The 56,725-nt window shown below is 71.7% G+C and carries 55 protein-coding genes (2 of these 55 cut by a window edge); 32 read left to right on the top strand and 23 right to left on the bottom strand.

Translation table 11 applies throughout. The features are described from left to right. Positions 1-349 carry the beginning of a sigma-70 family RNA polymerase sigma factor gene (locus ACY34M_RS16820; RefSeq protein WP_462716953.1) on the bottom strand. 359 nt of this gene lie to the left of the window's left edge, so only the first 349 of its 708 coding nucleotides appear in the window; it begins with the start codon at positions 347-349; the stop codon falls past the left edge of the window. A gap of 519 nt (positions 350-868) precedes the next feature. Between ACY34M_RS16820 and ACY34M_RS16815 the strand changes: the two genes are divergently transcribed. Further along, complete coding sequence (locus tag ACY34M_RS16815) at positions 869-1,867, top strand: MerR family transcriptional regulator (protein WP_462716954.1); 999 nt, start codon at positions 869-871, stop codon at positions 1,865-1,867. 97 nt (positions 1,868-1,964) lie between these two features. Then, on the top strand, positions 1,965-3,215 hold the full coding sequence (locus ACY34M_RS16810; protein WP_462716955.1) for an NAD(P)/FAD-dependent oxidoreductase: 1,251 nt from the start codon (positions 1,965-1,967) through the stop codon (positions 3,213-3,215). A 3-nt stretch (positions 3,216-3,218) separates the two neighbouring features. Here the strand turns inward: ACY34M_RS16810 and ACY34M_RS16805 are convergent, their stop codons facing one another. After that, positions 3,219-4,712 (bottom strand): cryptochrome/photolyase family protein, encoded by a 1,494-nt coding sequence (locus ACY34M_RS16805; protein WP_462716956.1) that lies wholly within the window; start codon positions 4,710-4,712, stop codon positions 3,219-3,221. Between the two features lie 216 nt (positions 4,713-4,928). On the opposite strand from ACY34M_RS16805, the gene ACY34M_RS16800 reads away from it, so the two are divergent. The 5 genes from ACY34M_RS16800 to ACY34M_RS16780 all read left to right on the top strand — a co-directional run bounded on the left by ACY34M_RS16800 (position 4,929) and on the right by ACY34M_RS16780 (position 8,325). Beyond that, positions 4,929-5,486 (top strand): DUF4383 domain-containing protein, encoded by a 558-nt coding sequence (locus ACY34M_RS16800; protein ID WP_462716957.1) that lies wholly within the window; start codon positions 4,929-4,931, stop codon positions 5,484-5,486. Positions 5,487-5,556: 70 nt separating this feature from the next. Next, complete coding sequence (locus tag ACY34M_RS16795; RefSeq protein ID WP_462716958.1) at positions 5,557-6,264, top strand: TetR family transcriptional regulator; 708 nt, start codon at positions 5,557-5,559, stop codon at positions 6,262-6,264. After that, complete coding sequence (locus ACY34M_RS16790) at positions 6,261-7,043, top strand: SDR family NAD(P)-dependent oxidoreductase (RefSeq protein ID WP_462716959.1); 783 nt, start codon at positions 6,261-6,263, stop codon at positions 7,041-7,043. The genes ACY34M_RS16795 and ACY34M_RS16790 overlap by 4 nt, the downstream gene beginning before the upstream one ends. A gap of 63 nt (positions 7,044-7,106) precedes the next feature. Then, positions 7,107-7,517, top strand: a complete 411-nt coding sequence (locus ACY34M_RS16785; protein ID WP_462716960.1) for a DUF6153 family protein — start codon at positions 7,107-7,109, stop codon at positions 7,515-7,517. Positions 7,518-7,650: 133 nt separating this feature from the next. Next, positions 7,651-8,325, top strand: coding sequence for a DUF305 domain-containing protein (locus ACY34M_RS16780; protein WP_462716961.1), 675 nt, complete (start codon positions 7,651-7,653; stop codon positions 8,323-8,325). An 88-nt stretch (positions 8,326-8,413) separates the two neighbouring features. Here ACY34M_RS16780 and ACY34M_RS16775 read toward each other — a convergent pair whose 3' ends face one another. The 9 genes from ACY34M_RS16775 to ACY34M_RS16735 all read right to left on the bottom strand — a co-directional run bounded on the left by ACY34M_RS16775 (position 8,414) and on the right by ACY34M_RS16735 (position 16,566). Continuing rightward, positions 8,414-9,169: an ABC transporter ATP-binding protein gene (locus ACY34M_RS16775; RefSeq protein ID WP_462716962.1), complete on the bottom strand. Its 756-nt coding sequence runs from the start codon at positions 9,167-9,169 to the stop codon at positions 8,414-8,416. A 9-nt stretch (positions 9,170-9,178) separates the two neighbouring features. Next, a complete protein-coding gene (gene mdlC, locus ACY34M_RS16770; RefSeq protein ID WP_462716963.1) occupies positions 9,179-10,825 on the bottom strand; it encodes a benzoylformate decarboxylase in 1,647 nt (548 codons plus the stop codon). Continuing rightward, on the bottom strand, positions 10,822-11,628 hold the full coding sequence (locus ACY34M_RS16765) for an ABC transporter permease (protein ID WP_462716964.1): 807 nt from the start codon (positions 11,626-11,628) through the stop codon (positions 10,822-10,824). Before ACY34M_RS16765 ends, mdlC begins: the two co-directional genes overlap by 4 nt. A 32-nt stretch (positions 11,629-11,660) precedes the next feature. Then, complete coding sequence (locus ACY34M_RS16760) at positions 11,661-12,443, bottom strand: ABC transporter permease (RefSeq protein ID WP_462716965.1); 783 nt, start codon at positions 12,441-12,443, stop codon at positions 11,661-11,663. Then, positions 12,440-13,378 carry an ABC transporter substrate-binding protein gene (locus tag ACY34M_RS16755; protein WP_462716966.1) on the bottom strand — a complete coding sequence of 313 codons (939 nt, stop codon included), beginning with the start codon at positions 13,376-13,378 and terminating at the stop codon, positions 12,440-12,442. The genes ACY34M_RS16760 and ACY34M_RS16755 overlap by 4 nt, the downstream gene beginning before the upstream one ends. 104 nt (positions 13,379-13,482) lie before the next feature. Beyond that, entirely contained in the window at positions 13,483-13,983 is a 501-nt protein-coding gene (locus tag ACY34M_RS16750; RefSeq protein WP_462716967.1) for a MaoC family dehydratase, read from the bottom strand. A 24-nt stretch (positions 13,984-14,007) separates the two neighbouring features. Then, a complete protein-coding gene (locus ACY34M_RS16745) occupies positions 14,008-14,589 on the bottom strand; it encodes an LOG family protein (protein ID WP_462716968.1) in 582 nt (193 codons plus the stop codon). An 86-nt stretch (positions 14,590-14,675) separates the two neighbouring features. Beyond that, positions 14,676-15,548, bottom strand: coding sequence for an arylamine N-acetyltransferase family protein (locus ACY34M_RS16740; RefSeq protein ID WP_462716969.1), 873 nt, complete (start codon positions 15,546-15,548; stop codon positions 14,676-14,678). Positions 15,549-15,609: 61 nt separating this feature from the next. After that, entirely contained in the window at positions 15,610-16,566 is a 957-nt protein-coding gene (locus ACY34M_RS16735; RefSeq protein ID WP_462716970.1) for an EamA family transporter, read from the bottom strand. A gap of 84 nt (positions 16,567-16,650) precedes the next feature. Between ACY34M_RS16735 and ACY34M_RS16730 the strand changes: the two genes are divergently transcribed. The 3 genes from ACY34M_RS16730 (at position 16,651) to ACY34M_RS16720 (ending at position 21,432) form a co-directional block, all read left to right on the top strand. Next, positions 16,651-17,550 (top strand): LysR family transcriptional regulator, encoded by a 900-nt coding sequence (locus tag ACY34M_RS16730; protein ID WP_462716971.1) that lies wholly within the window; start codon positions 16,651-16,653, stop codon positions 17,548-17,550. A gap of 106 nt (positions 17,551-17,656) precedes the next feature. Beyond that, positions 17,657-18,886 (top strand): MFS transporter, encoded by a 1,230-nt coding sequence (locus ACY34M_RS16725; protein WP_462716972.1) that lies wholly within the window; start codon positions 17,657-17,659, stop codon positions 18,884-18,886. A 134-nt stretch (positions 18,887-19,020) separates the two neighbouring features. Next, on the top strand, positions 19,021-21,432 hold the full coding sequence (locus tag ACY34M_RS16720) for a penicillin acylase family protein (RefSeq protein WP_462716973.1): 2,412 nt from the start codon (positions 19,021-19,023) through the stop codon (positions 21,430-21,432). A 32-nt stretch (positions 21,433-21,464) separates the two neighbouring features. Here ACY34M_RS16720 and ACY34M_RS16715 read toward each other — a convergent pair whose 3' ends face one another. Continuing rightward, positions 21,465-22,289 (bottom strand): EamA family transporter, encoded by an 825-nt coding sequence (locus ACY34M_RS16715; RefSeq protein WP_462716974.1) that lies wholly within the window; start codon positions 22,287-22,289, stop codon positions 21,465-21,467. 92 nt (positions 22,290-22,381) lie between these two features. On the opposite strand from ACY34M_RS16715, the gene ACY34M_RS16710 reads away from it, so the two are divergent. From ACY34M_RS16710 to ACY34M_RS16685, 6 genes are all read left to right on the top strand, one after another. Beyond that, positions 22,382-22,921, top strand: coding sequence for a CGNR zinc finger domain-containing protein (locus ACY34M_RS16710; RefSeq protein ID WP_462716975.1), 540 nt, complete (start codon positions 22,382-22,384; stop codon positions 22,919-22,921). Between the two features lie 66 nt (positions 22,922-22,987). Next, positions 22,988-23,812 carry a DeoR/GlpR family DNA-binding transcription regulator gene (locus ACY34M_RS16705; RefSeq protein ID WP_462716976.1) on the top strand — a complete coding sequence of 275 codons (825 nt, stop codon included), beginning with the start codon at positions 22,988-22,990 and terminating at the stop codon, positions 23,810-23,812. A 76-nt stretch (positions 23,813-23,888) separates the two neighbouring features. Continuing rightward, a complete protein-coding gene (locus ACY34M_RS16700) occupies positions 23,889-25,016 on the top strand; it encodes an alcohol dehydrogenase catalytic domain-containing protein (protein ID WP_462716977.1) in 1,128 nt (375 codons plus the stop codon). Further along, positions 25,013-26,347 carry an MFS transporter gene (locus tag ACY34M_RS16695; RefSeq protein WP_462716978.1) on the top strand — a complete coding sequence of 445 codons (1,335 nt, stop codon included), beginning with the start codon at positions 25,013-25,015 and terminating at the stop codon, positions 26,345-26,347. The genes ACY34M_RS16700 and ACY34M_RS16695 overlap by 4 nt, the downstream gene beginning before the upstream one ends. 52 nt (positions 26,348-26,399) lie before the next feature. Beyond that, positions 26,400-28,148: a dihydroxyacetone kinase family protein gene (locus ACY34M_RS16690; protein WP_462716979.1), complete on the top strand. Its 1,749-nt coding sequence runs from the start codon at positions 26,400-26,402 to the stop codon at positions 28,146-28,148. Then, positions 28,145-28,648, top strand: coding sequence for a ribose-5-phosphate isomerase (locus ACY34M_RS16685; protein ID WP_462716980.1), 504 nt, complete (start codon positions 28,145-28,147; stop codon positions 28,646-28,648). The genes ACY34M_RS16690 and ACY34M_RS16685 overlap by 4 nt, the downstream gene beginning before the upstream one ends. Before the next feature lie 40 nt (positions 28,649-28,688). On the opposite strand, the gene ACY34M_RS16680 is transcribed toward ACY34M_RS16685, so the two are convergent. Together ACY34M_RS16680 and ACY34M_RS16675 are read right to left on the bottom strand one after the other, a co-directional pair. Beyond that, positions 28,689-29,645 (bottom strand): phosphotransferase family protein, encoded by a 957-nt coding sequence (locus tag ACY34M_RS16680; protein ID WP_462717203.1) that lies wholly within the window; start codon positions 29,643-29,645, stop codon positions 28,689-28,691. Between the two features lie 66 nt (positions 29,646-29,711). Continuing rightward, positions 29,712-30,587, bottom strand: coding sequence for a class I SAM-dependent methyltransferase (locus tag ACY34M_RS16675; protein WP_462716981.1), 876 nt, complete (start codon positions 30,585-30,587; stop codon positions 29,712-29,714). Positions 30,588-30,882: 295 nt separating this feature from the next. Between ACY34M_RS16675 and ACY34M_RS16670 the strand changes: the two genes are divergently transcribed. Genes ACY34M_RS16670 through ACY34M_RS16660 form a run of 3 tightly spaced genes read left to right on the top strand, consistent with a single transcriptional unit; the run spans position 30,883 to position 35,055 of the window. Further along, positions 30,883-32,385, top strand: a complete 1,503-nt coding sequence (locus ACY34M_RS16670; protein ID WP_462716982.1) for a flavin-containing monooxygenase — start codon at positions 30,883-30,885, stop codon at positions 32,383-32,385. Positions 32,386-32,427: 42 nt separating this feature from the next. Next, positions 32,428-33,396, top strand: coding sequence for an AurF N-oxygenase family protein (locus ACY34M_RS16665; RefSeq protein ID WP_462716983.1), 969 nt, complete (start codon positions 32,428-32,430; stop codon positions 33,394-33,396). A 51-nt stretch (positions 33,397-33,447) separates the two neighbouring features. Next, positions 33,448-35,055 carry an FAD-dependent oxidoreductase gene (locus ACY34M_RS16660; RefSeq protein WP_462716984.1) on the top strand — a complete coding sequence of 536 codons (1,608 nt, stop codon included), beginning with the start codon at positions 33,448-33,450 and terminating at the stop codon, positions 35,053-35,055. A gap of 93 nt (positions 35,056-35,148) precedes the next feature. Here ACY34M_RS16660 and ACY34M_RS16655 read toward each other — a convergent pair whose 3' ends face one another. Beyond that, a complete protein-coding gene (locus ACY34M_RS16655) occupies positions 35,149-35,838 on the bottom strand; it encodes a TetR/AcrR family transcriptional regulator (RefSeq protein ID WP_462716985.1) in 690 nt (229 codons plus the stop codon). A gap of 79 nt (positions 35,839-35,917) precedes the next feature. On the opposite strand from ACY34M_RS16655, the gene ACY34M_RS16650 reads away from it, so the two are divergent. Next, positions 35,918-36,565 carry a YdcF family protein gene (locus ACY34M_RS16650; RefSeq protein ID WP_462716986.1) on the top strand — a complete coding sequence of 216 codons (648 nt, stop codon included), beginning with the start codon at positions 35,918-35,920 and terminating at the stop codon, positions 36,563-36,565. Here the strand turns inward: ACY34M_RS16650 and ACY34M_RS16645 are convergent. After that, the gene (locus ACY34M_RS16645) at positions 36,505-36,807 is read right to left on the bottom strand and encodes a hypothetical protein (RefSeq protein WP_462716987.1); all 303 of its coding nucleotides are present in this window, start codon (positions 36,805-36,807) and stop codon (positions 36,505-36,507) included. The two genes, ACY34M_RS16650 and ACY34M_RS16645, sit on opposite strands and share 61 nt — an antisense overlap. Positions 36,808-36,973: 166 nt before the next feature. Here ACY34M_RS16645 and ACY34M_RS16640 point away from each other — a divergent pair, with 166 nt between their 5' ends. The 6 genes from ACY34M_RS16640 (at position 36,974) to ACY34M_RS16615 (ending at position 40,886) form a co-directional block, all read left to right on the top strand. Then, positions 36,974-37,456 carry an SsgA family sporulation/cell division regulator gene (locus tag ACY34M_RS16640; protein WP_462716988.1) on the top strand — a complete coding sequence of 161 codons (483 nt, stop codon included), beginning with the start codon at positions 36,974-36,976 and terminating at the stop codon, positions 37,454-37,456. A gap of 145 nt (positions 37,457-37,601) precedes the next feature. Further along, positions 37,602-38,786, top strand: coding sequence for an MFS transporter (locus ACY34M_RS16635; protein WP_462716989.1), 1,185 nt, complete (start codon positions 37,602-37,604; stop codon positions 38,784-38,786). 149 nt (positions 38,787-38,935) lie between these two features. Further along, on the top strand, positions 38,936-39,718 hold the full coding sequence (locus tag ACY34M_RS16630) for a dienelactone hydrolase family protein (RefSeq protein ID WP_462716990.1): 783 nt from the start codon (positions 38,936-38,938) through the stop codon (positions 39,716-39,718). 91 nt (positions 39,719-39,809) lie between these two features. Beyond that, complete coding sequence (locus tag ACY34M_RS16625; RefSeq protein ID WP_462716991.1) at positions 39,810-40,142, top strand: hypothetical protein; 333 nt, start codon at positions 39,810-39,812, stop codon at positions 40,140-40,142. A 47-nt stretch (positions 40,143-40,189) separates the two neighbouring features. Further along, positions 40,190-40,639 (top strand): pyrophosphohydrolase domain-containing protein, encoded by a 450-nt coding sequence (locus ACY34M_RS16620; RefSeq protein ID WP_462716992.1) that lies wholly within the window; start codon positions 40,190-40,192, stop codon positions 40,637-40,639. A gap of 25 nt (positions 40,640-40,664) precedes the next feature. After that, on the top strand, positions 40,665-40,886 hold the full coding sequence (locus ACY34M_RS16615) for a hypothetical protein (RefSeq protein ID WP_462717204.1): 222 nt from the start codon (positions 40,665-40,667) through the stop codon (positions 40,884-40,886). Positions 40,887-40,931: 45 nt separating this feature from the next. On the opposite strand, the gene thpR is transcribed toward ACY34M_RS16615, so the two are convergent. From thpR to ACY34M_RS16600, 3 genes are all read right to left on the bottom strand, one after another. After that, positions 40,932-41,519: an RNA 2',3'-cyclic phosphodiesterase gene (gene thpR / locus ACY34M_RS16610; protein WP_462716993.1), complete on the bottom strand. Its 588-nt coding sequence runs from the start codon at positions 41,517-41,519 to the stop codon at positions 40,932-40,934. A 58-nt stretch (positions 41,520-41,577) separates the two neighbouring features. Beyond that, complete coding sequence (gene rph, locus ACY34M_RS16605) at positions 41,578-44,247, bottom strand: rifamycin-inactivating phosphotransferase (RefSeq protein ID WP_462716994.1); 2,670 nt, start codon at positions 44,245-44,247, stop codon at positions 41,578-41,580. A 136-nt stretch (positions 44,248-44,383) separates the two neighbouring features. Next, positions 44,384-45,277, bottom strand: coding sequence for a LysR family transcriptional regulator (locus tag ACY34M_RS16600; protein ID WP_462716995.1), 894 nt, complete (start codon positions 45,275-45,277; stop codon positions 44,384-44,386). Between the two features lie 136 nt (positions 45,278-45,413). Between ACY34M_RS16600 and ACY34M_RS16595 the strand changes: the two genes are divergently transcribed. Both ACY34M_RS16595 and ACY34M_RS16590 read left to right on the top strand, forming a co-directional pair. Next, positions 45,414-46,172: a sulfite exporter TauE/SafE family protein gene (locus ACY34M_RS16595; RefSeq protein WP_462716996.1), complete on the top strand. Its 759-nt coding sequence runs from the start codon at positions 45,414-45,416 to the stop codon at positions 46,170-46,172. Between the two features lie 132 nt (positions 46,173-46,304). After that, the gene (locus tag ACY34M_RS16590; protein ID WP_462716997.1) at positions 46,305-47,204 is read left to right on the top strand and encodes an MBL fold metallo-hydrolase; all 900 of its coding nucleotides are present in this window, start codon (positions 46,305-46,307) and stop codon (positions 47,202-47,204) included. A gap of 23 nt (positions 47,205-47,227) precedes the next feature. Here the strand turns inward: ACY34M_RS16590 and ACY34M_RS16585 are convergent, their stop codons facing one another. Together ACY34M_RS16585 and ACY34M_RS16580 are read right to left on the bottom strand one after the other, a co-directional pair. Further along, the gene (locus ACY34M_RS16585; RefSeq protein WP_462716998.1) at positions 47,228-48,409 is read right to left on the bottom strand and encodes a DmpA family aminopeptidase; all 1,182 of its coding nucleotides are present in this window, start codon (positions 48,407-48,409) and stop codon (positions 47,228-47,230) included. A 315-nt stretch (positions 48,410-48,724) separates the two neighbouring features. Beyond that, the gene (locus ACY34M_RS16580; RefSeq protein WP_462716999.1) at positions 48,725-49,168 is read right to left on the bottom strand and encodes a hypothetical protein; all 444 of its coding nucleotides are present in this window, start codon (positions 49,166-49,168) and stop codon (positions 48,725-48,727) included. Between the two features lie 304 nt (positions 49,169-49,472). Between ACY34M_RS16580 and gdhA the strand changes: the two genes are divergently transcribed. The 4 genes from gdhA (at position 49,473) to ACY34M_RS16560 (ending at position 55,447) form a co-directional block, all read left to right on the top strand. Continuing rightward, on the top strand, positions 49,473-50,828 hold the full coding sequence (gene gdhA, locus ACY34M_RS16575) for an NADP-specific glutamate dehydrogenase (RefSeq protein ID WP_462717000.1): 1,356 nt from the start codon (positions 49,473-49,475) through the stop codon (positions 50,826-50,828). Positions 50,829-51,062: 234 nt separating this feature from the next. Further along, the gene (locus ACY34M_RS16570; protein WP_462717001.1) at positions 51,063-51,503 is read left to right on the top strand and encodes a spore germination protein GerW family protein; all 441 of its coding nucleotides are present in this window, start codon (positions 51,063-51,065) and stop codon (positions 51,501-51,503) included. Between the two features lie 113 nt (positions 51,504-51,616). Next, entirely contained in the window at positions 51,617-52,975 is a 1,359-nt protein-coding gene (locus tag ACY34M_RS16565; RefSeq protein ID WP_462717002.1) for a cytochrome P450, read from the top strand. A 105-nt stretch (positions 52,976-53,080) separates the two neighbouring features. Beyond that, positions 53,081-55,447 (top strand): MFS transporter, encoded by a 2,367-nt coding sequence (locus ACY34M_RS16560; protein ID WP_462717003.1) that lies wholly within the window; start codon positions 53,081-53,083, stop codon positions 55,445-55,447. 58 nt (positions 55,448-55,505) lie between these two features. On the opposite strand, the gene ACY34M_RS16555 is transcribed toward ACY34M_RS16560, so the two are convergent. Continuing rightward, positions 55,506-55,898, bottom strand: coding sequence for a hypothetical protein (locus ACY34M_RS16555; protein ID WP_462717004.1), 393 nt, complete (start codon positions 55,896-55,898; stop codon positions 55,506-55,508). Between the two features lie 425 nt (positions 55,899-56,323). Further along, positions 56,324-56,725, bottom strand: the final stretch of a protein-coding gene (locus ACY34M_RS16550; RefSeq protein ID WP_462717005.1) for an ATP-binding protein. Its footprint extends 1,500 nt past the window's final position; only the last 402 of its 1,902 coding nucleotides appear in the window; the start codon falls outside the window, past its right edge; it ends in the stop codon at positions 56,324-56,326.

Genomic DNA, 56,725 nt, shown 5'->3' with positions numbered 1-56,725 from the left:
GATCGAAGTTCCGGCTGCCGCGCCACGCCGCGAGAAAGACCTGCTGGGTGACGTCCTCGGCCTCGCGTGCGTCGCCGAGCGAGCGGTAGGCGAGGGTGTGCACCAGGGTCGACCAGCGGCGGTAGATGGCCTCCAGTCCGGCTTCGTTCCCGCGGCGCAGTTCCGCTGCGAGTTCCTCGTCGGAAAGCTCCTCGTCGGGAGACTCCTCCACGGGGGAGAACTCCCGGTCGGACAGGTCTGTGTCGGAGTGCTCCTCGCCGGAGCGCACCCCGTCCTTGAGGCCGAGCCGCGTCGACCGGTTCCCCGTACCCGGTGCTGCGGCTTCCTTCGTAATCATGAGGACAGACATCGCCCGGTCCTTTCGCCGTTGGGTGGCGACATCACTCTCGTGACAAAAGGAGCCGGATACGACTTGCAACTTAGTTGCATCGATTTGCTTCAGAGTCTGCGTCGAATGTCCCGCCAAGTGGAGGCCGGCGGGCGTGCGAGCGAGGCGGGACCGGATCGCGCGGCCCGCGCCACGCGTACCAGGCGGCAGAGGGCCGAGAGGCAGACGGGGCAGTCGAGGATGTGATCCGTGTCGATGTTCCGTTCTTCGTGTCCCCACGTGTTTTCGGGCGGCCACGACTCCAGGCTCAGGGCCGCGAGTTCGAGGTCCTCCGGTGGTGGGTGCGGATCTCTTTGTGACGTGGTCATGGCACACCTCGCACTTTCGTCGGGCGGGGGAGCCGGGACGGTGCGGTGCTGTCCGGCGGCTTGTCCCCTTAGTTCCGCGCCGGTGGGGCGACCGGATGCGCAACCCCGCCGACAAAGGGGCGACGGCGTACGCGTGACTGGTGCATTGCTCCTGCATCGATATGGTGGATACATGGAGCGTCAGAAGGACGAGGAGCAGGCGGGGGCCACGGACGGGGCCGGAGTCACGTCGGGCACCGTGGCCCGGCGGCTCGGCGTGTCGCCCACCACGCTGCGCTCCTGGGACCGGCGCTACGGCCTCGGCCCGGCGCGCAGGAACGAAGGCCGCCACCGGCGCTGGTCGCCGGACGACGTCGCCATGCTGGAGGCGATGTGCCGGCTGACCGCGCAGGGCGTACCGCCGGGCGAGGCCGCGCGCCTCGCCAAAAGCGGTGCGAACCCCGCGGCGGCGTCCCTCTTCGACGAAACGCCGCCCGCCCCGGCCGCCGAAGGCAACGGAAACGTTCCGGACGCCGGGCACGACAGCCTCGACTCCGGCATGGTGCGGCCCGAGTGCCGCGGACTCGCCCGCGCCGCGATGCGGCTCGACGCCGACACCGTCGAGGAACGCCTCCACGGCTTCCTGCGCGAACACGGCGTCGTCGCCACATGGGAAGAACTCATGATGCCGACGCTGCACGCAGTCGGCCGCAAGTGGGAGGCCGCCGGCGACCGCTTCGTAGAGGTCGAGCACTTCCTGTCCTGGCACGTGTCCACGGCCCTGCGCTGCGCCCCCTACCTCGACAACCGCCGGGTCCCCCGACAGGGCACACCCGTCCTCCTGGCCTGCACCCCCGGCGAACAGCACACGCTTCCGCTGGAGGCGATGCACGCGGCGCTCGCCCTCGAAGGGCGGCCGGTGCGGATGCTGGGCGCGGCCGTGCCCGCAGACGCGCTGGCGGAGGCCGTGCGCCGCACCGGCCCGGCGGCGGTCATGCTCTGGTCCCAGACGCGCTCCTCGGCCGGCTCACCGCTCGCCGAGCACCTCCTGCGCGTGAGCTGGGGACAGAAGGGCGCGCGCCAGAAGCCGGTGGTCCAGCTCGCAGGACCCGGCTGGCGGGGCGCGACGGTCGCGGGCGCCGAGTATCCGCACACCCTCGCCGACGCGGTGAACGCACTGCGCGGACGCTGACACCGCACCCACGCCGTCCACGGCCCCGTACGGATGGCGGCGCATCCATGCGCGGCCGATCCGGAGAACACCTTGAACGGACGGAAGAGGTGGTCGAATGTCGGCGGGTGGAGACTCCGAGGGACGCTCGGACGTGCTCGTGGTCGGAGCCGGTGTCGCCGGACTCGCGTGCGCCCGGGACCTGTTGTCGGCCGGTGTCGACGTGCAGGTCCTGGAGGCGGGCGACGCGGTGGGCGGCCGGATGCGCTCGGACCGGGTCGACGGATTCGTGGTGGACCGCGGGTTCCAGGTCTGCAACACGTCCTATCCGCAGGTGCGCCGCAGAGTGTCGCTGAGGGGCCTCGGCCTGCGGCCCTTCACCCCCGGAGTCCTCATCCACAGCCCCGAAGGACGGCTCCGCTTCAGCGATCCCACCCGCCGTCCCCGCACGCTGCCCGACCTGCTGCCGGGCCGCCTCGCAGGCCCCCGCGACCTGGCGGCCCTCGGCGTGCTGTCCGCCCGCGACATGCTGGCGCCGCCCCGCCTGCTCAAGCGGTCCGCGGACACCACGACGCGCACCGCGCTCGCCGACGCCGGGATCTCCGACGAACTCGTCGAGCGGTTCTTCCGCCCGTTCCTGTCCGGCGTGTTCCTGGAGGACGAGCTGGAGACGTCCGCCCGGATGTTCCACCTCGTGTGGCGGAGCATGCTGCGTGGAACGCAGTGCCTTCCCACCACGGGCGTCGGGGCGCTCCCGCGAGCCCTCGCGGCGGACCTGCCCCCGTACGTCGTGCGCCTCGAAACGCCCGTCGCGGGGCTCACGGACACCGGCGTGCTCACCGCCGGGGACCGGGAGATCCCCGCGCGCGCCGTCGTCGTCGCCACCGGACCCGGCGCCGTCTCGGGCCTGCTGCCCGACGTCACCCCGCCCGCCGGTCGCGTCGTCACGACGTACTACCACGTCGCCCCGCGGTCCCCGCTCGGCGAGCCGACCCTGCTCGTGGACACGCGGCGCCGCTTCCTCAACACCTGCGTCCTCAGCGACGTCGTCCCCGCATACGCCCCGCCCGGCCACGCCCTCGTCGCCACCTCGGTCCTCGGCCGGGACACGGCCGGCCGGGAGCGCGAGGTCAGGGCGGCGGCGGGGGAGGCCTACGGCACCGGAAGCGACGGCTGGGACCTGCTGACCCACCGCACCATCGAGGAGGCGCTCCCCGTCATGACGCCGCCGCTCCCGCTGACCCGGACCACCCGCGTGTCGCCGGGCCGCTACGTGTGCGGCGACCACCGCGCCACAGGATCGGTGCAGGGCGCGCTCGCCTCCGGAGCCCGTGCGGCCCGCGAGGTACTGCACGACCTGCGGGGCTGACCCTCAGGGAGCACCGTCGCCGCGCCCGTGTTCCTGGCGCAGCAGCTCGTCGAGGTCCGCGAGCCGGTCCAGTCCGCGCACCGGCTGCGCCATCCGCGGGTTGTGCTCCAGGCGCGCCCGGTGGCGGTGCAGGAAGGCCCAGTACCCGGCGGTGAGCGGACACGCCCGGTCGCCGGTCCGGTCGCCCGGCCGGTACGCGCACCCCTTGCACAGATCGCTCATCCGGTGCACGTAGGCGCCGCCGGACGTGTACGGCTTCGTCGTCATCCGGCCGCCGTCCGCGTACTGCGACATACCGACGACATTGGGCACCATCACCCAGTCGTAGCCGTCGACGAAGCAGCGGTGGAACCAGTCCGTCACCGCCTCCGGGTCCCAGCCCCGCTGGAGGGCGTGACTGCCGAGCAGCATCAGGCGCGGGATGTGGTGGGTCCAGCCGGTGTCCCGCACCTGGGCGAGCGCCGTGGCCAGACACCGCGCCCGGACGGCGTCGGCGTCGAGTTCCAGGAACCACTCGGGCAGCGGCTCGTGGTGCCGGAGCGCGTTGCGGTGCCGGTAGTTCTCGCCGAAGTACCAGTACAGCTGCCAGACGTACTCGCGCCAGCCGGCGACCTGGCGCACGAAGCCCTCCACGCTGGAGACCGGGGCCTTCCCCGCCCGCCAGGCGTCCTCGGCGCGCTCCACGCACTCCGCCGGGTCGAGGAGGCCGAGGTTGAGCGAGGACGACAGGAGGCTGTGGCTCATCACCGGGTCGGCGGCCAGCATCGCGTCCTCGTGCGGACCGAACCCGGCGAGCCGGTGCTCGACGAAGCGGCGCAGTGCGGCCAGCGCCTCCCGGCGTGAGGCCGGGAACAGGCGCGGCCCGTCCCGGCCGACGAACCGCACGTCGCCGTCGCGCTCCCAGCGGTCCAGGTCGCGGCGCACCTCCTCGTCGATCTCGTCCTCGCGCGGCCGGTAGGGCGCGGGGGCGCCCAGCGTCTCGGCCCCCTTGGGCGGGGGCTCGCGGTTGTCGTGGTCGTGGTTCCACCGCCCGCCGGCCGGTTGATCGCCGTCCATCAGGAGCTCGTGCGAGCGCCGCACCCAGCGGTAGAAGTCCTCTTGCCGCAGTTGCTTTCCGCCGTGCCCGTCGGCCCAGGCGCGGAAGTCCTCCTGCGGGACGAGGAAACCCCGCGCGGGCAGCACCTCCACCTCGTCCATGGCCGTCACCAGGCGCAGCGCCGCGTACGAGGTCGGGTGGTGCACCGTCACGGGACCGCCGCCCGGTACCGCCTCGCGCAGCCCCTCCCGGTAGGTGTCGGCCCGCACGTACCGGACCCGGTCACCGAGCTCGGCGGCGCGGTGCCGCATGGCGGACAGCACCAGGTGCGCCTTGGCCCGGTGGAAGCGGCGGCGCCGGAAGACCGACCGGGCCTCGATCATCACCACGGGCGCGTCGCCGAGGCCGGTGAGGTGGTGCGGTCCGAGCTGGTCGCCGAAGAGCCAGTGGGGGGCCGTCATGACAGTTCCTCCTTGCGGACGCTCCCGGACGCGGCTGCCGGGATGCCGCCCGTTTTTCGTGCCGACGCCGCGCGCCGGATGCGCCCGGGGCGTCGGTGCAACCGTTCGGACCTCGGTGCAACCGATCGGAACATATCGGCGGAAGTGGTGTCGCGAGCGGACGGAGTACCTGCTTCGTTGCGGGAGGGGCGTTTCAGACAAGGGAGAGGACACGTCATGAAGCTCAGTGAGGAACTTCCGGTCGACTATCGACTGGCACGTGTGTACCGCTACGGCGCCGGGCTGTGCGGCGTCATTCTGCTGGTCTTCGGCATTCTCGGCTTCGCCGACCAGCTCAGCCCGTTCGACACGGACGGCACGAAGATCGCGGGGATGTCCACCAACGGCGCACTCAGCGTGATCTCGATCGTCGTGGGCGTGCTGCTGATCGGCGGCGCCGTGATCGGCGGCAACGTCGCCTCGACGCTCAACATGACCATCGGGTTGCTGTTCGTGCTCAGCGGCTTCTACCACCTCTTCGTGCTGGACCGCCCCGCCAACTTCCTGGGCTTCGGCATGACCAACGTCATGTTCAGCTTCGTCATGGGTCTGCTCATCGCCACCTTCGGGATGTACGGCCGGGTGTCGGGCCGCCTCCCGCACGACAACCCGTACTGGCGCCGCCGGCACCCGCGCGAGGCCGCCCGCGAGTCCCTGGCGCGGCGGAACCAGGGCGCCCTGACCCGCACCTCGGCCGCCCGACCGGGGCACGCGGCCGCACCCCTCGACCGCTGAACCCTGCCTGCCGGGAGTGACCGCCTGAAACAATTGTCCCGTTGGGACAATTCAGGAGTACGCTGGACGCATGAAGGCAACGAAGCCGGCCACCGCGCCGCCGGAAGAAGACCTCCGGCGGCGCAGGTCCCGTCGCACGCGCGAGGCGCTCGGCGCCGCGGCCGTCGAGCTGGTGCTCGAGCGCGGGCTCGACGGCTTCGGGGTCGAGGCGATCGTGGAGCGCGCCGATGTCACCCGGCGCACGTTCAGCCGCTACTTCTCCGACAAGGAGGACGCGGCCCTCGACTTCACCCGCGCCGACGGCCTCCGGATCAACGACGCACTGCGCCGCCGCCCCGCCGACGAACCCCCGCTGGCCGCCTACCGCGCCGCCGTCCTGGACTGGCTCGGCGACGCGGGACACCCGGCCGGGCACGGCCGCCCCAAGGAGCGTGCCGTGCTCGCGCTCGTCGACCGGGAGCCCGCCCTGCTGGCCGCCTACGCCCGCATCCGCGCCGAGGCCCAGGCCGATTCGGTGCGCGTGCTCGCCCGGCGGATGGACGTCGACCCGTCCCTCGATCCCCGCCCCGGCCTCGTCGTAGAGGTCGGGGCCGGTGTGCTCGGGTCCGTTCTGCACGCCTGGGCGCGCGAGACGGAAGGTGGCCCCGCCGAGCTGGCCGCGCGCGTCGCGCAGGCCTACGACCTGCTGGGGCGCGAGGTCGCCGCGGCCGGTGACCACATACATCACCCCGGCCCGCAGACGGCGGACCGCGGTGCGAGGAAAGGTGCGCAGCAATGACATCCCCCACGACGTTCCCCGTTCTCGACGGCAAGTCCGCGATCGTGACCGGCGCGGCCATGGGCATGGGCGAGGCCACCGCGAAGCTGTTCGCGGAGGCGGGCGCCAAGGTGCTCGTCGCGGACATGAACGAGGAGCGCGGCCGGGCCGTCGTCGACGAGATCACGGCGACCGGCGGCACGGCTGTCTTCCGCAAGGTCGACATCTCCGACAGCGCGCAGGTCAAGGCGATGGTGCAGGCAGCCGTCGACGCCTTCGGCCGACTCGACATCGCCGTGAACAACGCCGCGCTCACCCCGGACGACAACCTGACCTCGGAGATCGACGAGGACTACTGGGACCGCCTCATGTCGGTCGACCTCAAGGGCACCGCCCTCTGCCTCAAGTGGGAGCTGCGGCAGCTCATCGGCCAGGGCGACGGCGGCTCGGTCGTGAACATCTCCTCCGTCAGCGGCTTCCGCCCGCAGCCGAAGAACCCGGCGTACGTCGCGGCCAAGCACGGCGTCAACGGACTGACCAAGACGGCCGCGTTGGAGAACGGCGAGCACGGCATCCGCGTCAACGCCGTGGCGCCCGGCGCCATCGACACCCCGATGCTGCGCGGCGCCCTGGAGACGACCGGGCAGACCGAGGAGGAATTCGCCCCGGCGCTCAGCCTGTTGGGCCGCTTCGGCCAGCCCCGCGAGGTCGCCCAGGCCAGCCTCTGGCTCGCCTCCGACCAGTCCTCGTACGTGACCGGTTCGGTCATCCACGTCGACGCCGGCTACACCAGCCGCTGACCCGCGGCGCTCGAGTGGGGGCGGGGCGGTACCGACCGAAGGCCTTGTGTCTACGATGTGTGCGTGACCCGGTACCGACAGTCCGCCCGACCGCAAGGCGTCTTGCGGTGCTGGGGGCTGCTCGTGGGCGCCGTGCTGTTCGGGATCCTCGGCATGCACGGGCTCGGACCCGTTCCGGCGCTTGACACCTCCGCCCACCACGGCGCCATGAGTGCCATGGCGCACCAGACCCCTTCGGCGTCCGCGCCCACCGCGTGCGGACACGACGACGGTCACGGCGGGCACATGGACCACGCGGACGCGACCTGTGCCGCGGCCGCCGTCGGCGGGGCGCCGGCGCTCACGTCCGCGCTGCTGCCCGATGTCGTGTCCGGCGCCCAAGGCCCCGATGTCCGGCCCCGCATGGTCGGCACAGGGACCGAGGGCGGTCGGGCGCCTCCCTCACTGTCCGAACTTCAACTCCTGCGGATATAGAGCGACTCGCGCGATCCGGCGCCCCCGCACGCCTGCATGCCCGCGTTCCTGCATGCCCGCACATTTGCGTGTCCGCGCGCCCGGCATCGCGTTCCAACGAGTCCCTCAGTGAACCGATTCCAGGAGTTTCAGCATGATCAAAAACCGTCGAACCGTCCGCCGCACCGCCCTCGCCGTCACCGCGGGAGCCGCGGCTCTCGTGCTCACCGCCTGCGGCAGCGGCGACAGTGACAGCGGCAGCGGCCACGGCATGGGGTCCATGAAGTCGCACAGCCCGTCCGCCGCCGCGTCGCCCTCCGGCTCGACCAAGGCCGGGAAGCACAACGCCGCGGACGTCGCCTTCGCGAAGCAGATGATCCCGCACCACCGCCAGGCGGTCGAGATGTCCGGGCTCGTCGCCGAGCGGGGCTCGTCCCAGCAGGTCAAGGACCTCGCGAAGAAGATCGAGGGTGCCCAGGCGCCGGAGATCAAGGCGATGTCCGGCTGGCTCACCTCGTGGGGCGAGGAGGTCCCCAAGGACAGCAAGGGGATGGGGGACACGGGCCACGGTTCCATGGGCCACGGCTCCTCCGAGATGCCCGGCATGATGAGCAGCGGCGACATGGCGAAGCTGAAGAAGGCGTCCGGCGCCGACTTCGACACGATGTTCCTCAAGATGATGGTCGAGCACCACGAGGGCGCCGTCGACATGGGCAGGACCGAGCAGACCAAGGGCGCCTACGCGCCCGCGGTGCGCCTCGGCCAGGACGTGGTGAAGGACCAGACCGCCGAGATCGCGCAGATGAAGAAGATGCTCGGCAACGACTGACGGCACCGTCCAGGACGGCGGGCCGGGACCGCGTGCGGCTCCGGCCCGCCACCCGCGGTGCGGCCCCGGGCCGCCACTGGCCGTGCGGTCAACTCCGGGGCGTCCGCACCGTCCGCCCCACCTCCGCCCGCAGCTTCACGAACTCGGGCAGTCCGCGCGTCGCGATCTGGTCGCGGCGCGCGGGCAGGTTGACCGGCAGGTCGAGGGCGATGCCCGAGTCGGGGCCGGGGGAGAGAGCGACCACGCGGTCGCCGACGTAGACGCTCTCGTCGATGTCGTGCGTGACGAACACGATCGTGGTGCCGTCGGTGCGGTGGACGTCGAGCAGCAGGTCCTCCAGGTCCTCGCGGGTCTGCGCGTCGAGGGAGCCGAAGGGCTCGTCCATGAGGAGCAGCGAGGGGCGGACCACCAGGGCGCGGGCGATGGCCACCCGCTGCTGCATGCCGCCGGAGAGCTGCCAGGGGTGGCGGCGGGCCGAGGCTTCCAGGCCCACGCGTTCCAGGATGGCCTCGGCCGCGGCCCGCCGGTCCGCGCGGTTCAGGCCCTGGCGGCGCAGCGGCAGTGCCACGTTGTCCCGGACCGAGAGCCAGGGCAGCAGGGAGCGGCCGTAGTCCTGGAAGACGATCGCGAGCCGGTCGGGCACGCCGGTGACCGGCGTGCCGTCGATGGCGACGGTGCCCTCGGTGACGGGGAGCAGGCCCGCGATCGTGCGCAGCAGCGTCGACTTCCCGCACCCCGACGGACCCACGACGCACAGCAGTTGGCCGTCCGGCACGGTCAGGGACACGTCGTGCAGGACGCGGTGGGTGCCGTAGGTCTGGCCGACCGAGGTGAGGCGGAGCATACGGATCCGTCACCTCGCCCACGGTTCGTAGAGCACGCCCGCGGTGCCGGCGACCCGCAGGTGCAGCAGGTGCGGGCCGTCCTCGTCGCCGAGCCGCGACACCGCGCGGTCGAGGGCCTTGCCCAGGTCCTCCGGCCGGTCCACGGAGTCGGAGGCGCAGCCGAACGAGGCGGCGAGGCCCGCGAATTCGATGCCGCCGATGTCCGTCCCCGGAACCGGCGCGATGCCGATCCGGCGGCCGAGCGCGCTCACCGCCCCGTACCCGCCGTTGTCGAGCACGACGAATGTGACCGGCGCCCGGTGCCGGGCCGCCGTCCACACGGCCTGCACCGAGTACATCGCCGAACCGTCGCCCAGGACGCACACCACGCGCCGCCGGTCGGCGAGCGCCCGGCCGACGGCCAGCGGCAGTCCCCAGCCGAGCGCGCCGCTGCCCGTGGTGAGGAAGCCGCCGGAGAGATCGACGGGCACGCGCGCGTGCAGGACGTCGCGGTGGCTGGGGGCCTCCTCGACCAGCACGCGGTCGCGGGGCAGGCGCCGACGCAGTTCGTCAAAGACCAGTTCGGGCGTGAGGTGGTCGCTGGCCGAGGCACTCACCGGCTTCGGGTGGGCCCTCGGCGGCGGGGGCTCGCGGTCCGAAGCGCCGACCAGCGCCGTGAGTCGGGCGAGCGCCGGGCGCACCGTCGTGAGCAGGCTCGTGCCCGTGGGCAGCCACGCCGCCTGGGCCGGATCGCAGTCCAGGTGGAACAGTTCGGTGCCCGGCGCCAGCGGCGGGCTGTCGTCCGCCACGTGGTACGTGAACACCGGCGCCCCGAGCGCCACCACCACGTCGTACGGCTCCAGGCGCGCCGCCAACTGGCCCGCGACCGGCGGCAGGAAGCCCTGGAACAGCGGGTGCGACTCGGGGAAGCCGGAGCGGCCGGACAGCGGGCTGATCCAGACGCCCGCGCGGAGCCGCTCGGCCAGCGCGAGCGCCTCGGGCATGGCCCCCTCGTCGTCCACCCCCGGCCCGATCACCAGGGCGGGGCGCGCGCAGGCGTCGAGGCGGGCGGCGAGGGCGCCGAGCGCTTCCGGGCCGGCGGTGAAGTCGGCGTGCACCGACCGGGGCGTGACCGGTGCGGCAGGCCGGTCCCAGTCGTCCTCGGGTACGGACACGAAGACCGGGCCGCGCGGGTGCGTCATCGCGACGCGGTGCGCCTCGGCGAGCACGGCCGGGACGTCGGCGGCCCGTTCGGGCTGGCGGGACAACTGTACGTACGGGCGCGGGAACTGGGCCGGTTCGTCGGCGCCGAGGAACGGTCGCAGCTGGATCAGGGAGCGGGCCTGCTGCCCGGCGACGATCACGAGAGGCACCCGGTCGCGGTACGCGTTGAAGACGGCGCCGAGCGCGTGCCCGACACCGCCCGCCGAGTGCAGGCTCACGAACGCCGCGCGCCCCGTGCCCAGGGCGTGCCCCGCCGCCATGCCCACCGCCGTGGACTCCTGCAACCCGAGGACGTAGCGGAAGTCGTCGGGCCAGTCGCGGAACATGCGCAGCTCCGTGGAGCCCGGATTGCCGAAGACCGTGGTCATGCCCGTGGCGCGCAGCAGGTCGAGGACCGCGTCCAGCACGGTGGTCGTCCTGCCGATCGGTGTCGGTTCGTCGGTGGTCGTCATGGCGCCCTCCCTGTGCCGAGCAGTCGGCTCTCAAGAACCAGCAGGCCGGTGTTGAGCAGGTAGCCGAGGACGCCGAGCAGCGCCAGCGCCGCCCACACGGTGAGCAGGTCGGAACGTGACTGGGCGTCGGTGAGGATGAAGCCGATACCGTTCTCGGTGCCCGGCAGCAGTTCCGAGAACACCATGAGGATCAGGGCGAGCGACAGGCTGAGCCGCAGTCCGGCGAAGATGCGGGGCAGCGCGGACGGCACGATCACGTACGCGAGCCGTTCCGCCGTGGTGAGCCGCAGGGCCGTCGAGACCTCCAGACGCAGCGGATCGACGTTCCGGGCGCCCTCCGCGCTGTTCACGAGCACCGGCCACACCGCGCTGAACACGATCGACGTGATCTGCATCGGGGTACCGAAGTCGAGGACCACGACGAAGACCGGGACCAGGGCGGGCGGCGGGACGGCCCGCGCGAACTGCAGCACCGGATCGCACAGCGCGTACACCCGCCGCGAGCGGCCGAGCGCCACCCCGAGGACGATCCCGGCGAAGGCCGCGAGCGCGAAACCGGCAGCCATCCGGCCGAGACTCGGCCCGATGGTGCCGAACGCGGCGTCGGTGAGGAAGATGTGGCCCACCGGCCCCGAGAACCACAGGTCGTAGGCGTGCCGCGCGATGCGTGACGGGGGCGGGAAGAAGACGCTGTCGTGCGTGCGGGCCGCCACCTCCCAGAGGACGACGGCGACGGCGAGCACCGGCCAGCGCAGCAGCGCCCCGGCCCGCGTCGCGCGCCGGGGCCGCGGGTCTCGCGCCACGGACGGCCCGGGTCTCGTTCGTACCGCTTGCGTCACGTCCGCACCGCCCGCCGCTCGGGTGTCCACGGGAACAGCCGCCGCTCCGCCCATACCAGTACGCCGTTGACGAGCAGCCCCAGTACGCCCGCCCACACCACGCCCGCGAGCACGTCCCGCGTGCCGTCCGTGGCCAGTTGCGCCTGAGCGATGAAGATGCCGAGGCCGTCACCGAACCCGGACAGCAGCTCCGTGGCCACGGCCACGACGAGCGCGACGGCCGCCGAGATGCGGATGCCCGCGGCGATGAACGGCGCCGCGCCGACGAGCTCGACGCGCAGCAGCACCGCGCCCCGGCCGAAGCCGAAGGCGCGCAGCGTGTCCTTGGCCAGCGGCTCGCTCTCCCCGAGCCCGTACATGGTGTTGAACAGGATCGGCCACACCGAGGCGTACATGACGAGCGCGACCTCGGTCTCCGTGCCGGAGCCGAGCAGCAGCGACACCAGCGGGATCAGTGCCACGGACGGCAGCGGCCGCAGGAACTCCACGATCGCGCGCACCGCGGCGTCGACGACGGGCACGCTCCCGAGCAGCAGACCGGCCGGCACGGCGATCGCACACGCCAGCGCGAGACCGAGCGCCCACGCGCGCAGCGTGGCACCGATCCCGTCCAGGAACAGGGAGTCGCCGGCCAGCTCGACCGCGCGGGCCAGTACATCGGACGCGGGCGGCAGATACTCCCGCCGCACGATCCCCGCGCGCGACACCGCCTCGCAGACACCGAAGGCCAGCAGCACGCCGAGGAGGCCGAGCCCGGCGTCGCGGCGGCGAGCGGTCACTTGACGACGAGAGTCGAGGGGTCGACGTCCTTCTTCAACAGCCCTTGTTTCCGCATGAGTTCGGTGAGGCGGCGCAGTTGTTTCGCATCGGTCCGGGGCGGATACGCGGGCAGCCCCATCGACTTGGCCTGCGCGGCGGTGACCTTCGTGTACGTCGGAAGCACCGTGCGGACGGCCGAGGGATCCTCGTCCGCGAGCTTCGACGCCGCCTGGATCGCGCGCCGGAACCTGGCCGCGGTGTCCGGATTCTGCTGCGCGTACTGGGCGGTGGTGACGTATCCGCTGATGGGCAGCGACTCCACGGGGCTCGCGCCGCCGTCGATCAGGACCCGGGCCTTCAGGCCGCCCCGGATCGCGCTGTCGAAGGGCTCGACGGCGTGCACCGCGTCGACCTGCCCCTTCTCCAGAGCGGGTCCCATCTGCGGGAACGCGATCTGCCGGTACGCGGGCCGCCCGGCGCCCCGCTTGTCCAGGATCGCGTTGAGCGTCAGCGTCTGGATGTTGTTGAGGATGTTGACGGCGACCCTCCTGCCCTTGAGGTCGTCCGCGTTCTTGATGGGGGAGTCCTTCGGCACCAGGAGATCCATCATGTGCGGCGCCGTGCGTACGCCCTCGGCGAGGATGCGCACGTCGAGCGTGCCCTTCTCGTGGGCCTGGAGGAAGGTCACGTAGTTGGCGCTCGCGATCACGTCGACCTGGCCCTTGGAGAGGGCGGGCAACGCCTGGATGCTCTGCTGTACGGGCTTGATGCGCACATCGAGCCCTTCCTTCTTGAACAGCCCGCGGTCGCGCGCGATGTAGAGGGCGGCGGAGTCCGTCAAGGGCAGCGCGGCGACCGTGACGCGACGGTCCTGGCCGCCGCCGGATCCGGCGGACCCGCTGTTCCCGTCGCCCCCGCACGCCGTGACCAGTAGGGCGAGTGTGGTCACGGCCACCGCCGCCCCACCCCTTCGCTTCTTCACCTGACGTAACGTCACAATCCTTGCTTATCAGGTGAATGGCGGTGATCGCCACAGGGCGTGGGGCGCCCGCCGCCCGGTCAGGCCTGATCGCGACGGAGCAGCAGATTCATCGCCGTGAGGGTGAGCACCGCCTCGCCGTGCTGATCGAGGACCTCGACGTCGGTGTGGACGAGGCCCCGGTCGGGTTTGCTGCGGGAGGGGCGGGCGGAGCGGACCGTGGTGCGGATCGCGAGGCTGTCGCCGGGGCGTACCGGGCGTGGCCAGCGCAGTTCGTCGATACCGGGGGAGGCGAGGCTCGCGACCTTGCTGACGTAGTGGTCGGCGTACAGGCGCATCATCACCGAGGCGGTGTGCCAGCCACTGGCGATGAGGCCTCCGAACGGGCCGGTGGCGGCGGCCTCCGGATCGGTGTGGATCGACTGGGTGTCGAACTCCCCGGCGAACCGGAGAATGTCCTGTTCCGTGACGGTGATGCTGCCGAAGGTGTACGTCGCTCCGGGCACGTAGTCCTCGAAGTACCGCTTTTCGACAGGAGTGTTGAAGTCGGGGCCGATGGCGCACGTCGTTGGGGTGCTCATCGGTCGCACGTTAGCGGACGGGCGTCAGCGCAGGCCTTCTCCGTGCGCGGGCGCCGAGCCGTTGCGCAGCCGCTCCTCCAGCGCGTCCAGCAGTCCGGGCAGGTCGGGTGCGACGGCGAGGTCGTCGAGGGTGGACGCGGGGAGCAGTCCTGAGTCGGCGATGCCGCGCAGGGCGCCGAGCAGGGGCCGCCAGAAGCCTCCGGCGTCGAGGAAGCCGACGGGCTTGGCGTGGAAACCGAGTTGGCGCCAGGACCACACCTCGAAGATCTCCTCCAGGGTGCCGAGCCCGCCGGGCAGCGCCACGAACGCGTCGGCCTGCTCGGTCATGATGGCCTTGCGCTCGTGCATCGAGTCGCACGTGAACAGCCGCGTCACACCCTCGTGCGCCCACTCCCGCTCGATCATGCTGCGCGGCATGACACCGATGACCTCGCCGCCCGCCTCCAGCGCACTGTCCGCCACCACCCCCATCAGGCCGCGACGACCACCGCCGTAGACGAGACCGATGCCCCTGCGGGCCAGCTCCGTGCCCACGTGGGCGGCGAGTTCGGCGTGCGCCGGGTCGTGTCCGCTGGACGAGGCGAGGAAGACGGCGAGGCGGCGCAAGGGGCTCTCCGGGGTAGCGACGAGGGGCCTTCCGGTCTACCACGCGTGACGCGCCACCCGAAGTCCGAACCCGTGGCCTCCCGGGCCTACTGGTCCGCCTGGTTCCGCGCCGACTCCAGCTCCGTCAGCCGGGTCACGATCAAAGCCGCCTGCTCGGGCTCCACACGGATGTCGAAGACGTCGTCGAGCAGCTTCGGCACCTCGTGCGGGCGGACCGTCTCCGTCACCGGGTCCCGGCCGGGGCGCTCCGTCGTCCACACCAGCGCGTCGAGTGTGTCGTGCCGGTCCGTGCGCAGCCGCTGGATGTAGGGGCGGGTGACGAACGGGGAGCGGCCGTGGGTGGCCACGAAGTGGTTGCCCACCGCGTAGTCGACGGGGTACTGCGGGTTCTCGGTGAACACCTGCCGCACCGTCCAGCCGTCCGGCCCCTCCGGACCGTCCCCGAGCTGGTACACCGCCCACCCCGGCGAACCGTGGGTGATGGTCTGCCGACGCAACAGGTAGGGCCACGGCCCACCGTCGCTGCGCCCGCCGTCGACCAGCTCGATGGGCTCCAACGGACTGGCGCCGAAGCCGATGTCGACCAGCCACCGCGTGCCGTCGAGCTCCACGATCAGCATCGCGTGCGTCGCGGGCCGCGGCGAGGTGGAGTCCGCGCCGAGCTGCACCCGAGCGGACACGGCGGTGAAGCGGAACCCGAGCCGCTCCAGTACGGCGGCGAACAGCACGGTGTGCTCGTAGCAGTAGCCGCCCCGGCCCCCGCGCACCAGCTTTTCCTGGACCGACGGCACGTCGATCCGCACCTCGCGGTACAGAAAACTGTCGAGGGTGTCCCACCGAAGGGTCAGCACATGTGCGCGCTGAAGAGCCCGCAGCGTCTCAAGAGTGGGCCCACGCTCGCCCTCGTAACCGAGTCGGGCGAGATAGGCGTCCAGATCGAGTTGCTCGCTGCTCCACATGTGAGGAACAACTTTCCCGGTCTCGGTGGATATTCCGGTGTGCCCGCGAGGTGCGATCTTCCTACGCCGTGCTCTCGGCGCGGACGGCACCGGCCCCCGCACCGGAGTCGGCGGTCTCCCGGGCCGCCAGGGAGTCGACGGACGCCTCAGCCGGGCGGGCGCCCGACCGGGTCGCGCCGATGCCCGCCAGGACGACGAACGCGACGCCCGCCGCGGGGGCCGGGCCGGGGAGCTGGCCGAGGATCAGGAGGCCGGCGAGGAGGGCGATGGCCGGTTCCAGGCTCATCAGGGTGCCGAACGCGGAGGCCGTGAGGCGGCGCAGAGCCATGAATTCGAGGACGAAGGGGAGGCCGGCGCTCAGGGCCGCGAGCCCCAGCATGGCGGCGAGCAGCTGCCAGGTGACGTGCCCCAGGTCACCGGTGGGCGACGCGACGAGGAGGCCGATGAGGCCCGCGACCGGCATGGAGAGGGCCAGCCCGTTCAGACCGGTCACCGAGTCGCCGACGCGCTGGGTCAGCAGGATGTACGCCGCCCAGCAGGCCGCGGCGGTCAGGGCGAAGCCCGCGCCGGTCGCGTCGATGCCGCCGTGCCACGGTTCGGTCAGCGCGACGACGCCGACGGCGGCCAGCGCCGTCCAGCGCTTGCGGCCGCGCCCCGGCCCGCACAGGGAGACGGCCAGCGGGCCCAGGAACTCCAGCGCGCTGGCGGTGCCGAGCGGCAGCCGGGTCACGGCGAGCATGAAGAACACCATCATGCCCGCGCTGACCACGCCCAGCAGCGTGCACGCCAGCAGGTCGCGGCCGCTGAAATCGCGCAGCCGGGGCCGCACCAGGACCAGCAGGAGCACACCGGCCCAGGCCAGCCGCAGCCCGGTCGTGCCGAGGGCGCCGAGCTGGTCGACCAGCTGGACGGAGAGCGCGAGGCCGAGCTGGATCGTGGACATGGAGGCCACGGCCATCAGGGTTCCGGTGGTGGCGGCGGGCAGGCGCAGGCGTGCGCGGGGAGCGAGCGGGGTCATGGGGGCCAGTAGACGGACTCGGAACCGTTCGTGTCCACGTGCCGATCTTGAACGATCCGTTCGTGAATCATGGACAATGGTGTGATGGAGACCCGACGACTACGGATGCTGCTGGAGCTGTCCCGACTGGGGTCCATGCGCGCCGTCGCCGACATCCTGGGGACCACCACCTCGACGGTCTCCCAGCAGATCGCCGCCCTCGCGGACGACATGGGCACCGCGCTGACCGAACCCCACGGGCGCCTCGTCCGGCTGACACCCGCCGGCCGCCGGCTCGCCGAGCACGCGGTGACGATCCTCTCCGCCGTCGAGGCGGCCCGCCACGACCTCGCCCCGGAGGGCGAACCGGGCGGCACCCTGCGCGTCGCGGGCTTCGCCACGGCCATCCGCGCCCACCTGCTGCCCATCGTCACCGACCTGGCCACGAGCCACCCCCGCCTCCGCGTCCTGATCCGGGAGCACGAGCCCGCGGAGGCGCTGCAACTGTTGGCCGAGGACCAGACGGACCTGGCCCTGACCTACGACTACAACCTGGCCCCCGCGGCAGCGGGACCCGAGGTGTCCACCACCGCTCTGTGGACCGCACGCTGGGGCCTGGGCGTGCCCGCGAGCGCCGGCATCAGGACCGGGACCACGCTGGAGATCTTCGCTCGACTCGCCGACCAGGACTGGATCGTCAACTCGCGCAACACCGCCGACGAGACCGCCATCCGCACCCTCGCGTCCATGGCGGGCTTCACCCCGCACATCACCCACCAGGCCGACAATCTCGACCTCGTGCAGGGCATGATCACCGCAGGGCTCGGGGTCGGCCTGCTCCCCATCGGCACCGCGACGTTCCCGACCGTGCGACTGCTCCCGCTCGGCGCCCCCGACGTCGAGCTGCGCTCCTACGCGGTCGCCCGCCACGGCCGCCTCGACTGGTCGCCCCTCGCCCTCGTCACCCACCTCCTCGTCGAGCGCTCCGCGGCCGTGGTGGAGTGACCGGGCAGACGCGATTCCCTTCCCACCGGGCCCGGCCCTGCCGGACTTCGTCCTTCACCAGCACCATGGCAGCAGCCACTTTTCGACAAGGGGAGCAGGTGAAGGTGTGAGTCGCTCCGAACGCCGCCGCGGGGAGTCGCCCGGGATGGCGCCCGGTGTCGCGCTGACCGTCGTCGCGGCGAGCACGTTGCTGTCGATGAGCGTGTGGTTCTCGGCGTCGTTCGTGCTGCCGCAGTTGAGGCACGAGTGGGGGCTGAGCCCCGGCTCCGGGGCGCTGTTGACCGTCGCCGTGCAACTGGGGTTCGTCGTGGGCGCCGTGTCGTCGGCGCTGTCGGGGTTGGCCGACAGGGTGGCGAATCGCCTTCTCATGTGCGGTGGTGCGTTGGGTGCGGCGGTCGCCAATCTGGGGGTGCTGCTCGCCGACGGGCTGGGGGCGGCCGTCGTGCTGCGGCTGCTGACCGGGTTCTTTCTCGCCGCGGTGTACCCGCCCGCGCTCAAGGAGACGGCGACGTGGTTCCGCGCCGGTCGGGGCAAGGCGCTCGGCGTGATGATCGGCGCGCTCACCGTCGGCTCGGCGCTCCCGCACGCCGTCAACGCCGCCGGGGGAGTGGACTGGCATCTCGTCATCGCGGTGACGTCCCTGATGGGCGCGTGCGGCGGCGTGCTCGCCCTGTCCCTGCGGTCGCCCGGACCGTACCCGTTCCCACGCCGCAAGGTCACCGTCGGCGGCGCCCTGCGGTCGCTGCGCAACCGCGATGTCGTGCTGGCCGACCTCGGATACGTGGGCCACATGTGGGAGTTGTACGCGATGTGGGGCACGGTGGCGGCGCTGCTGGCCGGTGTCCCGGTGGTCGCGGCCTCGTCCCGTACGGACGTGCTGGCGTCGTCCATCGCCTTCGTGTGCATCGGCGTCGGCGCCGTGGGGTGTCTGGTGGGTGGGGTGCTCGGTGACCGGTGGGGGCGGGCCGCCGCCGCGCGGGTGTGCCTCGTGTGTTCCGGCGGGGCCGCGCTGGTCCTCGCCGTCGGCCTCGACGCGATGCCGTCCGGGGTGATCATCGCGGTGTGCGCGTTCTGGGGGTTCTGGGTGGTGGCCGATTCCGCGCAGTTCTCGGCGCTGGTCACCGAGCGGGCGGATCCCGACTACGTGGGCGGCGCCCTGTCGTTGCAGCTCGCGCTCGGCTACTCGACGACCGCGCTCACGCTGTGGGGTGTTCCGGTGCTGGTCGAGCACACGTCGTGGCGGGTCGCGCTGCTGGTCCTCGCGGTGGGCCCCGTCGTGGGGGTGGCCGCCATGAGCCGGTCGATCGTCAGGGACCGGCGACGGGTGCCGGCGTGAGGGCTCCGCTGCCCGTACGGCGACTGCCCGTACGACGAATGGTGTGGCCAATATGAACGAAACGACGTACCCCTCGTAGTGCCTTCCGCTTCCTCCTAATGTCGATCTCTGCTGACCGACGCGAGGAGGTTGACGTGGTGGACGCACGACAGGCGCGATTCTCCAGACGGCAGGTACTGGCGGTGACGGCCGCGGGAATGACCGGGGTCGGGACCGCGGTCGGAGCTTTGGCGGGTCCCGCGAACGCGGCCCCGGCCGCCGCGCACGACTATCGGGTACGGGGTCTGCGGGCGCCCGTCGAACTGATCGAGGACCGCTACGGCGTACCGCACATCTACGCCGACAACGAGCACGACGTCTTCCTCGCCCAGGGCTTCAACGCCGCCCGCGAGCGACTCTTCCAGATCGACCTGTGGCGCCGCCGCGGCCTCGGCAGGCTCGCCGACGTGCTGGGGCCCGACTACGTGGACCAGGACCGCGCCACCCGGCTGTTCCTGTACCGGGGCGACATGGACGTGGAGTGGGCCCGCTACGCCGAGGACGCGGAGCGCATCGCGACACAGTTCACCGCCGGGATCAACGCCTACGTGGACTGGCTCGACGCCCACCCCGACCAACTGCCGGAGGAGTTCCGCGTCCTCGGCTACCGGCCCGCCCACTGGGACCCCGCGGACGTGGTCCGCATCCGCAGCCACGGACTGACCCGCAACCTCACCAGCGAGGTCACGCGCGCCCGGGTCGCCTGCGCCGCCGGGGTCGACGCCGACCTGGTGCGCCAGGGACTGCAACCCGACCACAAGACGACCGTCCCGGACGGATTCGACCCCTGCGTGCTCCCCGACGACGTACTCAAGGTCTTCGAACTGGCCACGCAGGAAGTCGAGTTCAGCAAGGACTCCGTACGCAAGGCGGTGGTGCGCGACGCGACCACCGAGGGCAGCAACAACTGGGTGATCGGCGGAGAGCGCACCGCCACCGGACGGCCCATCCTCGCCAACGACCCGCACCGCTCCTATTCGGCGCCGTCGCTGCGCTACCTCGCCCACCTCAGCGCGCCCGGCCTCGATGTCATCGGCGCGGGGGAGCCCGCGCTGCCCGGCATCTCCATCGGCCACAACGGGACCGTCGCCTTCGGCCTGACCATCTTCCCGATGGACCAGGAGGACCTGTACGTCTACGAGTTGGACCCGGACGACCACGGCCGCTACCGCTACGGGGACGGCTGGGAGCCGATGAAGGTCCTGACCGAGCGGATCCCGGTCGCGGGGGAGAAGGACCGCGAGGTCGAGCTGACCTTCACCCGGCACGGCCCGGTCATCCACGTCGACGAGGAGCGCCATCTCGCCTACGCGGTGCGCACCGCATGGCTGGAGGCCGGCACGTCCCCGTACTTCGGCAGCGTCGCCTACATGCGGGCCCGCAACTACCGCGAGTTCACCGAAGCCATGCGCAACTGGGGCGCGCCGACGGAGAACCAGGTGTACGCCGACGTGGACGGCAACATCGGCTGGGTCCCCGGCGGCCTCGCACCCAAGCGCGTCGGCTACGACGGACTGCTCCCGGTCCCCGGCGACGGTCGCTGCGAATGGGACGGCTTCTACTCGGGCGACGACCTGCCGCGCAGCCTCAACCCGGCCGCCGGGTTCATCGCCACGGCCAACCAGTTCAACCTGCCGCCGGAGCACCAGGACAAGGGCCTCGGCTACGAGTGGACCAACCCCTTCCGGCACCAGCGGATCGTGGAAGTCCTCTCGAAGCAGCGGCGGCACACCGTCGCCGACTCGAAGACACTGCAGAACGACCAACTGTCCATCCCGGCACGCCGGTTGACCGCCCTGCTCTCCCGTCTGAACGGAGCCGACAAGGACCAGCGCCGGGCACTGCGCCTGCTGCGCGACTGGGACGCCGTCGAATCCGCCGACTCGGCCCCCGCCGCACTCTTCGAGGTGTGGCTTTCCAAGCACCTCGGACCCGGCTTCGTACGCGCCGCCGTGCCGAAGGCCGCCGACATCATCGAGGACGCCGACACCCTCGTCCTGCTCGGCGAGCTGGAGAAGCCGGGGCGGTGGCTGAAGGACGCGGCGGCCCGCGACCGGCTGCTCCTCGACACCCTGAAGTCGGCCTACGCCGAGGTGCGCGAGCTGCTCGGCTCCGACGAGCGGACATGGCAGTGGGGCAGGCTCCACCACAGCCACTTCGAGCACCCGGTGTCGGCGGCGCTCGGCGAGGCCGACCGGGAGCGCTTCGACGTCGGCCCGCTGGCGACCGGCGGCTCCCCGGACACCGTCAACGCGGCGACGTACCGCGCCAGCGACTTCCTGCACACCAGCGGCCCCTCGTTCCGGGTCGTCCTGGACGTCGGTGACTGGGACTCCTCGGTGGCCGTCAACACCCCCGGACAGTCGGGCAATCCGGACGACCCGCACTACCGCGACCTCGCCGAGCCCTGGCGCGACGGCGAGTACTTTCCGCTCGCGTACACCCGCGCGGCGGTGGAGCGGATCGCCGAACGCCGTGTGCGGCTGCTCCCGGCCGAAGGGGCCTGAGGATGCGGTAAGCGACGTGAGGGCTTCATCCGTTACGTCGGTGCGCCGGGCCTGGTGGCGGCGCGGCGCACCGACCACACACCCGCCAGGACGATGAGTGCGATCGCGGCGAGCTGCCGACCCGTCAACTCCTCGTGCAGCAGCACGAAACCGGTGGCCGCCGCCACGGCGGGGCTGAGCGCGAGCAGCACACCGAAGGCACGTGCGTCGATGCGCCGCAGCACCGTCATGTCCAGCGAGTACGGAATCAGGGAGGACAGCAGCGCCACCAGGAGCCCGGTGCCGAGGACGGCAGGGTGGTCCGCCACCCTGCCGCCGTCCGTGACCGCGGTGACCGGGGTCAGCACGCAGGCGCCGAAGGCCAGCGCCAGCGTCAGACCCGTCCAGTCGGGGAAGAGCCGCCCGACTCGCCGGCTCAGCACCACGTACCCGGCGCGGCACAGCGCGGCGGCACCGCCCAACAGCAGCCCGGCGGCGGGCAGCGAGGCACCCGGAGCCGCCAGCAGCAGGACGCCCGCGAGGGCCAGCACGCCCACCACGAGATGTTCGAGGCGGCGGGACAGCGCGAGCGACAGGGCCAGCGGCCCGAGCAGTTCCAGGGTCGCGGCCACGCCGATCGGCAGCCGGTCGATGGCCTGGAAGTACGCCAGGTTCATGGCCGCCAGGACAAGCCCGAGGCAGAGGGCCGACCGCCACTGCGCCGCCGTGATGCCCCGCAGCCGGGGCCGGACGAGCAGCCACAGGATCACGGCGGCGAAGAACAGCCGCATCCCGGCCAGCGCGGTGGGCGTCACCGACGCGTACGCCTCCTTGGCGACCGCGGAGCCGAGCTGGAGACTCGCGATCTGAACCAGCATCAGCAGTGGCGCCGTCGCGGCGCCCCAAGGCCGTGCACTCCGTGGCCGCGCACTTCGTATCGTCACACCAAGCACGGTGCTGTAATGCCCTTATGCACTTCAACCATTACGGCGGCGAGGCCGCCCGGCTGGCCGCGGACCTGGCCAACCTCACAGAGTCACCACGCCCCGAAGACCTCGAAGAGCTGCTCGCCGCGCGCGCAGTGGTGAACCGCAGACTCACCACCGGGCAGGCCGAGTCGATCTGGGCATGGAGCCGCCGCCTGGCCGCGTGCTTCGGGCGGCAGGACCTCGAAGAGCGCTGCGAGTCGGTCAACGCACTGCTCGCCGACGCCTCCAGCAGCCCCCGCATCTCGCTGCACGACGGGCGGCCCCACCTGCACTACAGCGCCGTCGGCGCCGACGCGGCCGCACACATCCGTGCCGTCACCGCCACCGGGCTCGCGTACGTCATCTGCTCCGCCGACGCCGACCGGCTCGGGCGCTGCGCACGCCGAAGCTGCGACCTGGCCTTCGTCGACACCTCACGCAATGGGCGGCGCGCCTACTGCTCGGTGCGCTGCGCCAACAACGACGCCGTGGCCCGCCACCGCCGGCGACAGCAACCTTCACAGCCCAGAACACATTCCTAACACGAGGGGTGTTGTGTTTGAGGGGTCCGCTGTTAACTTGTCGGGCAGTGGCAGGAAGGAAACGCTGTGAGCCCCGACGAACTCCCCACGGGATCGGCCGAGTTGCTGAGCCCGCAGGCGCGGCAGGAGCGCATCCGCGACCGGGTCCTCGAACTGGGCTCGGCCCGCATCGAGGACCTGGCGCGCGAGCTGGGCGTCAGTGTGATGACGATCCACCGCGACCTGGACCGCCTCGCCGACGAGGGCTGGCTCCGCAAGACCCGCGGCGCGGCCACGGCCCAGCAGTCGGTGCTGTTCGAGAGCAATGTCCGCTACCGGACGACGCAGCAGGGTGACGCCAAGAAGGCCCTGGCCACGGCGGCCCTGGAGCACATCGACCGGGGCCAGGCGATCCTGCTGGACGACAGCACGACGTCCCTGGCCCTGGCCCGCGCGCTGCCGGAGGGCGGCCCGCTCACCGTCATCACGAACTTCCTCGCCGTCATCAACGCCCTGGCGGGCAGGCCCGGCATCGAGCTGATCTCGTTGGGCGGGAGCTACGACCCGCACTACGACGCCTTCCAGGGCATGGCGACCTGCGACCACATCAAACCGCTGCGCGCCGACACGGTGTTCATCTCGACATCGGCGGTCGCGGACGGTCACTGCTACCACCAGTCGCAGGAGGCGATCCTCGTCAAGCGGGCCCTCCTGGAGGCCGCCCAGCGCAGGATCCTGCTGGTCGACCACACCAAGTTCCAGAAACGGGCCCTGCACCGGGTCGCCCCGCTGTCGGACTTCGACCTCGTGCTCGTCGACGACCGCATCTCGCGCGCCGAGCTGGAGGCGTTGCGCGAGAGCGGCGTGAACGTGCAGGTCGCCGCCCTGAGCCAGGGACCCGCCGAGTCCTGAACCGCCGGGAACCCATCCCCCCCGCATGTCATCCGCATGTCATCCGCGCAAGAGCCGACTGCCAATGGAGGTAGTAGTGATCAGTGTGCCGAAGCGAATGCAGGCCGTTGTCGTCCACGGGCCCGAGGACTATCGCCTCGAGGAAGTCGACGTCCCCACGCCGGGCCCCGGGGAACTGCTGCTGCGGACCGAGGCGGTCGGCGTGTGCGCGAGCGACCTCAAGTGCTACCACGGAGCGCCCAAGTTCTGGGGCGACGAGAACCGTCCGGCCTGGGCGCAGCGAGGCATCATCCCCGGCCACGAGTTCGTCGGCGTGGTCGTCGCGGGCGACGACGCCGCGCTCGCGGCCCAGCAGGTGAGCGTCGGTGACCGCATCGCCTGCGAGCAGATCGTGCCCTGCGAGGAGTGCCGCTACTGTCGGCGCGGTCAGTACTGGATGTGCGGCCCGCACGACATGTTCGGCTTCCGCAACCACCACGGCGCCATGGCGCAGTACATGGTGGTCCCGCCGAAGGCCCGCGCCCACAAGGTCTCGCACGACCTGAAGCCGCACCACGCCGCGTACGCCGAGCCGCTGTCCTGCGCGCTGCACGCGGTGGAGCGCGCCGACATCCACTTCGAGGACGTCGTGGTGGTCGCCGGCTGCGGCCCGATCGGCCTCGGCCTCATCGCGGGCGCCCGGCAGAAGAACCCGCTCAAGATCATCGCGCTGGACCTGGACGACGACAAGCTCGAACTGGGCCGCCGCACCGGCGCCGACGTGGTGCTCAACCCCGCCAAGGAAGACGTCGTCGCCCGCGTCAAGGAGATGACCGACGGCTACGGCGCCGACGTCTACCTGGAGGGCACCGGTGCGACGCCCGCCGTCGCGCAGGGTCTCAACCTGCTGCGCAAGCTGGGCACGTACGTCGAGTACTCGGTCTTCGGCTCGGACGTCACGGTGGACTGGTCGATCATCTCCGACGACAAGGAGCTCGACGTCCGCGGCGCCCACCTGGGCCCGCACTGCTGGCCCGCGGCGATCCGCCTCCTGGAGGACGGCAAGATCCCGGTCGACGACATCTGCACCCACCAGTTCGGCCTGCGCGACTTCCAGAAGGCCCTCGACCTGGTCGCCGACACCTCGGGCGCCTCGGTGAAGGTGTCCATCCTGCCCAACGCCGAGGCCGACGCCGCCTCCGACACTGCCGCGGTGGTCGCGTGACGACCGCCGCCGCCGGGGCCGCGAAGGCCCCCGAGACACGTCTTGACCGCATGGGCATACCCCACGCGCTGCGCTGGGGATTCGTCGCCGTACTGGTCTTCATGACCGGCAACGGCACCGAGTCCAACTTCATCGCCCCGCACATCGAGCACGTCCTCGGCAGCAGCACCGCCACCGCCAGCACCATCATCTCCATGTACGGCGTGTCCGTGCTGGTCGGCAGCTATCTGTCCGGCGCCCTCACCGACCTGTGGGGCCCACGCCGTGTCATGCTGCTCGGCACCGTCGTATGGGTCGTGTTCGAGCTGCTGTTCCTGGCGGGCCTCGCCGCGGGCAGCATGCCCATGGTCTTCCTGACGTACTTCCTGCGCGGCTTCGGCTATCCGCTGTTCGCCTTCGCCTTCCTGGTGTGGGTGAACCTCGTGTCGCCGAAGGAGCGCAACGGCGCGGCGGTCGGCTGGTTCTACGTCATGTTCACCGGCGGACTGCCCACGCTGGGCTCGCTGTTCGCGCTCGGCATGATCCCGGCGTTCGGCGGCTCGACCGGCGGCGAGACCGGCGCCATGGCGGCCTCCACCGCCCTGGTGATCATCGGTTTCCTGATCGCCCGGTTCGCCGTCAAGGAGCCGCACGGCTCGCAGCGCGTCGCCCCGGCCGACAAGTCCTCCTTCGAGGTCATCTCCGCCGGAGTGCGCCTGACGGCCCGCCAGCCGAAGGTCCTGATGGGCTTCCTGGTGCGACTCATCAACACCGCACCCCAGTACGGCATGTTCATCATCCTGCCGGGTGTGATCGCGGACGACCGGGGCTGGGGACAGAGCCGCTGGCTCACCATGACCGTCCTCGTCTACGCGACGAACATCCTCGTCAACGCCCTGTTCGGCGCCATCGGCGACCGCTGGGGCTGGCGCCGCACCGTGCAGTGGTTCGGTGTGTTCGGCTCCTCCGTCGGCCTGCTCGCCTGGTGGTACGTGCCACAGCTGGTCCCCGCCGGCTCCACCTGGGGATTCTGGGTGTCCGTCGTCGCGGGCTGTGTGTTCGGCTGCCTGCTCGCCGGATTCGTGCCGATGGGCGCGATCATGCCGGCGCTCGTGCCCGCGGAGTTCAAGGGCGCGGCCATGGCCATGTACACCACGGCGGCCGGTGGCGCTTCGTTCCTCGGCTCCGCGGTGGTCGCCGCGGTGCTCTCGGTCGGCCTCGGCAACGCCGGAGTGGTGTGGGCGTTCGTCATCCTCTACGGCGCGGCCTTCGTGATGGTCTCGTTCCTCAACGTCCGCCAGACCGAGGAGAGTTCGCAGGAGGAGCAGGCCGGGACCGTCATGGCCCGCTGACCCCGACCGGGTACGGACGGGACGCACCACCGTTGTTTTGGGAGGCACCCTCGTGACCAGAATCTTCGACGACCCGGCGAACTTCGCCGAGGACCAACTGGCCGGCTTTCTCGACCTGTACGCGGACCGGTTGCGCGGTGTGCCCGGCGGCGTCGTGGCACACCGCGGCGAGCAGCCGCAGGTGGCGGTCGTCATCGGCGGCGGCTCCGGCCACTACCCGGCGTTCTGCGGAACGGTCGGACCGGGCATGGCCCACGGCGCCGTGGTCGGCAACATCTTCACCTCGCCGTCGGCGACCCAGGTCTACTCGGTCGCCAAGGCCGCCGACCAGGGCAGAGGAGTCGTCCTCAGCTTCGGCAACTACGCAGGGGACGTGCTCAACTTCCGGATCGCCGCGGACCGGCTGTGCGCCGAGGGCATCGACACCCGGATCGTGATCGTCACCGACGACGTGGCATCCGCCGATGAGGAGGACAAGCGGCGCGGCATCGCCGGCGACTTCACGGTCTTCAAGGTCATGGGCGCCGCGGCGGCCGAGGGCCTCGACCTCGACGAGGTGGAGCGCCTCGGCCGGGCCGCCAACGCGGCGACGCGCAGCCTGGGCGTGGCGTTCTCCGGCTGCACCCTGCCGGGCGCTGGGGCGCCGCTGTTCCAGGTGCCGGAAGGACACCTGGGCCTCGGCCTCGGCATCCACGGCGAGCCCGGCATCGAGGACGTACCGGACCTGAAGGCCGACGAACTGGCGGCTCTGCTGGTGGAGCGCATCCTCCAGCACGCCCCGGTGGGCTCGGGCCGACGGGTGGGCGCGATCCTGAACGGCCTCGGAGCCACCAAGTACGAGGAGCTCTTCCTGCTCTGGGGCCGGGTCTCCGCCCGGCTGCGGGACCGCGGGGTCGAGATCGTGGATCCCGAGGTCGGGGAGCTGGTCACCAGCCTCGACATGGGTGGCTGCTCGCTCACCCTGATGTGGCTCGACGAGGATCTTGAGCCGCGCTGGCGCGCCGACGCCTACACCCCGGCGTACCGCAAGGCGCGCGCACCGCTGTCCGACCTGCACGCTGCGAACGGGAGCGGCGGCACGGCCTCGGTCACCGAGATCCCTCAGGCTTCACCGGCGGCGAAGGAGTTCGCCGACCGGGTCCGCGCGGCCCTCGCGACCGTGCACGCGACGATGGTGGACAACGAGGAGGAACTGGGCCGCATCGACGCGGTCGCCGGCGACGGGGACCACGGCCGCGGCATGGTCCGCGGCGCCCGGTTCGCCGCCGAACGCGCCGAGCAGGCGAGCCGCGAGGCCGGCGGCGGCTGGCTGCTGCGGCAGGCGGGCCAGTCCTGGGCCGAGTACGCGGGTGGCACCTCGGGTGTCCTCTGGGGCGCCGCGCTGGAGGCATTCGGACGCGCGCTCAGCGACACGGCGGAGGCCTACACAGCGGCCGACGTGACGACCGGAGTACGGGCGTTCGCCGACGCGATCGGCGACCTCGGCCGGGCGGCGCCGGGCGACAAGACGATGCTGGACGCCCTCCTCCCGTTCGCCGACACCCTGCAACGGGAGACGGACTCCGGCGCCGACCCCGCCGAGGCCTGGCGCTCGGCGGCCGAGGCGGCGACCCGGGCCGCCGAGGCCACGAAGGACCTGCGTCCCAAGGTGGGACGGGCACGGCCCCTCGCGGACCGCAGCCTCGGCACCCCGGACGCGGGCGCGACCTCACTGGCCCTGATCGTGACGGCGCTGGCCAAGCCGCCGCACGCACAGGGGCAGGTGCACGAACAGAACCGACAGGGAGTGACAACGGCATGACGGACCGGCTGCGTCTGGTCGTCGGCTGCGACGACGCCGGCTTCGAGTACAAGGAACGCATCAAGGCCGATTTCCAGGCCGACGGACGCGTCGCCGAGGTACTCGATGTCGGGGTGGAGGCCGACGGCACGACCGCCTACCCGCACATCGGGGTCGCCGCCGCCCGCCTGGTCGCGGAGAACAGGGCCGACCGTGCCCTGCTCATCTGCGGCACGGGCCTCGGCGTGGCGATCTCCGCGAACAAGGTGCCCGGCATCCGCGCGGTGACCGCACACGACGCGTACTCAGTGGAACGCTCGGTGAAGAGCAACAACGCGCAGGTGCTGTGCATGGGCCAGCGCGTGGTGGGCCTGGAACTGGCCCGCAAGCTCGCCACCGACTGGCTTGACCACCGCTTCGACCCGGAGAGCTCTTCGGCGGAGAAGGTGGAGGCACTGAGCCGCTACGAAACCGATCCGGGCGAGCCCGCGCCGGAGGAGTTGAGATTCACTGAGTGCTGAACGAGGTGACGGTGGGTCCGGTCGTCGACCGGGCCCACCGTCATCGTGCGTGCGAGGACATCAGCCCGGTGACATAGACGTCCAGCCGCTCCTCCACCACCTGCCCGGTCAGCTCGGCCCGCCCCGCCTCCCGCCACGGCCGCGCCACCACGTGCACCTCTTCGGAGAACGCCAGCGCGTCCCGCACCCGCCAGAACAGCCGCTCGGCCGGGTCCGCGGCGAGCACCCCACCGGCCGCCTCGTACGCCGCCGCGAACCGGGCGCCCCACTCAGGGCCGTGGAGCAGCGCGAGGTTGGTGCAGCAGTGCGCCACATCGAGGTCCGCCGGGCCCCAGGAGGCCCCGGCCCAGTCGACGACGCCGGTGACCCCGGGCTCTGTGCCAAAGGGCTCCGTGTCGAAGGATTCTGTGTCGAACAGGACGTTGCCCGGCTGGAAGTCCCGGTGCAGGAAGCGCCCTTCGTAGAGCGGCGCGGGTTCCCGGAGCATGTCGATCGCCGCCGCCCAGGCGCCCGCGTCGGCTCCCTTGGGCACCACGACGGTGTCGGCGGTGGTCAACGCCTCGTACTTCGGGGGCTGTTCGGTGGGGCGCACGGCGTGGATCGCCACGAGTTGGCGGGCGAGCGGACCGACACGCGTCCCGACCCCCGCGTCGTCCAGGACGGCCCGCCCCGGCAGATGCGTCATCAGCAGCGACGGGAACTCGCAGTGCGCCGCCGTCGGGTCGACCCCGACCAGCTCCGGAGCCGGTACGTCGGGGTTCCCCGCCAGTTGGGTCAGCGCTCCGGCCTCCCTGTGCAGGGCGTCCTCGGCACGCTCCACGAAGTACGGGTCGACGAAGCTCCGCAGCACCAGCTCCCGCACACCTCCGTCGTGCGCGGCGACCGTCAGTCTTCGCACCTCGGCGGTGACACCACCGTGCAGTGCCTCGGCCCGGACGATCCGCTCGCCCGTACGCAGGAACCGATCCACCCACGCCAGCGTCGACGGTCGGACCATCGCACCCTCTTCGTGATTCTTCACCGCGCCACAGGATCACCCGGACGTCGGCGCGGGCAACCGCATTTAGGCGGTCACCGCCACCGCCACGCGCCCCGAACGCAGCGACGCCCGGCCTTGTGCCGGGCTGCCGATGTCCTGCGCGAGGGCGAGGAGGCTGTCGTCCGAGGTCACCCGCAGGCCGTGTGCCGCCAGCAGCGCGGCCATCCGCTCCGGCTTCCACAGGGAGCGCCACGGCTCGCCCGACGTGACGGAACTGCCGAGCAGGCGCGTCAGCAGCCGTCCGGCGGAAGCCTTCGCCGACGGCGCCTGGTAGTTCAGGACCAGGGCGCTTCCGGGTGCCGTCCGGGCGGCGAGCGCGGCCACAGTGGTGCCCACCTCCTCGCGCGTGAGATAGGGGACGACGCCCTCCCACAGCCACGTCGTCGGCGCGGACGGGTCGTGCCCGGCGGCGTCCAGCACGGCGCCGAGGTCGTCGACGGAGAGATCGGCCGGCGTGAAGCGCACGGAACGGGCCGTGGCCTGCGGTTCCACGGACTCGGCGAGGCGGGCGCGCTTGTCCTCTTGTGAGGCCGGATGGTCGACCTCCCACACGTCCGTGTCCGCGAGCTGCGGCAGGCGCCACGCGCGCGTGTCCAGACCGGCTCCGAGGATCACGAGCTGACGCGTCGCGTGGGCGCGCAGGGCGTCGTCGATGGCGACCGTTCGCGGCACGGCCACCTCGGCGCACGCCCGCACGCTTTCGTATGCGGTCCGAGCCTGCCAGCCCTTGGGCGGAGCGTCCGCGCGGACCTCGTCCACGGGCGTACGCTCCGCGGCGCGCAGCAGCCGGACCGCCACCGGATCCGTGAACCGGCCCGCGCCGATCCTGCCGTCCGCGGCCGCCCGGCCCTGGCACACCAGCACCGCCGTACGGCTCGCCGCACGCCCACTCTCGTTCATAAGGCCGTATTCAACCAAGACTGCTGGTGAGGGGTGGAGTGGACCGTCGGTCGGCTGTCCGGGCGGCCTCAACTTCGCTGTGTACCGCGGATGTTCACCCGGAATCGATGCACTCAAATGTGATCCAGATCACGTTACCGGCGGTATCTGAAACAGTGTGTCGCAGGTAAATTGCGGGTACCGCGCAGATGTGAACCACGTGTCTGAGTAACCGCCAGTGCCCCGTGAGGCGTTGGCCCCTCCGTCCCTGTCTTTCTCTGTCAGGGGCACACGAGCGAGAGCGAGGCCCTCCGCGATGGAGCAGCAGCACGTCGACGTCCTGGTCATCGGTGCCGGAATATCCGGCATCAGCGCCGCGCGCCATGTCCTGCGCGACAACCCCGGCGCCTCGCTCGTCGTACTCGAGCGTCGCGCCCGCGTGGGCGGCACCTGGGACCTCTTCCGATACCCCGGCATCCGGTCCGATTCCGACATGCCCACCTTCGGCTTCGGTTTCCGGCCCTGGCGCGACGCGCGCATCCTCGCAGGCGGCGCGGAGATCCGCCAGTACGTGGAGGACGCCGCGGCCGACGGCGGCATCCTGGAGCGCACCCGCTTCGGCCGCCGCGCGCTCAGCGCCGACTTCTCGCACGACACCGGGCGCTGGACCGTGGAGGTCGAGGACGAGGGCACCGGCGAGCGCGAGTCGTACAGCGCGGGCTATCTCGTCGGCGCGACCGGCTACTACGACTACGACAATCCGTACCGCCCCGAGTTCCCGGGCGAGTCGGAGTACCAGGGCACGCTCGTCCACCCGCAGCACTGGCCGGAGGACCTCGACCACACCGGCAAGCGCGTGGTCGTCATCGGGTCCGGCGCCACCGCCATCACCCTGCTGCCCTCGATGGCCGACAAGGCCGCGAGCGTCACGATGCTGCAGCGCTCGCCCACGTACGTCCTCGCCCTGCCCGAGGTCGACCCGCTGACCGCGGTGATGAAGAAGCTGCGTGCCCCCGCCCGGCTGACGTACAAGGTCGTCCGTGGCCGCAACGTCGCTCTGCAGCGCGGGAGTTACGCCTTCTGCCGCAAGTACCCGCGCCTCGCGCGCAAGGTGCTCCTCGGCCTCGTACGGGCCCAGGCCGGCAAGGGCGTCGACATGCGGCACTTCAGCCCGAACTACAAGCCCTGGGACCAGCGGCTGTGCGTCGTGCCCGGCGGCGACCTGTTCAAGGTGCTCAAGAGCGGCAAGGCGCACATCGCCACCGACCACATCGACACGTTCACCGCCGACGGCATCCGGCTGAAGTCCGGCGAGGAGCTGAAGGCCGACATCGTCGTCACCGCGACGGGCCTGAGCGTCCAGCTCATGGGCGGTATGGACATGACCGTCGACGGCAGCCCGGTGGACATCACGAACCGCGTCCTCTACAAGGCGACCCTGCTCGAGGGCGTGCCCAACATGTCCCTCGTCATCGGCTACACCAACGCCTCCTGGACCCTGAAGGCGGACCTCGCGGCCGACTACACCTCCCGCCTGCTGGCGCACATGCGGCGAGGCGGCCACGACATCGCCACCCCGGTGGCGTCCGACGACGACCGCTCCGCGTTCTCCGTCATGGGCGAGGCGCTGACCTCCGGGTACATCGCGCGCGCCGACAAGGTCATGCCGCGCCAGGGCACCCGCGACCCGTGGCGGCTGTGGAACAACTACTACCGCGACCGCGCCCTGCTCCAGAACGCCCCCATCGACGACAGCCCGCTCCGCTTCGACAAGGCGGGCCGGACGGCCGACGCCGAGGAACCGACCCGCGCCGCCTGACACCGCTCGCTCCGCACCTACCAACGACAATCGAGGACGAAGATGACCCCGAACCTGTCCCGGAAGGACTACGACGAGCGCCTGCGGACCCTGTCCGAGGGCTCAGTCAACGTCAACTTCAACGCGTTCATCGACATCAAGTGGGACGACCCCGAGTTCGCCGTGGACACGAGCGACACCCGCTGGGTGCTCACCTCCGCGGACGCCCTGGGCGCCCACCCCTGGTACCAGAAGCAGCCGCTCGAGACGCAGATCCGGATCGGCATCTGGCGCTGGGCGGTCATCGCCAAGGTGGGCATGCAGTTCGAGAACCTGCTGATGCGCGGGGCGCTCGACTACATCTACCAACTGGGGAACCAGAACCAGGAGTTCAGGTACCTCACCCACGAGATCACCGAAGAGACCCACCACACCCAGATGTTCCAGGAGCTGGTCAACCGCACCGGCGTGGACACCCCTGGTGGCAAGCGCTGGTTCCGCCAGCTCAGCCGGGTCCTGCCGCTGTTCGGCTCGATCTACCCCGAGGCGTTCTTCACCGGCATCCTCGCCGGCGAGGAGCCCATCGACCACCTCCAGAAGGGTGCCCTGCGCAGCGGGGAGCCCGTGCATCCGCTGCCGCAGCGGATCATGCAGATCCACATCGCCGAGGAAGCCCGGCACATCTCCTTCGCGCACGAGTTCCTGCGGCTGCGCGTCCCGCGCTTCGGCAAGGCCCGCCGCGGCGCGCTGTCCCTGCTCTTCCCGCTGATCATGCGGATCCTGTGCGACGTCATCATGATCCCCGACAAGAAGTCCGCCGAGCTGGTCGGCATCCCGGACTGGGTGATCAAGGAAGTCTTCTGGAAGTCCGAGGCCGGACAGAAGATGCTCGTCGAGCTCTTCTCCGACGTGCGGATGCTCGCCCAGGACATCGGCCTCATGAACAAGGTGTCCCGCCCGCTGTGGAGGGCTCTGCGCATCGACGGCCGCCCGGCCCGCTTCCGCGGCGAGCCCTCGCCGCTCACCGACTGAGCCCCCTGCGCACCGCCCTTTCCTGAACGCCCGAACGGAGACCAGCCCGCCGTGCCGTACGTCGTCACCCGATCCTGCTGCGCCGACGCCTCCTGCGTGCTGGCCTGCCCGGTCAACTGCATCCACCCCGCACCCGGCGAGCCCGGCTTCGCGACCGCCGAGATGCTCTACGTCGATCCGCGCACCTGCGTGGACTGCGGAGCGTGTACGACGGCCTGTCCCGTTGACGCGCTGAAGCCGCACACCAAGCTCGGCGAGGGGGAGTTGCCGTTCCTCGAACTGAACGCCTCCTACTACAAGGAGAACCCGCACACCGACCGTGCGCCCATGTACGTCGTGCCGAAGCAACGCGCCCTCCCGGAGGGCGAGTTGTCCGTCGCGATCGTCGGCGCGGGCCCCGCCGGTCTCTTCGCCGCCGACGAGCTGCTGCGCCACCCCGAGGTCCGTGTCACGGTCTACGACCGGCTCCCCACCCCGTACGGACTCGCACGGGCCGGTGTCGCACCGGACCACCAGGACACCAAGCAGGTCACGGAGCTGTTCCGGACCATCGAGTCGCAGCCGGGCTTCAGCTACCGGCTCGGCGTCGAGGTCGGCACCGACCTCACCCACGCCGACCTGCTGCGCGAGCACCACGCGGTGCTCTACGCGGTCGGCGCCGCGACCGACAAGCGGCTCGGCGTCGAGGGCGAGGATCTGCCCGGCAGCGTCTCCGCGACGGACTTCGTCGCCTGGTACAACGGGCACCCCGACCGCGCCGAGGACGCACCCACCCTCGACACCGAACGAGCCGTCGTCATCGGCAACGGCAACGTGGCCCTCGACGTCGCCCGCATCCTCACCGCCGACCCCGACACCCTGGCCCGCACCGACATCTCCGACCGCGCGCTCGCCGCGCTGCGCGACAGCAAGGTCCGTGAGGTCGTCCTCCTCGGCCGCCGCGGCCCCGCCCAGGCCGCGTTCACCGTGCCCGAACTCCTCGCGCTCGCCGCCCTCAAGGACGTCGACGTGCGCGTCGAGGGCTGGCCCGAGGGCGTGGCCGCCGACACCAACGAGAAGACCCGGCTGCTGGCCGAGCTCGCCGCCCGCACACCGGTCGAGGGCCGCCGCCGCATCGTGCTGCGCTTCCTGACCAGCCCCGTGCGGATCACCGGCGAGGACCGCGTACGCGCCCTGGAGACCACCCCGACCACCCTGCACACCGACGAGGACGGCATCGTGCGGGCCCGGCCCACCGGCGCCACCGAGACCCTGGAGACCGGACTCGTCCTGCGCTCCGTCGGCTACCGCGCCCGCCCCGTCGCCGGCCTGCCCTTCGACGAGGACAGCGCGACCGTCCCGCACGAGGCGGGGCGCGTCGAGCCCGGTGTCTACGTCGCCGGCTGGGTCAAGCGGGGTCCGACCGGCTTCATCGGTACGAACAAGACCTGCGCGCACGAGACGGTCGAGTCACTCCTCGACGACTTCGCCGCCGGTCGCCTCACGCAGCCGGAGCCCGGCGCCCGCAAGGCGCCGCAGGCCCTCGACCTCGCGGCCTGGCAGGCGATCGACCACGCGGAACGGACGGAGGGCGAGGCTCAGGGCCGCCCCCGCGTCAAGCTCACGGACACCGAGTCCCTGAAGCGCGCGGCGCGCGGCACCCCGGCCGTGACCGCCTGAGCCGACGAAGACCGGAACAGAGCCCGCACAGGACGGAACAGGGGCCGCACCACGTGGTGCGGCCCCTGAACGTCGTACTCCGCAGCAGTCCCCTCAGGCCCCTTCCAGATCCGACACGCGCTGCTCAGGCGACAGCTCCACGCCGAAGTCCCGCAGCGCCGCGTCGAGCACCGCCCAGACCGAGCGGCACAGCATGGCGCGCAACTCCTCCTCGGACAGCTCGCGATCGGGATCACGCATCCACTGGTTGACCGCGGTGTCCACGAACCCCACGATGCCGACCGCCACCGAGCGGATCGGCGTCTCCTCCACCCCAAGCGCCCGCAGCACGTCCTTGAACCGCTCGCTCAGCATCAGCGCGATGGCCGTCTTGGTGTCCGCGACCAGCGAGCCGTCTCCCATCGCATGCTCGGCGACGCCCATGTAGGCGTACAGGCGCGGATGCTGCGCCACCCAGTCCAGGTGCGCGCCCACCACCCGGTGCACGGACTCCTCGACCGTCCCCTCGAAGCTGAGCGTGGGCTCCATCCGCTTCACGAACGACTCCACGACCCGCCGACGGATCAACTCGTCGAACGAGGCGCGGTCCTTGAAATGCCGATACAGCACGGACCTCGGCAGCCCCACACGCTCCGCCAGGCGCTGCATCCGGAAATGCGCGCCCTCCTCCTCGATGAGCGCGACCGCCGCATCCACCAACTCGACCTGACGCTGCGCCTTGTGCCCGTCCCAGCGGGTGGAGCGTCCATCAATCTGCGGCTCACCGCCGGTTCTCTCCGCCATTCCGTCAGGATATCGGCCCCATCCGAACACATACGCGCACCCGAGGTTCCGGATCGCCGCGGCGTCCTAGAGTCGCCGCATGCGACGGTGGACAGGTCTGGTGGCGGCAGGGGCGGCGGGTGTCCTGGTGTGGGGTGAGTGGCTGAACTGGCGCTGGTCCCGAACCCTGGTGGGGAGCGCCGAGGGTGCATCGGAGGCCGTGGTCGTCCTCGGGTACCGGAACCCGCAGCCGCGCGCGAACCTCGTCAACCGCTGGCGCGTCCGGGCCGCGCTCCGCTCCGTCGCCACCGGGGACGGGCGCGGTACTCGTGTGATCTTCAGTGGCGGCGCTGTCGGGGGCCGCGTCACGGAGGCCCGGGTGATGGCCGACTACGCGCGGTCGGTGCTCGCGTTCGAGGGGGCGGTGCTCCTTGAGGACCGGAGCGCGACGACTTGGGAGAACGTCGCGAACGTGATCCCGATGCTCGAGGACGTCGACCGCATCAAGATCGTCTCCCAGCCCGCGCACGCGCTCAAGGCCCGCGCGTACCTCCGCAAGCGGCGCCCGGATCTCGCCGAGCGCCTCGTACAGGCGGACGACTACCGTCCCGGCGAGTGGCTGGTCGGCAAACCGCTGCTGGCGCTGTACGGGCTGTGGACGCTCCGCGGAATCCGCCCCGGCCTTCGTCAATCGCGTTCGAAGTGCTCGCGCATCTCGTCGCGACAGTCGTTCTCGGTGCCGACGTGAACACGGGAGAAGCCCAGCAATCGGTGTTCCTCGCCCTGCTGTTCCTGTTCCTGCCTGGCCTTGGCCAGTTGCTTCTCGATGTCCGCGATCTGCGCGGCACATTCGGCGCTCACGCGATTCTCGGGCGGCGCGTCCGGGGCTGAGGAGGCGTTGAGCGCGGCGGTGGCGGCGAGGCCGGACGCGCACAGCACCACCCATACGCCAATCCACTTGCGGCGGTTCATCGGTGTCGGCTCTGGCACCCCGGCATCGTAGGGCGGCTGTGGCACCGGTGTACGAAGAGTCGAACAGATTGCGTGGGATTGATGTCCATTCCGGACTATGCCAACGGCACTTCTGACCTCGTGTCTAGGTTTGTTCGAGCGCCGTTCCGTTCCCTCTGAACGCGGCGCGCCAACGGGGAAGGGGATGGTCCAGGTGGGTCCCGGCAGGGAGAGCGCAAGGCAACTCAAGGCGATCCTACGGGGATTCGTCACCGTCGCGACCGGCGGCGACAGTGACAGTGGCAGAGGCACCAATACCGACGCCTCTGAGCCGTGCGACGTCGTACTCCGCTACGACGCGGACGACCCCCTGGTCGTCTCCTGGACGGTGGCACGGCCCGACCGCCCGACCGAACACCGGGAGATCTCGCGGGACTTGCTGTCGGACGGCCTCTGCGGCCCGGCAGGCATCGGTGACGCGACGGTACGCCCCGTCGTCGAGCCCGACGGCCCGCCCGGAGTGCTGATACGGGCCTGCGACGAACACCGCCGCGCGATCCGTGTCCGCGTCGGTCACCAGGCACTGCTGCTGTACCTGGCACGCAGCCACGCGCTGGTGCCGTTCGGCAGCGAAGTGGACCCCTCCCGGCTCGACAAGGCGATCGAGGGACTGCTCGCACCTCGGTGACGACGGCGGCCCGTGGCGCCCCGACCAGGCAAAGGCCCGAAAGCCCCGCTGGACGGGACGCGGCCCGGGGGCCTACAACGGACCGATGTCCTCCTGCCTCCCTCAGTCGTCCGCGGTGGCGGCAGCCCGAGGGCGTCGCCCCGGCATGTCCGCGCGCCGCGGCTTCCTGCTCCTGCTGGCCGCCACCCTCGGCACGTTCTCCAACTACGCGCCCCTCCTCTCGGTCGTGCCGCTCTGGTCGGCGGAGGGCGGCGCGTCCGGCGCCGGGGTCGGGGCCGCGACCGGCGTGACGATGGCCACCACGGTCGGCGCCCAGCTCACGATGGGCGCGCTGACGCGCAGGTTCGGACTGCGTATGTTGCTGGGGGTGGGCGCCCTCGTACTGGGACTGCCCACCTTCGCGTACGCCTTCTCCTCCCAGCTGGGGTGGGTGCTGGGCATCTCGGCCGTGCGCGGGGTGGGCTTCGGGCTCGTCTCGGTGGCGGGCAGCGCGCTGATCGTCGAACTGGTGCCCGCGGACCGGCGGGGCAGGGCGGCCGGCTGGTACGGGATGGCGGTCGGGCTGCCGCAGATGGTGTGCCTTCCTGCGGGGATCTGGTGTGCCGATCGGTTCGGCTTCACGGCCGTCTTCGTCGCCACCGGCATCCTGAGCGCGGCGGTCGCGCCTCTGGCCTGGCTCATCTCGGGCCGGGCCGACACACACCACGCCGGGGCCGAGTCCGAGGCGGTGACTCCGGCCGCCCCGGTGTCGAGCGCGGAAGTCCTGCGCCCGATGGCCGGACCGTGGACGATGATGATCGTCGCCGCGTGTGCGCTGGGCGGCGTGACCTCCTTCCTCCCGCTCGCCCTCGACGGGGGAGCGGCCGCGCCGACGGCACTCTTCGTGCTCAGCACCGCGGTGATCGTCGGACGCTGGGCGGCCGGCGTGTTCAGCGACCGGCGCGGAGCCGGACGACTGCTCGGGCCCTCGACCCTGGCCTGCGCGCTGGGCACCGGCGGATTCGCGCTGGCGGTCGCCGGTCCGGCGGGGGCGGCGCCCTGGGTCGCCGCCGCGGCGGCGCTCGTGTACGGGCTGGGATTCGGCGTCCTGCAGAACGACAGCCTCGTCGTGATGTTCCAGCGCGCGGGACCCGGCCGCCACGGCACGGCCAGCATGGTGTGGAACACCTCCTACGACGCCGGCACCGGCATCGGATCCGTGGCGGTCGGCGCGGTCTCGCACGTCCTGGACCTCGGCGGAACACTCGCCGCCACCGCGGTCCTCATCCTCGCCGTGCTGCCCCTGGGGCGGCGGCGCGGTCGCCAAAAACCGGTGGGCGGAGCGCAATGACCGCTGCTACTCTGCCGGAGGCCGTGCGACAGAACGAGGAGGTGGTACCCGTGAACGAATCGACATGGGTGCTCTCCTCCGGGGTCACGGTCGGGCGACAGGTCGTCGTCCGGGAGCGCCGTTCATGAGCCCTCCCGAAAGGCACGACCGTGCAATTCACTTCAGCCCCCTTCACGTCAGTCCACTTCACTTCTGAAGAGCGTCTCGACGACGGCGTCCTCGAGCGCGAGTTCACCCTCGGCGACATCCCCGGCACCCTGTGGACGCCGGAATCCGGTTCGGTGGACGTCCCGCTGATCCTCATGGCCCACAACAACGGCCTGCCGAAGGCGGACCCCCGCCTGGTGGCCAGGGCTCGCCGCACGGCGGCGCGCGGCTACGCGGTCGCCACCATCGACGCCCCCGAATGCGGCGACCGGCCCCGGTCCGCCGCCCTCGACCAGGCCCGCGCCGCGCTCCGGCAGGCGTTCCGCGACGGCGAGCCGGTCGACGAACTCCTGGAGTCCGTCGTCGGCCCGCTCGTCGACAACGCCGTACCGGAATGGCGAACCACGCTCGACGCCCTCCTCGCACTGCCCGGCATCGACGGCCCGGTCGGCTACTCGGGGTGGACGGCCCTCGGCATCCGCCTCGCGGTGGTCGAACCCCGCATCGCGGCCGCCGGCCTCTTCGCCGGAGGCTACGTGCCCCGCGCCCGACGCGAGGAGGCCCCACAGGTCACCATCCCGCTGCTGCTCCTGTTGCAGTGGGACGACGAGGGCAACCCCCGGCAGCGGGCCCTTGACCTGTACGACGCCTTCGGTAGCAGGGAGAAGACACTGCACGCCAACGCGGGCGGTCACCTCGACACCCCATGGTTCGAACTGGAGGACTGCGGCGACTTCTTCGCCCGGCACCTGACGTCGGGTGAGTCCAACAAGACGCACGCGTAGGGGACTTGCCCCCTGCGGGATCGCTCGTCCCGCTCGGTGCGTGGCATGCCCACGCACCGAGCGGGTACGGGAAGGCACAGGGGTGCCGTCCGTGACGGAGGCCGTGCTTGGCGACCCGTTCGCCGCGGGCCGCCAGGCGAACGAGGACATGTCCGCGGGGCTGATACCGAAGGGCTACCTCGGGTTCCGGCCCCAACCGGTATGCGTACGACCGGTGGTGGAGGTGTCCCGCATAGCGGTCGTCGTCGAACCGCTGCGTACGAGACACTGGTACGCGTCACTCGGAGCGGTCAATGGCCAACTGACCCTGTGGGACCCGTTCACGAGGTCCTCGCTGCGCCTGCCGGCAGCGATGGTCGCGATACGCCCCGCGGCCCCGAACGCCCTCTCCGGGCACCCGATCGGCACGCCCTGCGCCGACTGAACCAGAATCGTGTCTGCCTTCCGAACCGGAACGCTTAGGGTCGACACATGGACCACGAACCGATGCGCCGCGTCGCCGAGTTCCGCGAGACGTTCGATGGCTCGGCCGATGCGGAGTGCCCCGAACTGGCCGAACATCGCGCGACGTTGCTGACCGAAGAAGCGCAGGAGGCCGCCGAAGCGCTCACTGAACTCGCGACAGCCCTGCGGGTCGGCGATGACCCGCTCTCCGCTTACCAGGCGGTGGCCAAGGAGTTGGCCGACGTTCTGTACGTCACTTATGGCGCCGCAGACGCCCTCGGGATCGACCTCCCGGCCGTGTTCGACGCGGTACACCGATCCAACATGAGCAAGCTCGACGCCGACGGAAGGGTCCTGCGCCGGGCCGACGGCAAGGTACTCAAGGGCCCCGGATACCGGCCACCAACCCTCGACACCGTGGTCACGTGGCCGCCGACCAGTACGACGCCCTCGGTGACCACCCTCGGGACCACGTGACCCCGCCTCCTAAACTGACCCGGTGATGGACAACACCTGCACGCACTGCGGCACCGGCGGACTGCAAGACGGATTCATCGAGGACGCGGGGGAGCACTCGCGTGGCTACGCGCGGTGGATCGAAGGCGCGTTGGAGCGGGGGATATTCGGTGGTGCCAAGCGGTTCGGCCGGACTCGGCGGCGCATAGAGGCGCTGCGCTGCCCCAAGTGCGGACACCTCGAACTGTTCGCCGCCGACGAGGTGTAGGACGACGGACGAGGCCCGGTTCGACGGACGAGGCCCGGTCGACGGTTACTCGGGCCCACCCGCCAGCGGCCACGCCGCGATGTCCTGGTAGCGGCGCGGCGGTGGGGTGTTTCCGGGGGTGCTGCCGACCAGGTGGAGACGGAGCGAGCGCCAGCGCAGGCCGCTGAAGTCGGCCAGGACGGTGGCAGCCGCCGGGACGGACACGGTGTCGTGGCGGCGGGCGCGGGCCAGTGTCAGGTGCGGGCGCAGCGGGCGTTCGGGGAAGTCGACCCCGCAGGCCCTGACCTGCTTCCGGACCGTTTCGGCCAGCAGGTGCAGCCCCGCGAGGTCGCCCTCCACGCCGCTCCACAACACCCGTTCGTCGAAGTGCCCGCCTCCGTGCAAAGCCAGTTCGGGGGAGGGGTGGGCGGCCGCCAGGTCGGCGAGCGGTGACCGGAGCCGCAGCACGGTCTCCGGCGACTGCTCGCCGAGGAACGCCAGTGTGATGTGCCAGTCCTCGATGCGGTTCCAGCGCAGACGCTGTTGCGCGTCGTAGGCCGGGCGCAGCGCACGCTCCAGTTCCTCCTTCGCCTCGTCGGGCGGGGCGAGGGCGATGAACGCGCGCTGGGTGGTGGTGTCGGGCTGGTCTGTCACGTGTGCCTTTGTATCGCGATGGTTCGTCGAAGCTCTGTTGCTCGTCGGGTGGTGCCCCTCACTCCAGAATCTCCACGTAGCCGTCGGTCCCGTGCACCCGGATCCGCTGGCCGTCCCGGATCTGCCGCGTGGCCCCGTCGACGCCCACGACGGCCGGAAGACCGTACTCGCGGGCGATCACCGCGCCGTGCGTCATCAGGCCGCCGACCTCCGTGACCAGGCCCGCGATGCCGACGAACAGGGGCGACCAGCTGGGGTCCGTGTGGGCCGTGACGAGGATGTCACCCGCCTCCAGGTCGGCCCGTGCCATGTCGAGGATCACGCGGGCCCGCCCCTCCACCGTCCCGGCGGAGACCGGCAGGCCGACCAGGGCCCCGGACGGTACGTCCTCGCGACGGTACGTTCCGCTGACGGCCTCGCCGTCGGAGGTGAGCACGCGCGGCGGGGTGAGCGACTGGTACGTGCGGAAGGCGTCCTTGCGCTCCTGGACGAGTCGCCCGTCGACCCGGTGGGAGCGGGCCACGTCGTGGAGTTCCTGGAAGGTGAGGTGGTAGATGTCCTCCCGCTCGGCGAGCACACCCGCCTCGACCAGCCGCTCGGCCTCCGCCAGCAGAGCCCGCTTGTAGACGAAGTAGCGCCGGATGATCGCGTACTTGGGGTACTCCCGGTACCCGATGAAGGTGCGGACCCGGTCGATCATCCGCTTGGTCTCGTCGGCCTTGTCGTCCCCCTCGGGCAGGGCGCGCAGGCGTGTCAGGATGTCCTGCTCCTTCTCGCGCGCCTTCACCAAGCCCTCCTCGAACCGCCGGGTCGCGGCGCCCGGTTCGAAGTTGCGTACGTTGTCGAGGATCACCGGCACGAGCGTGGTGGGGCGTTCGCTCCAGCGCGGCCGGGTGATGTCGATCTCGCCGACGCAGCGCATGCCGTACAGGTCGAGGTAGCCCTCGATGGCCTCGCGTGCCTCGGGTCCGCCCGCGTGCTTCGTCAGTTCGTCCAGGAAGGTGTCGTCCGAGAGCCGTTCGGTGTCCTGGAGGAAGGCCACCACCTCCGGAAGCGGACGGATCACGTCCGCGACGTCCAGCAGCGCGAGGCCCATCTCCGACGTGACGTTGCCGGGGGCGGAGAGCGTGAGCGTGTCAGCGGCGTTCTTCTCGCCCAGCCACTCGTACAGCTTGTCGTTGAGCCACCACGTCGACTCCATCCCCGCCATGATCGCGCGCATGCTCAACGGATCACCGAGGGCCCGCTTGTGCTCCTCGAAGGCTTCGAGCAGGAAGTTGAACAGGGCCGGTCCGGTCTTCGACCCGATGGCGCGCTCCAGGGCGGCGACGGACTCCTGGCTGCGCTCGATCAGCCCGGCGACGACGGCCGGGTCGGTCTCCAGCGGGGCGGGCGGACCGCCGGCAGGGCGTGCGGCGGGCGCCGGGTCCGGGCGCGAGGGCACGAAGTCGCCGCGGTCGAGGACGGTTTCGAGGGCGTCCCTGATCAGCGGGTCGCCCCTGCCCACGAGGTCGAGAAGCGCGGCGCGGCCGGTGGGCGTGGCGAGACGCGCGGTGGCGTCGACGAACAGTCGACCGGCGGCCACGTGCATCGGAGCCATGGCCGTCAGCTGCCACACGGAGATGCCCAGCGGTCGCATGGCGTCGGTCATCATCTGTTGATGGCCGACGGAGAGGTAGACGTGATTCTCCCGGTCGTCGCGCTCGGGGACGGGGAACAGTGTCGTGATCGGCCGGCTCTGCACGATCTGGAACTCGCCGTCGCCGTCGCCGCCGCTGCCATCGCCGCCGCTGCCGTCGCCGCCGGTGGCGTCGTCGTCCGTCAGGCACCACTCGATGTCCTGCGGGCGCCCGAAGTGCGCCTCGATCCGCCGCCCCAGCTCGACCAGCCGCACGACTTGAGCGTCGGTCAGCGCGGGCTGCTCCTGCCGCCGCACGTCGACCTCCACCTCTTCCGTGCCGCCGGACGGGACGGCGTACAGGGCACGCCGCTTGGTGGCGATGGTCCGGTCGACGACCTCGCCGTCCCGCACCCGGAACACGTCCGGGTTCACCAGCCCGGAGACCAGCGCCTCGCCGAGGCCGAACCCGGCGTCGACGGTCGCGACCCCGCGATGGCCGGTGACCGGATCGGCCGTGAACAGCACGCCCGCCGCGACCGGGTCGACCATCCGCTGCACGACCACGGCCATGTCGACCGTACGGTCATCGATATCGGCGTGCCGGCGATAGGCCACGGCCCGTTCGGAGAACAGCGAGGCCCAGCACATGCTGATGTGCCGCAGGACCGACTCCGCCCCGACGACGTTCAAATACGTGTCCTGCTGGCCCGCGAAGGAGGCCGTCGGCAGGTCCTCCGCCGTCGCGCTGGAGCGGACGGCGCAGGGGGCCTGCGCACCGAGCCCGGTGGTGAGCGCGCCGGTGATCTCCGACGCGAGGTCGTCCGGAACGGGGATCTCCTCGATGGCCCGGCGGATCTCCGCACTCAGCGCACCGACCGCCTCCCGGTCGTCCGGGCCGATGTGCGCCAGCCGGTCGAGCCGGTCGCCGAGCGCGGGGGCCGCCGCCACGCCCCGCCGGAAGGCCGCCGTCGTCACGCAGAACCCGGCCGGCACCCGCACGCCCTCGATCCGCGACAGGGCGCCCAGGTGCGCGCCCTTGCCCCCGACGACCGGGACCTGCGACGCGTCGACGTCCTGCAGCCCCACCACGTACCGCTCACTGCTCACTGCGATGCCTCCCCGGCAGCCCTGCTCCGTTGAAATGCGGTGTCCGTTGAAATGTGGTGTCCGTTGAATTGCGGTGTCCGAATCTAGCCCGGAGTGACCGGCTCTTTCGCCGGAACGCCCATCGACCGCGGGTTGCTCACGTCTCCAGGGCCGCGTTGCGCAGATGTTCGGCGAGCGCCTCCGCCGCGGGCGACGCGGCGCCGTCCCCCACGCCCCGGGCCAGCAGATGGCGTCGACGGGCCCACGGATCCTGCAACGTGCACACGTCGAGGGGCTGACGCGGATCGATGGCCCGGCGCGGCACGACGGCGAGCCCGGCGCCTGCGGCGGCGAGCGAGACGAGGACACCCAAGTCGGCGACGGTCGTGCGGTGGCGGACCACCGGGGCGTGCGGGCCGAGGCGCCGCTCGATCCAGCGGCGCAGCGACGAGCCGGCGTCGAGGCCGACGAGCGGATGCTCGGCGACCTCGCTGTACGTCAGCGCGGTCCGTCCGCCGAGGACTCCGCCGACCTGGCCGATCACCACGAGGGAGTCGTCGCCCAGCGGCTCCGTGCGCAGACCGCTCTCCCCGGCCTCGTCGTCGATGACGATCCCGAGGTCCGCATCGCCGTCGGCGAGCCTGCGGACGGTCTCGGGGGTGCGGCTCTCGGAGACCGTGACGTCGGTGTCCGGATGGGCGCGCAGGAACGAGACCAGGGCGTGCGGTACGAGCCGGTGCATCGCGGATCCGCCGCCCAGCAGGGTTAGTCGGGCGTTCGGGGAGCGGGTGTAGCTCGCGACGGCGCTGTCGAGCCGCGCGGTCCGGTCGAGCACCTCGCGTGCGTGGCGCGCCAGCGTCGTGCCCGCCGGAGTAGGTCGTACGCCCCGACGGCCGCGCACCAGCAGATCCACCCCGGCGTGGTGTTCCAGCGAGCGGACCCTGGCGCTGGCCGAGGGAAGGCTCAGGTGCATGCGCCGAGCACCCGCCGTGATCGACCCCTCTGTGACGATGTGGAGGAAGAGACGCAGGTCGTCGAGGTCGTAGCGCACGCGGTCACCTTATAAGCCGCCGCACGGGCCACCGGATGAGTCGCAGCCCGGGGCTCAGCCTTCGGCTCTGCCGTGGGCTGCCATCGTCGATTCCGCATTGTGGAGTCGATCGTCCACGGGTGATGCTCGGCCGGTGATGGAGACCTTTCTTGTCCTGCTCGCGGGCCTCGCCGCCGGAGCCCTGAACGCCGTCGGCGGTGGCGGCACCTTCGTAGCGCTGCCCGCACTCGTCGCCGTAGGCCTGCCACCGGTGGTCGCGAACGCCGTGTCGCGGGTGGCCCTCGTGCCCGGCGCGGTCACCAGCGCGTGGGTGTACCGGCGCGATCTCGCGCCCGTCGGGCCCGCGTCCACAAGGGCGTTGACGGCGGTCAGTGTCGTGGGCGGCGCGGTCGGCGCCGGGTTGCTGCTGGTGCTGCCCGCGGCCTCGTTCGACGCCGCGGTGCCGTGGCTGCTCGCGTTCGCCACGCTCGTTCTGGCCTTCGGCCAGCACCTGTCGCGGGCGCTGACCCGTGTGCTGGGCCGCTCGATCGGCCTGAGCGCCGGCGGTGTCCTCGTCGGCCAGTTCTTCCTCGGCGTGTACGGCGGATACTTCGGCGGAGCCGTAGGCATCCTGATGCTGGCCCTGTGGAACATCGGCCTCGGTATCGACGCCGCGGCCGGGAACCCGATGCGGGTGACCCAGCTCGCGGCCATGTACCTCAGCGCGACCGTGCTGTTCCTCGTCGCCTCGGACGCGCTGAGCGCCCCGCGCCTGCTCATCGCCATGCTGATCGGAGCCGTGGCAGGCGGATTCGCGGCCGCCCATCTGGCCCGCCGCCTCCCCGCCCGGCTGCTGCGCGGAATCCTGCTGACGACCGCCGCGACCACGACCGTCCTGTACTTCCTGCGCGGCTGACCGCGCGGGCCGCCGCCAGGCCCGCCAGAGCAGGGGAGCGGGGATGACGCCCCGTTCCGAGATGCGGAAATCCGTGATGCGGTAACGGGTACAGGTATCGGTGTCGCAGAAGCCTCGACAGAAACGGTGACCATGGACCCCCGCACCACCACCGGTTACACCCCTGCCGCCTACGGTGCGGTCGACGTCCTCGTGGGCGCGCGCGGCGGCGCCTACCCGTACGGCAACTCGCTGCTCGTACGCGGCACGGACGCCGCGCTGGTCGTCGACCCCTCGCTGTCGCTCGTCGACGACGCGCCACCCGCGGACCTCGTCCTCGTCAGCCACGGCCACGAGGACCACATCGCCGGCCTCGGCAGCTACGACGTACCGGTGCACGTCCATCACGACGACCTCGGCGCGCTGCGCTCGCGCGCCGGTCTCGTCGCGGCGCTCGGTCTGCCCGAGGACACGCTCAAGGCCGTCGACGCGACGATGCGCGACGAGTTCCACGTGGAAGGCCGCCCGGACGCGCAGGGCTTCGAGGACGGCGCCGTGTTCGACCTCGGTGGCTGCACGGTGACCGTCGTGCACCTGCCGGGGCACACCGCGGGCCACAGCGGATTCCTCGTCGAACCGGACGGGTTCCTGTTCGTCGCGGACATCGACCTGACGTCGTTCGGCCCGTACTACGGCGACGTGGGTAGCAGCCTCGTCGACTTCGAGGCGTCGATGCGGCGGTGCGCGGAGATCGAGGCGCGCTGGTACGGCACCGCGCACCAGAAGGGCGTGATCGAGGGCGCGGCGGAGTTCCGGCGCAGACTTGCCGCCTACGCCGCCGTGGTGGAGAAACGGGACACCGCACTGCTCGCCTTTCTGAGCGAACCGCGCGCACCGGACGAGATCGCCGACCATCGGCTCGTGTACAGGCCGCACGTGGAAGGGCCCCAGATACACGCCGTCGAACTGCGCACGGCACTGCGGCACTTGGACCGGCTGGCGGGGCAGGGGCGGGTCGAGGAAGTGGCGGAGGGGCGCTTCCGTGCGCGGTAGCGGCCGTTACGGAAGGCGAAGGGTCACGCACCGCCTCCCGCGGCCCCGTCGATGCGGTCCTTGAGGAGTTCGCGGACCCGGTCGTGGGGGAGCGCCGGGGTGCGGTGCCCGTCGCGGCCGGTCATCTCGGTGTTCGCGACGAGGGCGTTGACGACCGCTTCCTCGACGGCCTGGACCACGGCCTCGTAGAACGGGTCGATGCGGCCCCAAGGGATGCTGCGCATGACGTCGTAGTCGTCCGCCGTCGGCTCGCCCGTCGGGAAGGCGCTCGCCAGCGCGCCCGCGTTGGCCGTGGACATGGCCAGGAAGATGTCACCGGAGAAGTGGCCTCCGGTGGTACCGGTGCGGCCGAGGCCGATGGGGACGCGGCGCGCCAGCGCCTTGCACTGGCCGGGCAGCAGGGGCGCGTCGGTGACGATCGCGACGATGACGGAGCCCGCGCCGCCGGGCGCCAGCCAGTCGGTGTCCTCCATGGGGTTGTCGTCCAGCAGGTGGCGGCCGACCGGGGTTCCGGCGAGGGCGAGTTCGCGCCGGTCGCCGAAGTTCGCCTGGACGAGCGCGCCCACCGTGTACCGGTCCGGGCCGTAGCCGACGACGCGGGACGCGGTGCCCGAACCGCCCTTGAAGCCATAGCAGTTCATGCCGGTGCCGCCGCCGACCGAACCCTCCTCCAGCGGTCCGTGGGTGGCCGCCTCGATGGCGGTGGCGGCGTGCTCGGTACGGACGTGCGGGCCGTTGATGTCGTTGAGGTAGCCGTCCCAGGTCTCGGCGACCACGGGCAGCAGCCACTGCCGGGCGAGCGCGGGATGCCGCTCGGCCGCCCAGTCCACGACGCCGCGGTGCACGGTGCCGACCGCGTGCGTGTTGGTGATGCACACCGGCAGGGTCAGCGCACCGGTCTCCTCGATCCAGGTGGTGCCGGTCATCTCGCCGTTGCCGTTGAGCGAGTACCAGCCCGCGGCGCAGGGGGTGCCGACGGCGTCCTTGCCCCGCGGCAGGAGGGCGGTGACCCCGGTGCGTACCGATTCGCCCTCGACGAGCGTGACGTGGCCGACCTCGACGCCCGGCACATCGGTCACCGCGTTCCAGGGGCCGGGGGTGCCGTCGAAGGGGATGCCGAGCGCGCGGGCCCGGGGCCGTCCCGCGGGGGTTGCGGTGTGCGCGGATCGCGGGCTGGCGGGGGTGTTGGCGCTGTCGGTGTTCATGGGGTGGGGTCCTCCAGGTCCTCCGGGGCGACCAGATGCGTGGCGATGGGGGAGTCGGCGACCGTCGGCTGAACGGGCGCCGGCCCGCGTGCCCGCCGTGTGAAGGCGGCCGGGGAGTCCGGTGCAGTTCGTCAACCCGACGCCCCGGGGCGGAACATGGCGGATCGTGGCTCGTTACGAGCAGTGAGACCGGCCGCGGCACCTGTCGCGTGATGAGCGTACGGGGGAGTGCACACCCCGCGGCCGGTCTCTCCCTCTCCGGGTCGGCCCCGCTTCCTCGAACCAGCGGGGCCGCCCGGGCCCCCTGCACTCGGATCAGCGGGCGAGGGGGTCGTCGCTCAGTGTGGTCCGCGGGGCCGGAGCCGGGGTGATCGTGCGGTACGCGGCCCGGGCGTGGGTCACACGGGCCCAGAGGGTGCCGGCGAGGGTGGCGGCCAGGAGGCAGGTGAGCCAGAGCGTGTCGCGGTGACCGATCCAGTTGAGGCTGCCGGCGGGCGGAATGGCGAAGCCGTTGAGGAACAGCCAGCACAGCACGGCGGTGCCGGGGGCCGCGGTGAACCGGGCGCAGAAGCCGAGCGCCGTGGCGAGCGCGGCCAGGGCGGTGAGGGCGAGCCAGGGGCGGCCCGGTCCGAGCAGGACGTTGACGAGCGCCACGAGCAGCAGGGCGGTGCCGCCGGTCAGAGCCCACACCAGTGGTGTGGCCACGGGCCTGGGTACGGGACGCGGACCGGTGCGCTCGATGGACACCCACTTGATCACGCTCGCGCTTCCTTCCGGTTCGGACGCCAGGGCCGTATTCTCTCCCACCGTTCCGCGCTCCCGGAAGCCCGAGGTTCGCCGTTCGATATAGCGCTAGTTGTGCCGATTTGGTGTCATTCGTCCGTCCCGTGTGTCCCTTCCGCACCGTCCGGAATTCGGATGGCACTGGTCAAGGCATTTACATGCGCGTAACACTTGCACCTGTCCCACGCACGGCAATGGCGCCGCGCGCTCATCGAACGACCGGACCCGAGCGAGCCGCACCCGCAAGGAAATGGCGACTGCCGAGCCCGAAAGGCTTTCTGTGACGACGCGATCCAACACGCAGGACATTCTCGGCAACCTCCTTGCCGAGATCGAACAGCGCAACCCCGCCCAGCCCGAGTTCCACCAGGCCGTGCACGAGGTCCTGGAGCCCCTCGCGCCGGTGCTCAAGGCCCGCCCCGAGTACGCCGAGGCCGGGCTCGTGGAGCGGCTGTGCGAGCCGGAGCGGCAGGTCATGTTCCGGGTGCCGTGGCAGGACGACCACGGCCGGGTGCACGTCAACCGCGGGTTCCGCGTCGAGTTCAACAGCGCCCTCGGCCCGTACAAGGGCGGCCTGCGCTTCCACTCCTCGGTCAACCTCGGCGTCATCAAGTTCCTGGGCTTCGAGCAGATCTTCAAGAACGCGCTGACGGGTCTCGGCATCGGTGGCGGCAAGGGCGGCAGCGACTTCGACCCGCACGGGCGCAGCGACGCCGAGGTCATGCGGTTCTGCCAGTCCTTCATGACGGAGCTGTACCGGCACATCGGCGAGCACACCGACGTCCCCGCGGGCGACATCGGCGTGGGCGGCCGCGAGATCGGCTACCTCTTCGGCCAGTACCGGCGCATCACCAACCGCTGGGAGTCCGTGCTCACGGGCAAGGGGCAGGGCTGGGGCGGCTCGCTGATTCGCCCGGAGGCCACCGGGTACGGCAACGTCCTGTTCGCCGAGGCGATGCTGCGCGAGCGCGGCGAGGACCTGGAGGGTCAGACGACCGTCGTGTCCGGCTCCGGCAACGTCGCGATCTACAGCATCGAGAAGCTCCAGGCCCTCGGTGCCAACCCCGTCACCTGCTCCGACTCCTCCGGCTACGTCGTCGACGAGAAGGGCATCGACCTCGAACTGCTCAAGCAGATCAAGGAGGTCGAGCGAGGCCGCGTCGACGCGTACGCCGAACGCCGGGGCGCCTCCGCCCGGTTCGTGCCCGGCGGGAGCGTCTGGGACGTCGCCGCAGACGTCGCGCTGCCCTCGGCCACGCAGAACGAGCTGGACGAGAACGCCGCGAACGCGCTGATCCGCAACGGCGTCAAGGCGGTCTCCGAGGGCGCGAACATGCCGACGACGCCCGAGGCCGTGCACCTTTTCCAGAAGGCGGGCGTCGCGTTCGGTCCCGGCAAGGCGGCCAACGCGGGCGGCGTCGCGGTGAGCGCGCTGGAGATGGCGCAGAACCACGCCCGTACGTCGTGGACCGCGCAGCGCGTCGAGGACGAGCTGGCGCACATCATGAAGGACATCCACGCCACCTGCCACGAGACCGCCGAGCGCTATGGCGCCCCCGGCGACTACGTGACGGGCGCGAACATCGCGGGCTTCGAGCGCGTCGCCGACGCGATGCTGGCGCAGGGCGTCATCTGATCCCGAACGGCGGTCCTTCGTAGCGGCCAGTCGTGGCGATCGGTCGCGGAGGTCGGTCGCGGAGGTCGGTCGGAGAGGTCGGTCGCAGAGGGAGGGGCGGTGCCTGCCGCCCCTCCCTCTCGTCGTATTGCCCTTCCGTTGCGGTGAGTTGGTCCGGTACGGCAGTGGCGGAGCCGGGGCCTCCGGCCTAGCGTGAAGTGCTTCGCCCCGGAAGCCGCGCCAGGGAGGCACCGTATGACCAGTCAGGACGGACAGGCCGTGGTCCCCTCGTCGGACGGGCCCACCCCCGCCCACGCGTCGACCGTGCTGCTGGAACGGCTGGCCGACAAGCTCGGCAGCCGGGCCTCCGCCGCCGCGGTGTTCGGGGAACCGGTCTTCCGGGAGGGCGTCACCGTCGTCCCGGTCGCCCAGGTCGGCTTCGGCTTCGGCGGCGGCGCCGGGCGCGAGAAGGCCAGGGACAAGGACGGCGAGGGAGGCGGAGGCGGAGGCGGCGCGGGGGCCAAGCCGCTCGGCTTCATCGAGATCAAGGACGGCACCGCCACCTACAAGCCGATCCGTGACCCGTGGGTGGACGTGGCCCTGCCGCTCGCCACGCTGGTGATCGGCGTCCTCGGGACCAGGGCGATGCGCACGATGGCGAAGGCCCGGCTCCAGCGGCGCGACAGGGCGGAGTGAGCCCGCGCAGTGAGGTGAAGGTTCAACGCGGCTTCCCCGGCGCCCCGTTGACATGTGACGCCCCCTCGATCACCTTGAGCGCAACCACAGTCACAGCACGGTGAGGGGACCGTATGACGCTCGACGGGGTCGAGGCGCGGCCCATTCCGGCACAGCGGCGCGACGACCGGGGCCTGCCCTGGATCGGCCAGCTCTTCACGTACGCCAAGGACCCGGTGGCGCTCTACCGGCGCGGCTGGGAGCGGTACGGGCCGGTCGCCCCGTTCCACGTACTGGGCAAGAACTCGGTGATGCTGCTCGGGCCCGACGCCTGCGGCGAGGTACTGCAGAACCGCGACAAGGCGTTCGCCAACGAACCGGCGTGGTCGCAGCTCGTCGGGCCCTTCTTCCACCGCGGGCTGATGCTCATCGACTTCGACGAGCACAAGGCGCACCGGCGGATCATGCAGCAGGCCTTCACCCGCGAGCGCCTGGCCGCCTACACCCGCCGCCTGCACCCCGCCGTCGAACACGGCATGGCGGGCTGGCCGGACGAGAGCGCGAGCTTCCCCTCGTACTGGAAGCTGAAGCAGCTCACGCTCGACATCGCCGCCGACCTCTTCATGGGCGGCGCGCAGGACACGGGACCGGCCGAGATGGACCGGGTCAACAAGGCGTTCATCGCCTGCGTGCAGGCGGCGGCCGGTGTCGTACGCGCCGATGTGCCGTTCACCCGGTGGGGCAGGGCGTACCGCGGGCGCAAGGTGCTGGAGGAGTTCCTGCGCCACTACCTCCCTGCGAAGCGCGCCGAGCGGACCGACGACATCTTCTCGGTGCTCTGCCACATCGAGACGGAGGACGGCGAGCGGTTCACCGACGACGACGTCGTGAACCACATGATCTTCCTGATGATGGCGGCGCACGACACCTCGACCGTCACCACGTCCGCGATCCTCCAGTACCTCGGCCAGCACCCGGAGTGGCAGGAGCGCTGCCGCGCGGAGTCCCTCGCGCTCGGCCCCGAGCCGTCGATGGCCGAGCTGGAGGGCCTGGAGTCGATCGACCTGGTGCTGCGCGAAGCGCTGCGGCTGCGGGCGCCGGTCCCGACGCTGGTCCGGTACGCGGTGCGGGACACCGTGGTCCAGGGTGTGCGCATCCCGGCCGGCACGGACGTCCTCGTCGGCGTCCAGTTCACCCACTTCATGGACGAGTACTGGACCGATCCGACGGCCTTCGACCCCGACCGCTTCGGCCCCGATCGCCGCGAGGACCGCTCGCACCGCTACGCCTGGGAACCGTTCGGAGGCGGCGTGCACAAATGCATCGGCCTGTACTTCGCCGGACTGGAGATCAAGGCGATCATGCACCGCCTGCTGCGCACCCGGCAGTGGACGGTCGACCCCGGCTACACACCGCCCATGGACTACCACTCGCTCCCGTTCCCCAAGGACGGCCTGCCGATCTCTGTCCAGAAACTTCCTTCTTGTCGGTAAAGTACCTTTAGGGACTTTCGGTCCTTACGTTGGTCATGTCCGATCGGCGACTCTTGATGCCGGAAGGCCCGCGCGGAGAGGGGGAACCACCAGGGAGGTCAGTACATGGTCGGCACCGGTGCGTCCGGCGGCGGCGCGAGAGCCGCGGCCGCGCATACGGCGGACGACATACGGGGATCGACGCGCGTGGTCGGGCTGCTGCTCGCCGCCGTCGCCGCCCTGTACGTGGTGGCACCCGCGGTGCACTCCGCCGCCGTCCCCCTGGTCCACGCCGAGCTCGGCCTCGGCACCGGCCATGAGGTCGTCGCCCGCGTCGTGGGCCTCTCCCTGGCACTGCTCACCCTGGTCGTCGCGGGACGCGCGGGTGACCTGCGGGGGCGGCGCGCCGTCCTGATCGTGTCCCTGGCGGCGCTCGCCGCGGGCTGCGCGCTGCTGGCCGTCGCCTTCGACGGCTGGTCGTACGTGCTCGGGCGGATCGTCGTGTCCGTGGCCCTGGCCGCCGTCTTCGTCAGCTGCCTCGCCTTTCTGCCGACCGTGTTCCTGCCCGGCCGGATGCGCAAGGTGATGGGCGGCTGGCTCGCCGCGATGTCCGTCGGCTTCGTCCTCGCAGTGAACCTGGCACCGCACGCCGCCTCGGCGACGGGCTGGCGCCTCGCCATGGCCGCGATGTCCGTCGCGGCCGTCGCCGCGCTCTCCCTCGTGCACCGCTACGTGCCCGAGCCCGCCGCGGCCAAGCGCGACCGGCTGCCGGACCGGCTGCGGGCCCTCTGCCTGATCGGATTCGGCGTGCTCGGCCCCGCCGCGCTGCAGCTCGCCCCCGTGTGGGGATGGGCGGACCCGCGCGTGGGCCTGCTGCTCCTCGTCGCGACCGGCTGCCTCGTCGTCGCGCGGCTGCGCTGCCCCAGCCTGTCGGTGTCGTCCCGCGGTCGCCCGGCCCTGGTGCCGGGCACCCTGCGGGCCGGAGCGACGGTCGCCGGGCTCGCCCTCGGCTTCATCCAGGTCGTACTCGCCATGGCGCTCCCCTCGCTCGGGGCGGAGCGCGGCGGCAGCCCCGAGTCGACGGCGCTCGCCCTGTCGGCCTTCGGCGTCGGCGGCGCCGCGAGCTGCCTGCTGGTGCGCCGCCGCGAGATCGCCCCGGTGACGGGCTCCTCGCTCGGACTGCCGCTGGCCGCCCTCGGCCTGGTGCTGCTGCACGCGGGCTTCAGCGGACACGCCTACCCGGTCGCGATCGACTTCGCCGTCGTGGCGCTGATCGGCTTCGGCGTCATGCTGGCCGCCGCCCCGCACATGGCGCGCTACCTCGCCGCCGTCCCACGCCCCCACCTCGGCACCAGCGCCGCCCTGCTGCCCGGCTCCATCCTGCTCGGCACCGCCGCCGCGCAGGCCCTGCCGTACACTTCCGCCGTCGACAGCGCCCCCGTACCCGCCGAGGCGCGCCAGCTGCTGCGCGTCGGCACGATCGTGCTCGCCGTGGCCGCCCTGCTGCTCGGCCGCGTCGCCGTCTCCGTGGCGGTGGCCTGCGCCGCCGGACTCCAGTACCTGCTCGTCCGCACCGGCATCAGCGACTCGATCACCCTCATCACGGCGCTCGCCTTCGGCGCGGCCGCCGGGGCGCTCGTCTGGTCGCGGCGCGAGCAGTCCGACCGCCTGGCCCGGATGAGCCAGACCGCGAGCACCCTGCAGCACGCCGTGCTCCACCCCATACCCGAGGACCTGGGCCGGCTGCGCCTCGCGAGCCTCTACCGGCCCGCCACCGCCGACACCGGCATCGGCGGCGACTTCATCGAGGCCCTGCACACCCCGTACGGCACCCGCATCCTCATCGGCGACGTACGCGGCAAGGGGCTGCAGGCCGTGCAGACCGTCACCGACCTCCTGGGCTGTTTCCGCAGCCAGGCCTACGAGACGGCGGAGCTCGGGGAACTCGCCGCGCGCCTGGACCGGCAGGTGCTGCGCGCCGCCTCCGCGCGCGGTGACGAGGAACTGTTCGCCACGGCGCTGCTCCTCCAGCACGACGGCCCCGCGCAGGACGCGCGGGACCTGCACGTCGTCAACTGCGGACACCTCACCCCGCTGGAGGTCACCTCCTCCGGCGTCACCGAGATCGACGTCCCGACCCTGCTGCCGCTCGGCTTCGGCACGCTCGGCTCCGGCGTCGCGCTCACCCCGCACACGGTGCGGATGACGGCCGGGGCGACACTCGTGGCCCACACCGACGGACTGAGCGAGGCACGGAACTCGACCGGCGAGTTCTATCCGCTCACCGACTGTCTGACCCGCGCGCCGTACGGCACCCCCGACCACCTCGTCGGCCACCTCGACGACGGGGTGCGCGACTGGACCCACCACCTGACCGACGACATCGCGATCATCGCGCTGTGCCCCGCGGAGGCCCCGGTCGCCGCGGAGCTCCACGCCCCGAGGGGCGGGCAGCCGCTGCGCACCGCGGCGCGGTCCAACGAAGCGGTGTGAGACGCCGGAAGGCCCGGGCGACCGAGCCGCCCGGGCCTTCCGTGGGCACGTGACGCCTTCAGAGGCGGCGCAGCCACGTGGCTATTCCGTGGCCCAGGGCCAGGTAGATGAAGGCCGGAAGCCCGTAGTTGAGCAGCATGCGGAGCCACTCGACGTCCATGGTGAAGATGTCCTGCGCCCACCAGCCGAGCCATTCCGCCGTGCCCTGGATGAACTCGACGAACGGGTTCGAGCGGTTGGCGTCGAGCAGGTAGAGCACGATCCACAGACCCAGGACGGTGGCCGCGACGTCGCCGATCGACTGCACGACGAGAGCGGCCCGCCGCTGCCCCGAACCGTCACGGCGAGGCGCCTGGTAGACCGGCTGGGGGGCCGGGGCGGGCGCGGGGCCGTGGGCGTAGGGGTCGGGGTTGTTGTACGGCTGGCGGGGCATGGGCTCGGTGTCATTCATGGGGGGAGTACCAATCCGGCGTACGCACGCCTTGGATACAGAGCGGAACCACGGTCTGCGGCCTCCTGGCGGGAGCCGACTGCCATGGCGTGACCGCGGGCCGCGGCCCGCACTGCCCTCAGCGCCACCGCACGATGCCCGCGTTACTCGCCCCAGCCGCCCGCCCCGTGTACGGGTGAACGGAGCGGCACACCGCATACGTCCCGTCGTCGCGGAACCCGCACAACCGGGCCGACCGCTGCCCGCTGGAGGGGCGGCAGTCGTGCCACGCGCGGCCCCTGTGCATGCAAAGCCGTATCCCGTTCGACCGCGGACGGAAAGGGGACATTGCGCCCGATCCGAGCGGGGTCGTCAGCCCGTACGTGAAGATGCGGCGAAGGCCCGCACGGACCGCTGCAGGGCCGCTCCACCGCCGCGCCGTGGCCTCATCCGGACAGTCCCGGGATGACCGAATCCGGCGCGGGCTGCCCCGTGCGCAGGACCGTGAGGAGGGAGCGCAGCGCGGCGTGGGCCTGCGGTGCGCAGGTGGCGGATTCCGCGTCGGCCACCGCGCGCTGGGCGCGGGTCCACGCTCTGGCGGCCCGGCCGTTGTGGTGGTCGACGAGGGCCAGGGCGTAACGGGCGCGCATGCTCGACCACACGTCGTCGCGCAGGCCGGGCTGGGCGAGGGCGGCGAGGGCCGCGCGATGGGCGGCGCGCGGCCTGCTGTCGCGCCGGGCGATGGCCAGCGCCGCGAGGTACACGGCCCGGCCCGGTCCGCCCGTGGTGTGGTCGGGGGTGAGGGCGCAGGCCTGCTCGAAGAGGTCGGCGGCCTGTGCGGGATCGCC

Source organism: Streptomyces sp. EDA2-14 (genome assembly GCF_054963755.1).
Note: the sequence above shows the minus strand (reverse complement) of the source record. Positions and strands in the feature narration are given on the sequence as shown.

Coding starts and splice junctions, on each gene's coding strand:
- ACY34M_RS16815 (WP_462716954.1), top strand. CDS start 869: ATGGAGCGTCAGAAGGACGAGGAGCAGGCGGGGGCCACGGACGGGGCC.
- ACY34M_RS16810 (WP_462716955.1), top strand. CDS start 1,965: ATGTCGGCGGGTGGAGACTCCGAGGGACGCTCGGACGTGCTCGTGGTC.
- ACY34M_RS16805 (WP_462716956.1), bottom strand. CDS start 4,712: ATGACGGCCCCCCACTGGCTCTTCGGCGACCAGCTCGGACCGCACCAC.
- ACY34M_RS16800 (WP_462716957.1), top strand. CDS start 4,929: ATGAAGCTCAGTGAGGAACTTCCGGTCGACTATCGACTGGCACGTGTG.
- ACY34M_RS16795 (WP_462716958.1), top strand. CDS start 5,557: ATGAAGGCAACGAAGCCGGCCACCGCGCCGCCGGAAGAAGACCTCCGG.
- ACY34M_RS16790 (WP_462716959.1), top strand. CDS start 6,261: ATGACATCCCCCACGACGTTCCCCGTTCTCGACGGCAAGTCCGCGATC.
- ACY34M_RS16780 (WP_462716961.1), top strand. CDS start 7,651: ATGATCAAAAACCGTCGAACCGTCCGCCGCACCGCCCTCGCCGTCACC.
- ACY34M_RS16775 (WP_462716962.1), bottom strand. CDS start 9,169: ATGCTCCGCCTCACCTCGGTCGGCCAGACCTACGGCACCCACCGCGTC.
- mdlC (WP_462716963.1), bottom strand. CDS start 10,825: ATGACGACCACCGACGAACCGACACCGATCGGCAGGACGACCACCGTG.
- ACY34M_RS16750 (WP_462716967.1), bottom strand. CDS start 13,983: ATGAGCACCCCAACGACGTGCGCCATCGGCCCCGACTTCAACACTCCT.
- ACY34M_RS16740 (WP_462716969.1), bottom strand. CDS start 15,548: ATGTGGAGCAGCGAGCAACTCGATCTGGACGCCTATCTCGCCCGACTC.
- ACY34M_RS16735 (WP_462716970.1), bottom strand. CDS start 16,566: ATGACCCCGCTCGCTCCCCGCGCACGCCTGCGCCTGCCCGCCGCCACC.
- ACY34M_RS16730 (WP_462716971.1), top strand. CDS start 16,651: ATGGAGACCCGACGACTACGGATGCTGCTGGAGCTGTCCCGACTGGGG.
- ACY34M_RS16715 (WP_462716974.1), bottom strand. CDS start 22,289: ATGCTGGTTCAGATCGCGAGTCTCCAGCTCGGCTCCGCGGTCGCCAAG.
- ACY34M_RS16710 (WP_462716975.1), top strand. CDS start 22,382: ATGCACTTCAACCATTACGGCGGCGAGGCCGCCCGGCTGGCCGCGGAC.
- ACY34M_RS16685 (WP_462716980.1), top strand. CDS start 28,145: ATGACGGACCGGCTGCGTCTGGTCGTCGGCTGCGACGACGCCGGCTTC.
- ACY34M_RS16680 (WP_462717203.1), bottom strand. CDS start 29,645: ATGGTCCGACCGTCGACGCTGGCGTGGGTGGATCGGTTCCTGCGTACG.
- ACY34M_RS16675 (WP_462716981.1), bottom strand. CDS start 30,587: ATGAACGAGAGTGGGCGTGCGGCGAGCCGTACGGCGGTGCTGGTGTGC.
- ACY34M_RS16670 (WP_462716982.1), top strand. CDS start 30,883: ATGGAGCAGCAGCACGTCGACGTCCTGGTCATCGGTGCCGGAATATCC.
- ACY34M_RS16665 (WP_462716983.1), top strand. CDS start 32,428: ATGACCCCGAACCTGTCCCGGAAGGACTACGACGAGCGCCTGCGGACC.
- ACY34M_RS16655 (WP_462716985.1), bottom strand. CDS start 35,838: ATGGCGGAGAGAACCGGCGGTGAGCCGCAGATTGATGGACGCTCCACC.
- ACY34M_RS16650 (WP_462716986.1), top strand. CDS start 35,918: ATGCGACGGTGGACAGGTCTGGTGGCGGCAGGGGCGGCGGGTGTCCTG.
- ACY34M_RS16640 (WP_462716988.1), top strand. CDS start 36,974: ATGGTCCAGGTGGGTCCCGGCAGGGAGAGCGCAAGGCAACTCAAGGCG.
- ACY34M_RS16635 (WP_462716989.1), top strand. CDS start 37,602: ATGTCCGCGCGCCGCGGCTTCCTGCTCCTGCTGGCCGCCACCCTCGGC.
- ACY34M_RS16620 (WP_462716992.1), top strand. CDS start 40,190: ATGGACCACGAACCGATGCGCCGCGTCGCCGAGTTCCGCGAGACGTTC.
- ACY34M_RS16615 (WP_462717204.1), top strand. CDS start 40,665: ATGGACAACACCTGCACGCACTGCGGCACCGGCGGACTGCAAGACGGA.
- ACY34M_RS16595 (WP_462716996.1), top strand. CDS start 45,414: ATGGAGACCTTTCTTGTCCTGCTCGCGGGCCTCGCCGCCGGAGCCCTG.
- ACY34M_RS16590 (WP_462716997.1), top strand. CDS start 46,305: ATGGACCCCCGCACCACCACCGGTTACACCCCTGCCGCCTACGGTGCG.
- ACY34M_RS16585 (WP_462716998.1), bottom strand. CDS start 48,409: ATGAACACCGACAGCGCCAACACCCCCGCCAGCCCGCGATCCGCGCAC.
- ACY34M_RS16570 (WP_462717001.1), top strand. CDS start 51,063: ATGACCAGTCAGGACGGACAGGCCGTGGTCCCCTCGTCGGACGGGCCC.
- ACY34M_RS16565 (WP_462717002.1), top strand. CDS start 51,617: ATGACGCTCGACGGGGTCGAGGCGCGGCCCATTCCGGCACAGCGGCGC.
- ACY34M_RS16560 (WP_462717003.1), top strand. CDS start 53,081: ATGGTCGGCACCGGTGCGTCCGGCGGCGGCGCGAGAGCCGCGGCCGCG.
- ACY34M_RS16555 (WP_462717004.1), bottom strand. CDS start 55,898: ATGAATGACACCGAGCCCATGCCCCGCCAGCCGTACAACAACCCCGAC.